50 protein-coding genes, 6 tRNA genes and 1 riboswitch (2 of these 57 running past the window's edge) are annotated in these 57671 nt (G+C 40.6%); of the genes, 47 read left to right on the plus strand and 9 right to left on the minus strand.

Annotated elements, in window-relative coordinates:
* From PQ478_RS00960 to PQ478_RS00985, 6 genes are all read left to right on the plus strand, one after another.
* Positions 1-9: transfer RNA gene (locus PQ478_RS00960), tRNA-Thr, on the plus strand (it extends 64 nt beyond the left edge of the window).
* A gap of 16 nt (positions 10-25) precedes the next feature.
* Positions 26-110: transfer RNA gene (locus PQ478_RS00965), tRNA-Tyr, on the plus strand.
* A 7-nt stretch (positions 111-117) separates the two neighbouring features.
* Positions 118-192 (plus strand) — tRNA-Gln (locus PQ478_RS00970).
* Between the two features lie 6 nt (positions 193-198).
* Positions 199-271: transfer RNA gene (locus PQ478_RS00975), tRNA-Lys, on the plus strand.
* 35 nt (positions 272-306) lie between these two features.
* Positions 307-381: transfer RNA gene (locus tag PQ478_RS00980), tRNA-Gly, on the plus strand.
* Between the two features lie 7 nt (positions 382-388).
* Positions 389-464, plus strand: a tRNA-Ala gene (locus PQ478_RS00985).
* 50 nt (positions 465-514) lie between these two features.
* Here the strand turns inward: PQ478_RS00985 and PQ478_RS00990 are convergent.
* On the minus strand, positions 515-688 hold the full coding sequence (locus tag PQ478_RS00990; protein ID WP_012957183.1) for an aspartyl-phosphate phosphatase Spo0E family protein: 174 nt from the start codon (positions 686-688) through the stop codon (positions 515-517).
* Positions 689-894: 206 nt separating this feature from the next.
* On the opposite strand from PQ478_RS00990, the gene sigW reads away from it, so the two are divergent.
* The 6 genes from sigW to glmS all read left to right on the plus strand — a co-directional run bounded on the left by sigW (position 895) and on the right by glmS (position 8103).
* Complete coding sequence (gene sigW / locus PQ478_RS00995) at positions 895-1458, plus strand: RNA polymerase sigma factor SigW (protein WP_075683719.1); 564 nt, start codon at positions 895-897, stop codon at positions 1456-1458.
* A 13-nt stretch (positions 1459-1471) separates the two neighbouring features.
* On the plus strand, positions 1472-2122 hold the full coding sequence (locus PQ478_RS01000; RefSeq protein WP_331377429.1) for an anti-sigma factor: 651 nt from the start codon (positions 1472-1474) through the stop codon (positions 2120-2122).
* A gap of 296 nt (positions 2123-2418) precedes the next feature.
* Positions 2419-3243 carry a diadenylate cyclase CdaA gene (gene cdaA, locus PQ478_RS01005; protein ID WP_022628704.1) on the plus strand — a complete coding sequence of 275 codons (825 nt, stop codon included), beginning with the start codon at positions 2419-2421 and terminating at the stop codon, positions 3241-3243.
* Entirely contained in the window at positions 3236-4480 is a 1245-nt protein-coding gene (locus PQ478_RS01010) for a CdaR family protein (RefSeq protein ID WP_012957187.1), read from the plus strand. Before cdaA ends, PQ478_RS01010 begins: the two co-directional genes overlap by 8 nt.
* Positions 4481-4506: 26 nt before the next feature.
* Positions 4507-5856 (plus strand): phosphoglucosamine mutase, encoded by a 1350-nt coding sequence (gene glmM / locus PQ478_RS01015; RefSeq protein ID WP_012957188.1) that lies wholly within the window; start codon positions 4507-4509, stop codon positions 5854-5856.
* Between the two features lie 444 nt (positions 5857-6300).
* Positions 6301-8103, plus strand: a complete 1803-nt coding sequence (glmS, locus tag PQ478_RS01020) for a glutamine--fructose-6-phosphate transaminase (isomerizing) (RefSeq protein ID WP_289235552.1) — start codon at positions 6301-6303, stop codon at positions 8101-8103.
* 151 nt (positions 8104-8254) lie between these two features.
* Here the strand turns inward: glmS and katG are convergent, their stop codons facing one another.
* Positions 8255-10438, minus strand: coding sequence for a catalase/peroxidase HPI (gene katG, locus PQ478_RS01025; protein ID WP_289235553.1), 2184 nt, complete (start codon positions 10436-10438; stop codon positions 8255-8257).
* A gap of 318 nt (positions 10439-10756) precedes the next feature.
* On the opposite strand from katG, the gene PQ478_RS01030 reads away from it, so the two are divergent.
* The 4 genes from PQ478_RS01030 to PQ478_RS01045 all read left to right on the plus strand — a co-directional run bounded on the left by PQ478_RS01030 (position 10757) and on the right by PQ478_RS01045 (position 15072).
* Positions 10757-11956 (plus strand): DHH family phosphoesterase, encoded by a 1200-nt coding sequence (locus tag PQ478_RS01030; protein ID WP_289235554.1) that lies wholly within the window; start codon positions 10757-10759, stop codon positions 11954-11956.
* A gap of 70 nt (positions 11957-12026) precedes the next feature.
* The gene (locus tag PQ478_RS01035) at positions 12027-12524 is read left to right on the plus strand and encodes a L,D-transpeptidase family protein (protein WP_075683725.1); all 498 of its coding nucleotides are present in this window, start codon (positions 12027-12029) and stop codon (positions 12522-12524) included.
* 137 nt (positions 12525-12661) lie between these two features.
* Positions 12662-13831: a sensor domain-containing diguanylate cyclase gene (locus PQ478_RS01040; RefSeq protein ID WP_289235555.1), complete on the plus strand. Its 1170-nt coding sequence runs from the start codon at positions 12662-12664 to the stop codon at positions 13829-13831.
* 125 nt (positions 13832-13956) lie between these two features.
* Positions 13957-15072 (plus strand): NAD(P)/FAD-dependent oxidoreductase, encoded by a 1116-nt coding sequence (locus tag PQ478_RS01045; protein ID WP_075683770.1) that lies wholly within the window; start codon positions 13957-13959, stop codon positions 15070-15072.
* A 34-nt stretch (positions 15073-15106) separates the two neighbouring features.
* Here PQ478_RS01045 and PQ478_RS01050 read toward each other — a convergent pair whose 3' ends face one another.
* The gene (locus tag PQ478_RS01050) at positions 15107-15973 is read right to left on the minus strand and encodes an STAS domain-containing protein (RefSeq protein WP_289235556.1); all 867 of its coding nucleotides are present in this window, start codon (positions 15971-15973) and stop codon (positions 15107-15109) included.
* A 123-nt stretch (positions 15974-16096) separates the two neighbouring features.
* Between PQ478_RS01050 and PQ478_RS01055 the strand changes: the two genes are divergently transcribed.
* A complete protein-coding gene (locus PQ478_RS01055) occupies positions 16097-16717 on the plus strand; it encodes a peptidylprolyl isomerase (protein WP_075683728.1) in 621 nt (206 codons plus the stop codon).
* 53 nt (positions 16718-16770) lie between these two features.
* Here PQ478_RS01055 and PQ478_RS01060 read toward each other — a convergent pair whose 3' ends face one another.
* A complete protein-coding gene (locus tag PQ478_RS01060) occupies positions 16771-17274 on the minus strand; it encodes a ferritin (RefSeq protein ID WP_075683729.1) in 504 nt (167 codons plus the stop codon).
* A gap of 209 nt (positions 17275-17483) precedes the next feature.
* Between PQ478_RS01060 and PQ478_RS01065 the strand changes: the two genes are divergently transcribed.
* From PQ478_RS01065 to PQ478_RS01075, 3 genes are all read left to right on the plus strand, one after another.
* A complete protein-coding gene (locus PQ478_RS01065; RefSeq protein ID WP_289235557.1) occupies positions 17484-18788 on the plus strand; it encodes a uracil/xanthine transporter in 1305 nt (434 codons plus the stop codon).
* 84 nt (positions 18789-18872) lie between these two features.
* Complete coding sequence (locus PQ478_RS01070) at positions 18873-19499, plus strand: peroxiredoxin (RefSeq protein WP_238457438.1); 627 nt, start codon at positions 18873-18875, stop codon at positions 19497-19499.
* A 177-nt stretch (positions 19500-19676) separates the two neighbouring features.
* Positions 19677-20009 (plus strand): antibiotic biosynthesis monooxygenase family protein, encoded by a 333-nt coding sequence (locus PQ478_RS01075; protein WP_075683732.1) that lies wholly within the window; start codon positions 19677-19679, stop codon positions 20007-20009.
* 52 nt (positions 20010-20061) lie between these two features.
* Here the strand turns inward: PQ478_RS01075 and PQ478_RS01080 are convergent, their stop codons facing one another.
* Both PQ478_RS01080 and PQ478_RS01085 read right to left on the minus strand, forming a co-directional pair.
* Positions 20062-21093, minus strand: a complete 1032-nt coding sequence (locus tag PQ478_RS01080) for a FecCD family ABC transporter permease (protein WP_289235558.1) — start codon at positions 21091-21093, stop codon at positions 20062-20064.
* Entirely contained in the window at positions 21093-22130 is a 1038-nt protein-coding gene (locus tag PQ478_RS01085; RefSeq protein WP_289235559.1) for a FecCD family ABC transporter permease, read from the minus strand. The genes PQ478_RS01080 and PQ478_RS01085 overlap by 1 nt, the downstream gene beginning before the upstream one ends.
* 120 nt (positions 22131-22250) lie before the next feature.
* On the opposite strand from PQ478_RS01085, the gene PQ478_RS01090 reads away from it, so the two are divergent.
* From PQ478_RS01090 to PQ478_RS01125, 8 genes are all read left to right on the plus strand, one after another.
* A complete protein-coding gene (locus tag PQ478_RS01090) occupies positions 22251-23018 on the plus strand; it encodes a helix-turn-helix domain-containing protein (protein WP_289235560.1) in 768 nt (255 codons plus the stop codon).
* A gap of 152 nt (positions 23019-23170) precedes the next feature.
* Positions 23171-24166: an ABC transporter substrate-binding protein gene (locus PQ478_RS01095; protein WP_289235561.1), complete on the plus strand. Its 996-nt coding sequence runs from the start codon at positions 23171-23173 to the stop codon at positions 24164-24166.
* A gap of 114 nt (positions 24167-24280) precedes the next feature.
* Complete coding sequence (locus tag PQ478_RS01100) at positions 24281-26092, plus strand: IucA/IucC family protein (protein ID WP_289235562.1); 1812 nt, start codon at positions 24281-24283, stop codon at positions 26090-26092.
* Positions 26064-27827, plus strand: a complete 1764-nt coding sequence (locus PQ478_RS01105; RefSeq protein ID WP_289235563.1) for an IucA/IucC family protein — start codon at positions 26064-26066, stop codon at positions 27825-27827. Before PQ478_RS01100 ends, PQ478_RS01105 begins: the two co-directional genes overlap by 29 nt.
* A complete protein-coding gene (locus PQ478_RS01110; protein WP_075683739.1) occupies positions 27814-29052 on the plus strand; it encodes an AMP-binding protein in 1239 nt (412 codons plus the stop codon). Before PQ478_RS01105 ends, PQ478_RS01110 begins: the two co-directional genes overlap by 14 nt.
* Entirely contained in the window at positions 29049-29324 is a 276-nt protein-coding gene (gene asbD, locus PQ478_RS01115; protein WP_012957210.1) for a petrobactin biosynthesis protein AsbD, read from the plus strand. Before PQ478_RS01110 ends, asbD begins: the two co-directional genes overlap by 4 nt.
* Complete coding sequence (locus PQ478_RS01120; protein WP_289235564.1) at positions 29321-30346, plus strand: DUF6005 family protein; 1026 nt, start codon at positions 29321-29323, stop codon at positions 30344-30346. The genes asbD and PQ478_RS01120 overlap by 4 nt, the downstream gene beginning before the upstream one ends.
* Before the next feature lie 19 nt (positions 30347-30365).
* Positions 30366-31193 carry a sugar phosphate isomerase/epimerase family protein gene (locus PQ478_RS01125; RefSeq protein ID WP_289235565.1) on the plus strand — a complete coding sequence of 276 codons (828 nt, stop codon included), beginning with the start codon at positions 30366-30368 and terminating at the stop codon, positions 31191-31193.
* 50 nt (positions 31194-31243) lie between these two features.
* Here PQ478_RS01125 and PQ478_RS01130 read toward each other — a convergent pair whose 3' ends face one another.
* On the minus strand, positions 31244-32440 hold the full coding sequence (locus PQ478_RS01130) for a M20 family metallopeptidase (protein WP_289235566.1): 1197 nt from the start codon (positions 32438-32440) through the stop codon (positions 31244-31246).
* A gap of 148 nt (positions 32441-32588) precedes the next feature.
* Here PQ478_RS01130 and PQ478_RS01135 point away from each other — a divergent pair, with 148 nt between their 5' ends.
* Positions 32589-32768, plus strand: coding sequence for a hypothetical protein (locus tag PQ478_RS01135; protein WP_075683744.1), 180 nt, complete (start codon positions 32589-32591; stop codon positions 32766-32768).
* 41 nt (positions 32769-32809) lie between these two features.
* Here the strand turns inward: PQ478_RS01135 and PQ478_RS01140 are convergent, their stop codons facing one another.
* Entirely contained in the window at positions 32810-33442 is a 633-nt protein-coding gene (locus PQ478_RS01140) for a CBS domain-containing protein (RefSeq protein WP_289235567.1), read from the minus strand.
* 97 nt (positions 33443-33539) lie between these two features.
* On the opposite strand from PQ478_RS01140, the gene PQ478_RS01145 reads away from it, so the two are divergent.
* The 8 genes from PQ478_RS01145 (at position 33540) to PQ478_RS01180 (ending at position 41116) form a co-directional block, all read left to right on the plus strand.
* A complete protein-coding gene (locus PQ478_RS01145; protein ID WP_289235568.1) occupies positions 33540-34934 on the plus strand; it encodes a purine-cytosine permease family protein in 1395 nt (464 codons plus the stop codon).
* 76 nt (positions 34935-35010) lie between these two features.
* Entirely contained in the window at positions 35011-35712 is a 702-nt protein-coding gene (locus PQ478_RS01150) for a DsbA family oxidoreductase (RefSeq protein ID WP_289235569.1), read from the plus strand.
* A gap of 138 nt (positions 35713-35850) precedes the next feature.
* A complete protein-coding gene (locus PQ478_RS01155; protein ID WP_083633545.1) occupies positions 35851-36738 on the plus strand; it encodes a transporter substrate-binding domain-containing protein in 888 nt (295 codons plus the stop codon).
* 72 nt (positions 36739-36810) lie between these two features.
* A complete protein-coding gene (locus tag PQ478_RS01160; protein ID WP_289235570.1) occupies positions 36811-37512 on the plus strand; it encodes an amino acid ABC transporter permease in 702 nt (233 codons plus the stop codon).
* A 13-nt stretch (positions 37513-37525) separates the two neighbouring features.
* Complete coding sequence (locus PQ478_RS01165; RefSeq protein WP_289235571.1) at positions 37526-38266, plus strand: amino acid ABC transporter ATP-binding protein; 741 nt, start codon at positions 37526-37528, stop codon at positions 38264-38266.
* A gap of 74 nt (positions 38267-38340) precedes the next feature.
* Positions 38341-38448, plus strand: a riboswitch (SAM riboswitch).
* A 142-nt stretch (positions 38449-38590) separates the two neighbouring features.
* Positions 38591-39604, plus strand: a complete 1014-nt coding sequence (locus PQ478_RS01170) for a methionine ABC transporter ATP-binding protein (RefSeq protein ID WP_289235572.1) — start codon at positions 38591-38593, stop codon at positions 39602-39604.
* A complete protein-coding gene (locus PQ478_RS01175) occupies positions 39594-40259 on the plus strand; it encodes a methionine ABC transporter permease (RefSeq protein ID WP_289235573.1) in 666 nt (221 codons plus the stop codon). The genes PQ478_RS01170 and PQ478_RS01175 overlap by 11 nt, the downstream gene beginning before the upstream one ends.
* Positions 40260-40285: 26 nt before the next feature.
* Positions 40286-41116, plus strand: coding sequence for a MetQ/NlpA family ABC transporter substrate-binding protein (locus PQ478_RS01180; protein WP_289235574.1), 831 nt, complete (start codon positions 40286-40288; stop codon positions 41114-41116).
* Between the two features lie 257 nt (positions 41117-41373).
* On the opposite strand, the gene PQ478_RS01185 is transcribed toward PQ478_RS01180, so the two are convergent.
* Positions 41374-42978: a glutathione ABC transporter substrate-binding protein gene (locus tag PQ478_RS01185; RefSeq protein WP_289235575.1), complete on the minus strand. Its 1605-nt coding sequence runs from the start codon at positions 42976-42978 to the stop codon at positions 41374-41376.
* 557 nt (positions 42979-43535) lie between these two features.
* On the opposite strand from PQ478_RS01185, the gene PQ478_RS01190 reads away from it, so the two are divergent.
* The 10 genes from PQ478_RS01190 to PQ478_RS01235 form a co-directional block, all read left to right on the plus strand.
* Complete coding sequence (locus tag PQ478_RS01190) at positions 43536-44426, plus strand: nitrilase-related carbon-nitrogen hydrolase (protein ID WP_289235576.1); 891 nt, start codon at positions 43536-43538, stop codon at positions 44424-44426.
* Between the two features lie 107 nt (positions 44427-44533).
* Positions 44534-45889, plus strand: coding sequence for an NAD(P)-dependent oxidoreductase (locus PQ478_RS01195; protein ID WP_041822536.1), 1356 nt, complete (start codon positions 44534-44536; stop codon positions 45887-45889).
* Positions 45890-45913: 24 nt separating this feature from the next.
* A complete protein-coding gene (gene preA / locus PQ478_RS01200) occupies positions 45914-47200 on the plus strand; it encodes an NAD-dependent dihydropyrimidine dehydrogenase subunit PreA (protein ID WP_289235577.1) in 1287 nt (428 codons plus the stop codon).
* A 78-nt stretch (positions 47201-47278) separates the two neighbouring features.
* The gene (gene hydA / locus PQ478_RS01205) at positions 47279-48697 is read left to right on the plus strand and encodes a dihydropyrimidinase (protein ID WP_012957228.1); all 1419 of its coding nucleotides are present in this window, start codon (positions 47279-47281) and stop codon (positions 48695-48697) included.
* Between the two features lie 185 nt (positions 48698-48882).
* Entirely contained in the window at positions 48883-50352 is a 1470-nt protein-coding gene (locus tag PQ478_RS01210) for an NCS1 family transporter (protein WP_289235578.1), read from the plus strand.
* 14 nt (positions 50353-50366) lie between these two features.
* Complete coding sequence (locus tag PQ478_RS01215) at positions 50367-50603, plus strand: hypothetical protein (protein ID WP_075683756.1); 237 nt, start codon at positions 50367-50369, stop codon at positions 50601-50603.
* 184 nt (positions 50604-50787) lie between these two features.
* Positions 50788-52395 carry a PucR family transcriptional regulator gene (locus PQ478_RS01220; RefSeq protein ID WP_012957231.1) on the plus strand — a complete coding sequence of 536 codons (1608 nt, stop codon included), beginning with the start codon at positions 50788-50790 and terminating at the stop codon, positions 52393-52395.
* A gap of 179 nt (positions 52396-52574) precedes the next feature.
* Positions 52575-54038 (plus strand): CoA-acylating methylmalonate-semialdehyde dehydrogenase, encoded by a 1464-nt coding sequence (locus tag PQ478_RS01225; RefSeq protein ID WP_289235579.1) that lies wholly within the window; start codon positions 52575-52577, stop codon positions 54036-54038.
* 32 nt (positions 54039-54070) lie between these two features.
* The gene (locus PQ478_RS01230) at positions 54071-55426 is read left to right on the plus strand and encodes an aspartate aminotransferase family protein (protein ID WP_075683758.1); all 1356 of its coding nucleotides are present in this window, start codon (positions 54071-54073) and stop codon (positions 55424-55426) included.
* Positions 55427-55574: 148 nt separating this feature from the next.
* Positions 55575-57671, plus strand: partial view of a PAS domain-containing sensor histidine kinase gene (locus PQ478_RS01235; RefSeq protein WP_289236921.1) — the 5' portion only. Its footprint extends 72 nt past the window's final position; 2097 of the gene's 2169 nt are visible here — the first part of the coding sequence; its start codon is at positions 55575-55577; its stop codon lies beyond the right edge, outside the window.

Consider the following 57671-nt stretch of genomic DNA (forward strand, 5'->3'; position numbering starts at 1 on the left):
TGGCCGGCACTCTTATTAGTTAAGTGGAGGGGTAGCGAAGTGGCTAAACGCGGCGGACTGTAAATCCGCTCCCTCCGGGTTCGGCGGTTCGAATCCGTCCCCCTCCACCATTTATGTTGGGCTATCGCCAAGCGGTAAGGCAACGGATTTTGATTCCGTCATGCGTAGGTTCGAATCCTGCTAGCCCAGCCATTTTTAGAGCCATTAGCTCAGTTGGTAGAGCATCTGACTTTTAATCAGAGGGTCGAAGGTTCGAGTCCTTCATGGCTCATTTTTATATCGTTCATCTTCCTAAGGTGAACTGATGCGGAAGTAGTTCAGTGGTAGAACACCACCTTGCCAAGGTGGGGGTCGCGAGTTCGAATCTCGTCTTCCGCTCCATACATAAGGGGCCTTAGCTCAGCTGGGAGAGCGCCTGCCTTGCACGCAGGAGGTCAGCGGTTCGATCCCGCTAGGCTCCACCAAACTTACATATTTCAACCCTTAGCCTGCCAGCTAAGGGTTTTTTATTGTTTTATTCTTCTTTTAATAACAAATCATATTCGTTCAGTAATTCATCTAAATGTTGACTTTGCCAAACAATCAATTCTGAATGCAAGGGCATTGTCTGTGCAAGTTCATTCAATTTATGTCTAGCTGCTTCAATTTGATAAAGAAGATCGTTGTGTGAGCATGTCATCATAAGCATATTTTACACCCTCCTAACGGAAATAACTGGTTATTATTTGAATACCCATTATTATCAAATTAAAACATCATTAGGAAGTTGGTTATATTTTTTTATGATAAAATAATAGAAGCAAAGAAAAAAATGAAATAATACCTAATGAATGAAACCTAATAATAAATCCAAACGTAAATCACTATAGATTGAATATAAGCAGGGGATAAATAATGGAAGCGATTGTGAAACGAATCATCCTAGAAATAAAACAAGGTGATGAGCAAGCATTTGCAGAGTTGGTAGAGTTATATAAAGACAAAGTATATCAAGTAGCATATCGTATGGTTGGTAACGCTCATGAAGCACAAGATGTCGCTCAAGAGGCTTTTCTCCGTGCTTATACTAATCTCGATCGTTTCGATACGAATCGTAAGTTCTCAACATGGATTTTCCGCATTGCAACAAATGTGGCGATTGACCGTTTGAGAAAAAAGAAGCCTGATTTCTATTTGCAAGATCAAGTTCAAGGGTCTCGGGATCTAACCTATGAAAGTCAATTAGCAGCAAGTGATGATCTTCCTGAAGAACAAATTGTCACCGCTGAAATGCAGGAGTGGGTTCAAGGTGAAATTAATAGGCTGCCTGTTAAATATCGAACAGCTATCATATTGAAATATTTAGAAGACCTTTCATTAAAGGAAATTAGTGAGATTATGGATCTGCCTGTATCTACTGTGAAGACTCGTATTCACCGTGGCAGAGAAGCGCTAAGAAAGCGAATGCGTCATTTGTAGAAAGGAGGACTTAATGATGAAATGTGAACAAAGCTATGAGCAATTAATTCATAAATACTTAGACGGTGAAGCCACTTCAACAGAGAGACAAACGTTAGAAAAACACCTTAATGAATGTCCTCATTGCATGCTGCATGTTCGTGAATTAAAGAAGGCTATTGCCTTTGTCCAAAGTGCCTCCCATATTGAAGCACCTAAAGATTTTACAGCAAAAGTGATGGCTGACCTGCCTCAAAAGAAAACCACATCAAAAACCAAATCTACTTGGAAGCGGTGGATGAAGAACCACCCTATTCTTGTAGCGGCTGCTGTATTTATTTTACTCATGTCAACAAGTATCTCTACTTTATGGCAAGGGAACAATAATGATCAAATTAGCTTTACAGGCTCAGGGAATGTTCAGATTGATCATGAAAGTGGACGTGTCATTGTTCCCGAGGGAGAAGTGATTGATGGCGATCTTGTCATTCGAAATGGAGAGTTAGTGGTGGAAGGTGAGGTGCGGGGCAATATCTTATTAGTGAACAGCCAACCGTATTTAGCTTCTGCCGGTAGTGTTTCAGGAGAAATTGATGAAGTAGACCAAGTGCTTGATTGGGTATGGTATCACACGAAAACTTTCTTCAATGAAGTTCTCTCAATTATTCAACGAGACGAGCAATAGTAAGGCCTGATAACTGAGCTCCGATAAGGGGCTTTTTTTAATGACCTTTATTAATAATCTTTTCTAATTGAGCGAGAAACGGGTCTAAAAAGAAATAATGAATGTATGGTATAATGATACAGTTGAGTGAAATGGCTTCATGAAATGACTTCAATGAGTTATTGCTTATATTGAAGACAATTCGTTTTGAATGAATAAAAGTTGTGTAAAATGACTAATACCTACAAAATTATGTATAGATTACGGGTAAACAATGAAAGTAGTAGTTGAATGCTAATGGTTTGGAGGAAAGTGCCATGTTCCCATTCGAGGATTATACGTGGCTCAATTATATTGGGCAGGTTGTAGATATTTTACTTGTCACATACGTTGTGTACAAGCTCATTATGATCATACGCGGCACACGAGCAGTACAGCTTGTTAAAGGGATAACCGTTATCCTCGTTGTATGGTTTATAAGTAGATTTTTTGGCCTTAGAACGCTTGAATTCCTCATGTCTCAAACCTTAACTTATGGTTTGTTAGCGATTATTATCATCTTCCAGCCGGAATTGAGACGTGCGCTTGAACAACTGGGCCGAGGACGCTTTTTCTCAAGCAGAACACCACCAGAAGATGATTCTACGAAAAAATCAATTGAAGGCATCGTAAAGGCTTCTGTTTATATGGGGAAACGTCGCATTGGAGCGTTAATGTCTGTTGAACGAGAGACGGGGATGTCTGATTATGTGGAAACAGGTATTGCAATGGACGCTCACTTAACATCAGAGCTATTAATCAACACTTTTATCCCGAATACTCCTCTGCATGACGGAGCCGTTATTATTAAAGGAGATAAGATATTGGCTGCAGGTTGTTATCTTCCTTTATCTGAGAATCCATTTATCTCAAAAGAACTCGGGACGCGTCACAGAGCAGCGCTTGGAGTCAGTGAGGTTACAGATTGTTTAACGATCATTGTCTCAGAAGAAACGGGTGCGATTTCATTAACTAAAAATAGTGAATTGCACAGGGATCTAGATGAAGAACAATTAAGGTTATTGCTAGAAAATAATTTGTTAACAGAAAGCAAGCAGCAAACATCTTCTCGCTGGAAGTGGGGAGGGAAGAAGAATGGATAAACTATTTAACAGTCATTGGTTTGTAAAAATTATTTCCTTCTTTATTGCTTTGATGTTATTTGCGATGGTGAATATGGATGATTTGACCAGCCAGCCTGGCATATTGCCATCCTTAAGTGATAGAACTTCAACGCTTGAAGAAGTGGAAGTTTCTGTTTTATATGATGAAGAGAATTTTGCAATTGTCGATCAAACCGAGCATGTTCAGGTGAAATTAAGCGGCTCTCAAAGTGCAATCGCATTTTTTCAGCTGATGAGACCGACATATGAGGTTTTTGTAGATGTTACAGAGAGACAAGAAGGAGTACATACACTAAGCATTCAACATAGAGGGTTTCCGGGTGATTTATCCGTTTCTATTGTGCCTCAATTTGCTAGAGTGGAACTCCAAGAAAAGCAAACCGTGTCTATCCCGGTTGATGTAGAGCTTGTCAATACTGATGGGGTAAAGGAAGGCTATTCAGTAGGCACGCCGATGGTTTCTCCTGTTAATGTCACAGTGACAGCAGCGAGGGAAGTAGCTGCTGAAGTAGCAGATGCTAAAGCTTATGTAGATGTGACAGACGCAGATAAAATGCTTGAGGAAGCCGTACCGGTTAAACTGTATGACAGCAGCGGAAATGAGCTTCACTTAGATGTAGAACCAGGTATTGTTGATGTAAGGGTGCCTGTCACAAGCCCTAATAAAAGTGTGCCGATTAAAGTCTCACGCGAAGGCGAGCTTGAAGAAGGCTTAAGTATCGAGTCAGTAAACGTTGAACCAAAAGAAGCGGTTATCTACGGTCCCTTTGATGTGATCGAGTCGATAAATGTGTTAGAAGGATTAACGATTGACCTTGATGAAATAACAGAAAGCGAAACTTTCACAATGGAGCTTCCTGTACCAGCAGGAGTGCAGACGATTGATCCTGAAGTGGTGGAAGTGACTGTGAATGTAGCAGAAGAAGAATCTAGACAATGGTCAGATGTATCGATTGAAATGATTGGTGCGAGCGACGAAACAGATGTCCGTTTCAATGAAGGAGAGGATGATACCCTTTCTATTATTGCTCACGGAGCAGAAACGAATCTCGACCAATTTTCTGTAGATGATATTCAAGTCTATATTGATGTTAGCGGCTTAAGTGAAGGGGAGCATTCCGTTCCTATTCAAATTAACGGCCCTCAAAATATTCGGTTTAGTGTGAGTAAAACAAATGTAGAGGTAATCGTCTCAGACCAATCAGAATCTGAGTGATGATAGCTGAAGGAGAGAGTTAAAACATGGGTAAATATTTTGGTACAGATGGTGTAAGAGGAGTTGCAAATAAGGATTTAACACCTGAGCTTGCATTTAAGTTAGGGAGAATGGGTGGTTATGTCTTAACTAAGCAAACAGATAAACCGCGTGTGGTCATTGGACGTGATACGCGGATTTCAGGTGAAATGCTTGAGAGCGCATTAGTTGCCGGGCTCTTGTCTATTGGTGCAGAAGTTATGCGTTTAGGTGTTATTTCAACTCCTGGGGTTGCTTATTTGACAAAGGCGTTAAGCGCTGATGCTGGTGTAATGATTTCAGCTTCCCACAATCCAGTGCCTGATAACGGCATCAAATTCTTTGGTCCTGATGGCTTTAAATTGTTAGATGAGCAAGAAAAAGAAATTGAAGACCTTATTGACCAGACAGAAGATGCCCTGCCGCGTCCTGTTGGGGACGCTGTCGGGCAAGTAAATGATTATTTTGAAGGCGGACAGAAATACATTCAGTTCTTAAAGCAAACGGTTCAAGACGATTTTTCTGGCATCCATATTGCGCTTGATTGTGCTAACGGGGCAGCATCATCCCTTGCACCGCATTTATTCGCAGATCTTGAAGCGGATATTTCAACAATGGGTACCTCGCCAAACGGTATAAACATTAATGAAGACTGTGGTTCCACTCACCCAGAACACCTTGCAGAGCTTGTAGTAGAAAAGGGAGCACAAGTAGGACTGGCATTTGATGGAGATGCTGATCGTCTGATTGCAATTGATGAAAACGGGCAGATCGTTGATGGGGATCACATTATGTTCATCTGTGCGAAGTTCATGAAGGAGCAAGGCTGGCTTAATCACGGAACCGTCGTATCAACAGTAATGAGTAACCTTGGCTTCTACAAAGGCTTAGAAGAGGCTGGTATTGATACGAAGCAAACTGGTGTTGGTGATCGCTATGTGATGGAGGAAATGAGAAAGGGAGGCTACAACTTAGGTGGTGAGCAATCCGGACATATTATTTTCCTAGATCATATTACAACAGGTGATGGGATGTTATCAGCGCTTCAGCTGGTTAATATCATGAAAGTAACGGGCAAGAAGCTGTCTGAGCTGGCAAGTGAGATGGAAACATTCCCTCAAACGCTTGTAAATGTTCGTGTGACGGATAAGCATGCCGTAACGGATAATGAGAAGGTTCGTGCATCTATTGAAGCAGTAGAGGCAGATATGGCAGGAGAAGGACGTGTTCTTGTACGACCATCAGGAACGGAGCCGCTTGTTCGCGTGATGGTAGAGGCTAAAACAGAAGAAAAATGTGAACAATATGTAACAGAAATTGCTAAGGTCGTTGAAGCAGAAATGGGCTTGGCTGAGTAAAGATTATGCATGAGAGGTGAACCAAATCCACTTCTCATGCATATTTTTTTAGTATTGCAAGGTTCTCTCACTCTTTCATCTAATCTTCTAAAAATCTTCTAAAATAAGGTGTAAAAATCTTACCAATGATTGACGTTCATACATCAATCTTGTATGATAATGTTTGTATTTATAACGAGGAGGGTAGAGGTATTTTGGTAGAAATAAAAAGCGCCTGAACTACACATGGACGGAAATCTGTGTAGTTGACGAGGAGAGGGTTTATCGATTGTTCGGCGGATGCCCTCCGGTTGTAGCATGACAGCCGTTAAGTTTCTGTAAAAAACAAAGGGGTGACTCTTTGCACAAAATCAGAAACAGCATGCCACAATAATTAAAATGAAAAGAGTGGGGGCAAGTATGCCCTCTAGGTTTCTTGCCCCTGACTTCAGGAGGTAATTTATTATGTGTGGTATTGTTGGATATATTGGTACAGAAGATGCAAAAGAAATTCTATTACGTGGACTTGAAAAGCTTGAATACCGAGGCTATGACTCAGCTGGTATTGCTGTCGCAAATGGTAATGGAGTTCATGTATTTAAAGAAAAAGGGCGTATTGCTTCATTACGTGATGTAGTTGATACAACTGTAGACGGAACGGTAGGAATTGGTCATACACGTTGGGCAACGCATGGTGTACCGAGCAAGGTTAACGCTCACCCGCATCAAAGTACAACAGAACGCTATACGCTTGTTCACAACGGTGTTATTGAGAATTATGAACAGCTTAAGCGTGAGCATCTAACAAATGTAGAACTTAAAAGTGATACGGATACAGAAATCATTGTTCAATTAGTAGAGAAGTTTACAGCTGAAGGAAAATCAATTGAAGATGCTTTCCGTCAGACGCTGTCTTTATTAAAAGGTTCGTATGCGATTGCTCTTCTTGATAACGAAGATACTGACACTGTATATGTAGGGAAGAATAAGAGCCCGTTACTAATTGGAGTTGGCGATGACGTAAACGTTATTGCATCTGATGCGATGGCTATGCTTCAAGTAACGAATCAGTTTGTTGAAATCATGGATGAGGAAATTGTTATTGTGACACGTGAGAGTATTACAATCAAAACTCTTGATGGCACAGTCATGACACGTGAGCCTTACACAGCAGAGCTTGATGCAAGTGACATTGAAAAAGGAACATATCCTCACTTCATGTTAAAAGAAATTGATGAGCAGCCATTTGTTATCCGTAACATCATTCAAAAATATCAAAACGAAGACGGCTCTGTACGCCTTGATGACGACATTCGTGCGGCTATGAAGGGTTCAGATCGTATTTACATTATTGCAGCAGGAACGAGCTACCACGCTGGTCTTGTTGGAAAGCAATTAATTGAAAAAATTGCACAACGTCCGGTAGAGGTTCATATTGCAAGTGAATTCTTGTACAACATGCCTTTACTATCAGACAACCCACTCTTTATTTTCATCTCGCAAAGTGGTGAGACAGCTGACCTTCGCGGAGTATTAGTTGACGTGAAGAAACGCGGCCACAAGGCATTAACGATTACAAACGTACCAGGTTCAACGCTTTCTCGTGAAGCTGACTTTACGCTTCACACGTATGCGGGACCTGAAATTGCCGTTGCATCAACAAAAGCTTATACAGCTCAAATGGCTGTGTTAACATTGCTTGCTGTTGATACGGCAAAAGCAAAAGGAATCGAGCTTGATTTTGATCCATTACAAGAGCTTGCGATTGTTGCTAATGCAATGGAGACTCTTACTAACCAAAAAGAGCAGTTCGAACAAATTGCACGTGATTATTTAACAATCACTCGCAACTGCTTCTTTATCGGCCGTGCGGTAGACTTTTATGTAGGATTAGAAGGCTCCCTGAAGCTGAAGGAAATCTCATACATTCAAGCAGAAGGCTTTGCTGGCGGGGAGCTTAAGCATGGTACGATTGCCCTTATTGAAGACGGCACACCGGTTATTGCTCTAGCGACTCAAAAGCACGTAAGCCTAAGCATCCGCGGGAATGTAAAAGAAGTAGCAGCACGTGGTGCGAATGCATGCATTATCAGTATGGAAGGTATGGAAGAAGAAGGCGATGCATTTGTACTTCCAGCGGTGCACGAGTATCTAACGCCGCTTGCAGCCGTTATTCCGATGCAGCTGATTTCTTACTATGCAGCCCTTCACCGTGATTGTGATGTAGATAAACCTCGTAACCTTGCGAAAAGTGTTACTGTAGAGTAGTAGAAGAATAAATAATCAGATCACCCCTTTGGTTTTAATCCAAAGGGGTTTTTTATTGTAGGAAAAGAGACTGCAAAAAAAACACCTTACATGGCTTCTGGCCTGAACGTTCAGGCCAGAAAGCCTATAAAGTGTTTTATTTAATAATATTTTATTTCTTCACATCAAATCGATCTGCATCCATTACTTTCACCCATGCCGTGATAAAGTCACGAACAAATTTTTCTTGGCTGTCATCTTGTGCGTATACTTCAGCTAGGGCACGCAGGATTGAGTGAGAACCAAATACGAGGTCTACTCTTGTAGCAGTACGTTTGAGTTCACCTGATTTGCGGTCATATCCTTCATACACACCGCCATCTACTGGCTTCCACTCAAGTCCCATATCAAGCAGGTTAACGAAGAAGTCGTTTGTTAACGTACCGACACGATCTGTAAATACTCCGTGCTGTGTATCGCCGTGGTTCGCGCCTAATACACGCATCCCGCCAATTAAAACAGTCATCTCAGCAGCTGTTAAATCAAGCAGCTGTGCTTTATCAACAAGAAACTCCTCTGGCTTGAGGCTGTATTCTTTCTTCTGGTAGTTCCTGAACCCATCGGATACAGGCTCTAACACTTCAAAGTTCTCCGCATCTGTTTGCTCTTCCGTTGCATCACCACGACCTGGAGTAAACGGAACCTCAACATCAAAGCCGGCATCTTTTGCTGCTTTCTCAACCGCCGCACTACCACCTAGTACAATTAAATCAGCCAGGCTGACTTTTTTATCTAGGCTGCTTTGAATCTCTTCATACACGTTTAATACTTGAGAAAGCTTTTCAGGCTCATTCGCTTCCCAATCTTTTTGCGGAGCAAGTCGGATGCGTGCACCATTTGCACCGCCGCGTTTATCAGAATTACGGAAGGTTGAAGCTGAAGCCCAAGCCGTTTTAACAAGCTCGCTTACAGTAAGTTCAGATGCTAAGATCTTTTCTTTAAGCTCTTTAATTTCTGCAGCAGACAACTCGTAGTCAACTTTTGGAATAGGGTCCTGCCAAATGAACTCTTCTTCTGGTACTTCTGGACCTAGATATCTGTCACGAGGCCCCATATCACGATGAAGCAGCTTAAACCAAGCACGAGCAAATGCATCAGCAAACTCGTCTGGATTGTTGTGGAAGCGGCGAGAGATTTTCTCGTATTCTGGGTCCATACGCATTGCCATGTCTGCTGTCGTCATCATCGTTGGAACCTTTTTAGATGGATCATCAACTTCAGGTGCTAGATGATCTTCATCTGGATTAATCGGCGCCCATTGATAAGCTCCGGCAGGGCTCTTAGTCAGCTCCCACTCATAGCCAAACAGCATATCAAAATAACTCATATCCCATTTTGTCGGAGTAGGGGTCCAGGCACCTTCAATTCCACTTGTAATCGTGAAAGGGCCATGGCCGACTTCATGTGTGCTCTTCCAGCCGAAGCCTTGATGTTCAATTAAAGCTCCCTCTGGTTCTTCTGTTACATGAGAAGGGTCACCTGCTCCGTGTGCTTTACCGAATGTGTGTCCGCCAGCTGTAAGTGCGACCGTTTCTTCATCATTCATTCCCATGCGTTTAAACGTATCACGAATATCGCGCGCACTACCAAGCGGGTCAGGCTTTCCGTTTGGTCCTTCTGGATTTACATAAATTAAGCCCATTTGAACCGCAGCAAGCGGATTTTCTAAATCACGTTCCCCGGAATAGCGGTTATCCCCGAGCCATTCATTTTCAGGTCCCCAGTTCACGTCTTCTTCTGGATGCCAAATATCTTCACGGCCTCCGCCAAAACCGATCGTTTTTCCACCCATTGATTCAATCGCTACATTACCTGTGAAAACGAGCAGGTCTGCCCAAGATAGTTTATTTCCATACTTTTGTTTGATCGGCCAAAGAAGTCTGCGAGCTTTATCCAAATTTCCGTTATCAGGCCAGCTGTTAAGAGGAGCAAAGCGCTGCGAGCCGCTTCCGCCGCCGCCGCGTCCATCCACTGTACGATATGTACCAGCTGCATGCCACGACATACGAATAAAGAACGGACCATAATGACCGTAATCTGCAGGCCACCAATCCTGGCTGTCTGTCATGAGGTTAAGAAGATCTTGTTTCAGAGCATCGTAATCAAGCTTTTTGAATTCCTCTGCATAATTAAAGTCCGCACCAAGCGGGTTTGTCTTTGTATCATGTTGATGAAGCACATTCAAGTCAAGTTGATTTGGCCACCAATCCTTGTTTTTAGTTCCTCTAGATGGTTTGTCGCCGCTTTCGCCTGTAAAAGGGCACTTTCCTGCATTTTCATTGTTTTGCGTGTCCATTCGTATTTCCCCTTTCTGTAGTAAAGAATGTGAAGAAAACGATCTGTCTTAAAAATGCAAAGACAATATCGATTATTACATTATAATTATAATAAATAATAACCTGAATAAAAAGCAATACGCATCGATGTCCGAGAAAACAATCGAAGCGAGTGACTTATACCTAGTTCATTCTAAAGTCAGGTTATGGATTCCTGCATGTTTAACAAAAGTTCAAAAATTCCTGGATACTTATCATATTATTTACAGTTTCTTTATTTAAATTCACCATAAATTCTAGATGCCTCGTACATACTAATGGTGCGAGGAGGGTTATGAATGTACCGATTATACACACATAACGATTTAGATGGGATAGGATGCGGGATTGTAGCAAAGCTTGCTTTTGGTGATCAGGTTAAGGTTTTTTACAATTCTGTTCAGAGCCTAGACAGGCAGATTGAACGTTTCTTTGAAGAGGAAAAAGAGACAGAACAGCTTATTATTAGTGATTTGTCTATAAATGAAGAGAATACAAAGAGGGTGGAGGAGTATGTACAAAAAGGAGGGAATGCCGTACTAATTGATCATCATAAGACGGCTCTTCACTTTAACGAGTATGACTGGGCGAAAGTAGAAGTAGAATATGAGGACGGACGGCTTACCTCGGCAACTTCTCTATTGTATGAGTATTTATGTGAGCAGCAATTATTAGAGCCAAAACCCGCAATTGATCAATTCGTTGATCTTGTCAGGCAATGGGATACGTGGGAATGGGATGAAAATGAGACAGTCGATGCTAAACGTTTAAATGATTTGTTTTTTATGATCTCGATGGATGAATTTGAAGAGAGAATGTTCACCCGTTTAAAAGAAAATAATGCGTTCTCTTTTGATGAATTTGAAGGAAAACTACTAGCGATGGAAGAAACAAAAATTGAGCGTTATATACGCCGGAAGCGACGTGAAATGGTCCAGACATTTGTCGGTAAACATTGTACAGGCATTGTTTATGCAGAGTCGTATCATTCAGAGCTAGGGAATGAACTTGGTAAGGAAAGTCCGCACCTTGATTATATTACGATATTAAATGCAGGAGGCCGGAAGATCAGCTTTAGAACGATTCATGATGATATCGACGTTTCTGAAGTGGCTAAAAAGTTTGACGGCGGGGGTCATGCAAAAGCCTCTGGATGTCAATTAACGAACGAAGCCTTTCAATTGTTTGTGACCAAGCCTTTTGCTCTTGCTCCCTTACGAATAGATGCCAGCCGCAATTATTTGAATCACAAGGAATCACAAAACGGCAGTTTATATGCCGGCCCTGATGACACTCAATACTTTATCTACCCAACAAAAGAGAATCAGTGGGTTGTTGATTCTAAGGATAAAGTGGTAGACAGTTTTAATTCGTTTGAGAAAGCGGAGCGTTTTATTAAACGTAAATATGCTGCTTGGCTTCTGCCTGATGACCAGTTTGTAGAATATCTTGCAAAGCGTGTGATTAAGCATAAACAAAAAGAAAGTCAGAAGCATTAAATTAAATAGAACTAAATATGAACCTCTTGCTCATAAGATGTAGTAATACTTATGAGGCAGGAGGTTTTTTATGTATCAGCATATTGTACTCCCGGGGGAAACGTTATTTTCCATTTCTGAAGATTATCGCACGCCATATCAAGCAATCCTTGCGGCCAATCAGATCCCCAATCCAAATATGATCTATGTCGGCCAGCCGATTGTTATTCCTGGAATTCCTGACCCTGCGTTAATACCGTTTTTCATTGATGTATCCATCTCTAATAGAACCCTCTATTTATATGAAAATGAACAACTTCAGAAGGTGTACCCTATTGCAGTAGGACGCATGCTTTATGATACTCCTGTCGGCGACTTTATTATTGTAAACCGTGAGCCCAACCCAGGCGGACCGTTTGGAACCCTTTGGCTGTCCTTATCTAAGAAAAGTTACGGCATCCATGGGACCAATGATCCATCCTCAATCGGCCATGCCGTCTCTAAAGGGTGTATTCGAATGTTTAACCAAGATGTGGAAGAGCTTGGGAGTATTGTGCCAAATGGGACTAGAGTAAGGATTCGTCCTTAAAAAAGAAGTTTAACTTAATGAATTATAGGTAATTAGACTTATTAGGAAGGATTGATCATAATTATGTAGAACTATGTCAAATTTTATTTATAATGAAGAAAGAAAGTATCCTATATTTAAAAGGAAAATGATGCGATATGAAGATGATAGGCAAGAAAACAGCGCTTATTTTTACAGTAATCACTATTTTGATCACTCTAACCCTGCTAAGCTATACGTGGCTGGCCACAGTAGTACTTTTGTCCATCCCTGTAGTGTGGTGGCTTGGAGGAATTATAGACGATGCCTCTATCAAAATGGAACAATTGAAAATAAAAGCAGAGACTCTCGAAGCAGCAAACGAAAAGCTTCAAGAGAAAAAAGAAGAATATGAATCGTTGCTGGATTTGTTAGAGGGAGCTATTTTTCAATTTTCTCTTTCTTCTAATGAAATGTATGTATCAGAAGGTATGAAAAACTTGTATGGTACTGATTATACTCACGAGCGATTAAAAGATTGGAAGGCTTCTATTCTGCCAGATTATCAATTGAAAGTAGAAGAGCATGAACAGCGCTTACTAGCTGGAGAATCCTCAAAGGTTGAGTTCGAGATTGTCCATCCTGAACAAGGGCGTAAATGGATCATGCAGATTGCGACACCGATTGCAGATGATGAGGGTGAAGTGACCAAAATCATCGGGCAGATGATCGATATTACAAGCCGGAAAACTCTTGAAAATGAGCTGAAGCAAATGGCTTTTTATGATGAATTAACAGATCTGCCGAATCGGAAGTCATTGTATCGTCATATTGAAAAAGCCCTAGCTAGATCGAAGAGACATCAACATACATTCTCTTTAATGTTTATTGATTTAGATGATTTTAAAATCGTTAATGACACAATGGGTCATGATGCAGGAGATATGTTATTAAAAGAAGTTGTAAGCAGGTTAAATGAAAGTATACGAGAAGAGGATTTAATTTCTCGTATTGGCGGGGATGAATTTATCGTTCTTTTTGAAGAGACATGTAAAGAAGAAATTGAGTCGATTGCAGAAAGAATATTAGAACGGGTTGCTATGCCATATGAAATTAATGAGAAGGAAGCGAATATCTCACTTAGTATTGGGGTCAGTATGTATCCTGACGATGGAGAGGATAAAGATACATTAATTGAACATGCCGATCAAGCGATGTACTTTGCCAAATTTAACGGTAAAAATTCATATAAACTCTACACACCGGATTTATCAGATATGGAATACAAAAAAGTTAGCCTCTTAGATAAATTTAAACATACGTTCCAAAAAGCGAAACTGTTCAGCTGAGCAGTTTCGCTTTTTATTTTTCGTTTATCATCGGTTTATGGTGGCTTTCTATGTTAGCCGTTTGTAGAAAAAGAGCGGTTCTTGTACACTACTACTATAAATGAAGGAGAGTCAGGTGTTAGATGATGAAGTCAGTTATTGTAGTAGGAGCAGGTATTCTTGGTGCATCTGCCGCGTACCACCTAGCGAAGTCGGGTGCAAAAGTGACGATTATAGACCGCAGGGACAAAGGACAAGCAACAGAAGCAGCAGCGGGAATTGTGTGTCCGTGGCTTACACAGCGGAGAAATAAAGCGTGGTATCAGCTCGCCAAAAATGGCGCGAAATACTATCCATCATTAATAGAGGAATTAGAACAACTAGGAGAAACACAGACAGGCTATAAGAAAGTGGGGACAATCAGTTTACATACAGATGAGGGCAAGCTAGACAAAATGGAAGAAAGAGCAAAAAAAAGGCTGGAAGATGCTCCGGAAATCGGGGAAATTACCCGCCTCTCCAAAGAAGAGGTGCAAAGCCTCTTTCCACTGTTGTCAGAGGACTTTAGTGCGGTACATGTAAGCGGAGGAGCTAGGGTGAATGGACGTGCACTTAGGGATTCACTGATTGAGGCAGCCAAAAAGCACGGGGCTGAATTTGTGGAAGCAGAGGCGCAGCTAATCGCAAGAGGCAATCGAGTGATAGGGGTGAGCTGCTGCGGTGAAGAGCGTCTAAGTGATCAAGTCATTGTAACAGCTGGAGCTTGGGCAAAAGAGCTATTTAAGCCTCTCGGAGTTACTTTAAAAATTGAACCTCAAAAAGCTCAAATTGTTCATTTGGACGTCCAAAACGAGGATACAGAATCTTGGCCTGTTGTGATGCCGCCTAATAATCAATATTTACTGGCTTTTGAAGACGGAAGGATCGTGGCTGGGGCCACTCATGAAGATGAGATGGGCTATGATATGCGGCCGACAGTTGGCGGGCTTCATGATATTTTTGATAAAGCACTGCACATTGCCCCTCATTTAAATGATAGTACGTTTTTAGAGGTGAAGGTAGGCTTTAGACCGGTTGCTCCAAATTTCCTTCCTATCATTGGCCCGCTTCCAAGTTGGGAAGGCATTCTACTTGCCAATGGATTAGGAGCTTCTGGATTAACGGTCGGACCTTATTTGGGCGGTGAACTAGCGAAGCTTTCACTTGAGATTCCAACAGAGATTGATCTTGAATTATATGATGTAGAAGGTGCGATTGAATAAAATAAGTAAAAGATAAAAAGAACTCTTCCTTTTCTTAAAGGAGAGTTCTTTCTTCATCATCGTTAGATTCAGGTGTACTAGATAACGCTTTTGCGAGTGAGGAGGCTGTTGTTAAACGATTAAAACGAAGGCCAAGCTTTATCGACATTTGCGCAATTTCAGGTCTGATTCCAGAAAGAATCGTTTCCACACCAGTTAAGCGCAGCGATTCGATTAAGTGATACAGCTGTTCTGCCACGAGCTCGTCTATTGTCAGCACTCCAGAGAGGTCGATAAATAATGTAGAAATTTCTTTTGCAGCACATTGGTTTAAGGTCTTTTCTAAAATAACTTTCCCGCGCGCAGAATCAATCTTCCCGACTAATGGAAGAAGGGCAGTTTGATTTTGAAGAGGAATTAAAGGTGAACTTAATTCATTAATAATCTCTTCCTGTGCAAGAAAGCGCTTGGTTGTATTTTGATGATAAGCCTCGATAAAGATCGTGACGGAGATATTAACAAATTTAATGACGATCTCAGTCCAGCTGAAGATATCATCAAAGTCTACTTTATCTTTATTTAAATACGCATATTTTTTAATATAGGATAGGAGTACTTTCTTTGTAGAAAAGAACTCGCGTATAACATAGTGCAGAGGCGTGTCTAGATGCTTAACATCTTTGGCAAGTTCTTCTGACCAGGCTTTAAACGCGTTATAAAATTCACATTCATCATGAATAAATAATTGAATGATTTGTTCGACATACTCGTGATTTTTGCTTCGCAATTCGTTAACCACCGCTTGGTTATTTGAAGCATAAATAGAGCCTGGGTCCTGCTCATCGATGGATGCATACCATTCCTCTGATATTTGATGAGAATGTTCTTTAAGGAAATCATATAGTTCTCTATTCTGATGCATATCGAAATTCTCCTTCAAGTTTGTTTATATTAATATAGCATAAATACGTCATTGAAACAGGTGTAGGAAATATTTAACTGTAGTATAATGGGGGTGATCTAAAAAGGAAAGAGGGTACATAACATGATAAAAGCATTTAAATGGAGTCTTTTGGCTATGCTTCTCATGCTGCTGGCTGCTTGTGGACAAGCAGATGAGAGCGAGACAGTTGATAATGAAGAGGAAGAAAGTTCCGATACTGGATATGAGGCAGGACCGGTTGTTACCATGGAAATGGAGGACGGGGGAGAAGTGGTTATTGAACTTTACCCAGAAGTAGCTCCACAAACTGTCGAGAATTTTGTTTCACTTGTAGAAGATGGTTTTTATGATGGACTGACGTTTCACCGAGTCATTCCAGGGTTCATGATCCAAGGCGGAGATCCAGATGGAAATGGAACAGGCGGACCTGGACATTCAATCGAGGGTGAATTTTCTAGTAATGGGTTTGAAAATAACTTAAAACATGAACGGGGTGTCATTTCTATGGCAAGATCACAAGACCCTAATTCTGCAGGTTCTCAGTTCTTTATTATGGTTGCTGATACGCCTTCACTAGATGGTGAATATGCTTCATTTGGTAAGGTAATCGAGGGAATGGACGTTGTAGATGACATTGTATCAGTAGAAACAATGCCTGGTGATATGCCGGTTGAAGGACAAGAGCAAGTTATTAAGCAAATGACAGTTGAAACAAATGAGTAAATCATTTCATTAAGTGAAATAGTGAAGCCCCGCAATTGCTGCGGGGCTTTCTTCTATTCACCAGGTGTAAATGTTCGTTTCGCAAACTCATTATCCATCATGAAGAACGCATTGCTGTCATTATCAATACGCTTTAGTTTTTGAATAATGCTGTCAAACATATCTTCTTCTTCTACCTGCTCTTCAATAAACCATTTTAGAAAGTTAATTGTGGCATGCTCTCTTACATCCCATGCTAAATCAGAGAGATGATAGATCCGTTTTGTGACTACTTTTTCTTGAGTTAATGCTTTTTCAAACACATCTAAAATGGAACGGAACTCATTATTAGGTGTCTCAAATCCTGAAATGACAGCTCGCTCTCCTAAGGTATTAATAAAATTATAAAACTTCATTGCGTGAAATCTCTCTTCTTCTGCTTGGACTAAAAAGAAGTTAGCAAATCCGTCTATCCCCTCAGCAGAACAGTAGGCTGCCATCGCCATATACGTGTGAGCAGAATAAAATTCAAAGTTCATTTGCTCATTTAAAGCTTCGAGAAGTTTATCATTTAACATTAAAAACCCTCCTTAAAATTCCTATTAAGTAGTATGCCTAATACCTTGTACCATTCATTCTAGCTTTATTACTAATTTCCTTTCCCTTCTTTTATGAATCTGAATCATTTTCCTTTATGTAATGAAACCTCTTCTTTTTTCGTCTCTCTAAATGTATGCTTAAGAGGTAGATTATAAAATTTCGTAGTGATTAAAACGTGGTGATTAAAATGAAGAAATGGGTATCAGCTTTTACACTGACATCGTCTGTTCAATGGTTATTTTTTATTTTTGCCAACACGATCGTTGTCCCTCTTTCAGTGGCACAAGCCTTCCAAGTCCCTTCTGAAACCGTTACATTAATGCTTAGCAGTTCACTGATCTTTACAGGACTGGCATGTATGATTCAAGGGCTTTTCGGGCATAGGTATCCTTTAATGGAAGGACATTCTGGGCTTTTATGGGGAGTCATGCTCAATCTTGGTTTATCAGCTTCTGCTATGGGCATGTCGTACACGCAAATAGGCGGGGGGCTTGCAACTGGCATTCTTTTAGCCGGGGTAGTAACGATTCTTCTTGTTGCATTAAACTGGATTCAATATGTCCAGCGGATCTTCACTCCTATGGTCATGAGTGTTTATTTATTTTTACTGACCTTTCAATTAATTTTTGTTTTCTTTCAAGGAATGCTTGGCATTACAGAGCAGGGAATAATCAATATTCCCGTCAGCATTCTTTCCTTAGTGCTCGTTGTTTTCGTGAGCATATTAAAAATAAAAGGGTCAAAAATGATCAGCAACTTTTCCATATTAATAGGAATCGTAGTCGGCTGGATCATTTATGCTGCGGTGTTTCCAAACGAAGGAGAGCCTGTGGTGATGCAGGGACTGTCTTTTGCTCTTTACCCATTAGGAACGCCGAATTTGGAGTATGGAATTATCGCTGTTGCTTTTTTTGCAGGAATGTTAAATTTGACGAACACGGTTGCTTCTATCCAAGCAGCCGCAGAATTATTTAAGGATACACCTAATGCAGGGCAGTATCGCAGATCGTTTTTTTGGACCGGCTTTTTCTCGATTATCGTTTCAGGCTTTGGTCTTGTACCATATACGCCATTCACTTCATCGATCGGCTTTTTAGAAAGTACACAAATTTACCGGAAGGAACCTTTTTTACTGGCAGGAGGAATGCTCTCATTAGTAGGGCTGATCCCACCAGTTACAGCCTTTTTGATTACTCTTCCTATTTCAGTTGGGAATGCCGTTCTTTTTGTAGCGTATCTTCAATTGTTTGGAACCGCATTTAACAGCTTAAGAGGAGAACGCTTTACTTCTAACACCATTTTCAGACTGGCAGGTCCTTTGCTCTTAGGTGTCAGTTTAATGGCGATTTCGCCTACAGCATTTAACGGAATTCCTAATCTCCTTCAACCGATCATTTCAAATGGGCTGATCATGGGTGTTGTCTTATCTATCTGTCTAGAACGTTTTATCTCCTGGGAGTATATAGATCAAGAGATGCAAAAAGCTTCTTAGTAAAGAAGCTTTTTTGTTTTGAATTAAACAGTATAGGCTGAGCCCTCTTGTGCATAGAATGGTAAAATGAATGGGGGTGAGCGGATGAGGCATCAACACAATGCATTTACAGTACATGATGTAGAGCAATGTGATCTTCCTTTTTGTGCGCAAACGAATGATACGGCCCCGTTGTTTACAGCTGAGACTTATCACTCGACAACTGATCGCATTGAAAAAATAAATCTTGTTGATTATCGAGGGAAATGGACGATTTTATTGTTTTATTCGAGTGACTTCACCTTCGTTTGACCAACGGAATTAGCAGCGGTCGCTGCTCTTTATCCTGAGCTTCAAGCCTTAGGTGCAGATGTCCTTGGAATCAGTACAGATAGCGTGTATGCCCATAAAGTTTTCACAAAAGTCTCTCCTAATGCAGCAAGAGTAACCTATCCGCTTGTTAGCGATCGGAATCAAGCGATCTCAAGAGCCTATAGAATATTAGATGCAAAAGGCGGCTATGCCATGCGAGGCACGGTCATTATAAGCCCTGAAGGAATCATAAAAGCAAGAAGCGTCTATCCCCCTGAAGTAGGGAGGAACGCTTTTGAAATCCTACGCTTAATCCAAGGCCTTCAGCATAATCAGCAGACAGGTCAAGGCATACCAGCCAATTGGGTTTCTGGGCAATCAGCCATTACACCGGACCAAGGCCTGATCGGTGAAGTTTAGCAAGTTTCTGACCATTATGCGCGGGTTCACAGAGTAATCGATTCACCTTTACAGAAGAAAAAAAAGCTGCTTTCCTGCTTATGTAATCAGGAAAGCAGCTTTTTTTATATCTTTTTAATTGAAAATGATTATCTATATCAATTATAATGATGTTATCACCATAAGGAGGGATTTTCCATGTTTGTTCAAGTGAAAACATTGGTAGTAGAAGAAGGATACGCGGATAAAATGGTTGAAAAATTTGCGACGGAGGGGATCATTGAAGAGCAGCCTGGTTTCTTAGATCTCACTGTTTTACAAAAAAAGAAGCGTAGAGGCCATGAAGAAATTATGGTTTTAATTCGTTGGGAGTCAGAAGAAGCATGGAAAGCTTGGGAAACAAGCGAATTGCACCTTGCTGGCCATAGAGCAAATCGCGGTAAGCCAAAGCCAGCTTTTATTCATGAAGGCGGGCAAGATGTATATAACGTCATTGGAACAAAAGAATATAGAGAACCTGTTTCAAAATAAACAAAAGCCCATCCGTAGGACTTAAACGAGCTTGATAACGGATGGGCTTTCTTTATGCTTTAACCCCATTACCTCGTTTAGTAAGAAGCATGTAAATTAGATAGGGGGCGCCAATGACAGAAATGACGATACCCACTGGAATATCAGCCGGAGCTAAGAGATTCTTTCCTACAAAATCGGAAAAGAGCAGAATAAGCATGCCGATCAGCGCTGAGGCGGGCAGAAGGCTGTAGAAGTTTGGTCCGGTTAAACGCCTTGCAAGATGAGGTGCTAATAAACCTAAGAAAGAAATACCCCCGCCAACTGCCACACAAGCACCAGCTAATGCCGCAGCAAGCAGCAGCAATATTCTTCTTTCACGCTCTACATTCATTCCAAGTGCATATGGTACAGGGTCACTAAGCTGCAGCAGATTCATCGTTTTCGCTTTAAAAAATGCAAAGGGAAGTAAAACAATGATCCATGGAAGAAGGGCATTAACATAGCGCCATTGGGTGCCCCAAATACTTCCTGTTAACCAAATGGTTGCTTGTTGAAAATCTCTTGGGTCCATTTTCAGTTGAATAATAATAAGAAGTGCCCCGCATAACGCATTAAAGCCGATCCCTATTAATAGCAGCCGGCCAGGATCTACTCCACCTTTAAAAGACAATGAATAGATTAACAAAGCGACTGTAAGTGCACCAATAAACGCAAAGACAGGCAGTGCAAATGGAGAGACAACACCTGTTGTGCCAGCTTGTTTGAAAACAAAGATAAACAATACAACGGCAAGGCCTGCTCCGGCGTTGATTCCTAAAATCCCTGGATCCGCTAATGCATTACGGGAAAGTCCTTGTAAAATAGCACCAGAAACAGCAAGACCTGCACCAATTAACAACGCTATAATCATACGCGGCAGCCTTAATTGATAGAGGACAAGTTCTTGATTAGCTGTTCCATTTCCAAGGAATGTCTGGATAATCTCAGATAAGGAAAGCGGCATAATGCCAGTAGAGAGATTAAGTATAAAGGTCCCGAAAATCAAGAATATGATGATCAGAAGAGCTTTCTTCGATTGATGATATGCATTGATCCATTCCATTACATACTTCTTCCTTTCACACGAGCTAAATATAGAAAAAAGGGCACACCGATAAGAGCAGTGATAGCGCCTACAGGTGTCTCAAAAGGCGGGTTAATCATCCTCGCTCCTATATCAGCAACAACTAGTAAAAATGATCCTAGAATAGCACTTAGTGGAAGGATATACCTGTAATCAACACCCACAAGAGACCGAACAATATGAGGTACGACTAAACCGATAAAGCCAATAGCTCCAGCAATTGACACCGCAGTTCCTGATAATAAAACAACGGCTGCTAGGCTCAGCCACCTTACTAGATGAAGCGAATGGCCGAGTCCTGTGGCGATGTCATCTCCCATTGTAAGCGTAGTTAGAGAGCGGCTCATGATAAAGGCAATGGCTAAACCTGCAATGACTGTAGGAAAAAGTATGTACACATGAATCCACTTTGCTCCCGATAATCCCCCAGCAAACCAAAAGCTTAAATCTTGAGAGACTTGATAATAAAGAGCAATGCCAGTAGATAATGAACTAAATAACATACTAAGAGCTGCTCCGGCGAGCGTAAGTGTGACGGGAGATAACTGTTCTTTTGATACCACAGAGAATAGTAAGACCAAAATGGCTCCAAGAGCTGCCCCCATAAAAGACCAGCCAAGAAGAAGCCAGTACGAAAGATTAGTAAAAAAGGCTAATGCTATAGCAATAAAGAGAGCGGACCCTTGAGTGATCCCGATTATGGAAGGGTCAGCAAGAGGGTTTCGAGTCAACCCCTGCATAAGTGTTCCTGCCACAGCTAAAGCGGCTCCAACCAAGGCCGCAGTTAAGGCTCTAGGTATACGAACCTCGTGAATAAGCTGATGCTCAATTAAATCAGGGGTAAAGGATGTAAGTGAATCTAGAATAATAGAAGGGGGAATCCACACCGCACCGAGACCGATTGAGAATATTAGACTAACTAATACTCCGCATAATCCTGCAATCATCCAGCGGCCGGGATGGCCATTTTTAGATAAAAAACTTCTTGTTTTACTTGTTTTCGATAGTATTGACATGATTGTTGATCCCTCTTATAAAATAATTAATGAAAATGATTATCATTTTCGCTATGATTGATTATAAATCTACTATTCATTTGGTAAATTTGTCAATTTATTTTTTGAGAGGGTTTTGATATGACTACAAATTATGAGTGTATTCTTCAGCTAAAGTTTGCTTCTTTTCACATGTTAAATCAGTGCGAGATGCTTGATGTTTCGACCGAAAGAAATGAAATAATATTACTATACATAGAAATGGGTGAAGTACAGGTGAAGAAAGCAGATACGCAGAGTACTTATCAGGAGGGAGAGGTTTTCTGGGCTCATAAAACAGATAGAATCTATGCTTTTAATCATGAAGTTAAACTTTATGTTGCGAATGTTTGGATAGATTACGATAGATTAAAAGAACTGTCTTTACCTTTGCTAAACAAAGCACCAAAATCTAAAATTTCCCCCTTGTGGGAAGGGCTTCTTAGTGTTTCAAAAGATTCTTTTAATAATTACTGTAAACAACAGACTCTTTTCTGGAGCTTGCTAGATTTAATTACGCAAGAGCATACATCGTACCCTGGGAAAATGGAAATCATTATTGAAGAAATTACTAATCATATAGTTGACCCTCATATGGAACCTCTTACTGTTTCAGAGCTTGCAAAGAAGGCTAATATGACGCCTGCATCATTTTCAAGAGCGTTTAAAAGACATACGGGGTCTTCTCCTAAAGAGTTTATAAACAGCTGTCGTATAAAAAAAGCAAAGGAGCTAATGAGAGAGAAAAAGGATATTACATTAAAAGAAGTTGCAGACCTTGCTGGATTTCAAGATGAATTTTACTTTAGTAAATTGTTTAAGAAAAAAGAAGGAGTAGCTCCATCTATCTTTAAAAAAGAATTGCCGTGATCAACTAATTAAATATAGAAATAGTCAGTGGAAGGAAAGAAGCAGGGAATCATTTGTACATGAATAAAGGTAAAAATGACCATGTTCTTTTTAATTGATAATACTTATCATTGATAATGAATTTCATTATTGATTGTGCAGGGGGAAAAAAGATGAGAAGAAGATGGACACTATTGGCTTTGTTATGCTTGATTGCAGTGACTTTATTAGCTGCATGCGGTAATAGTTCGGAAGAGTCTACTGGGGCTACGGCAGAAGAAGATTCCGAAACAGTAGAAGAGACAGAAGAGAATAGTTCAGAAGAGTCAAGTGAGAATGAATCACCTAGCAGTTACACTGTTGAACATTTGTATGGTGAAACAGAAGTGCCGGCTAATCCAGAAAAGGTAGTAGTATTATCACATGTGTCATGGGAAGGTTCATTAGTTTCTGTTGGAGTCGAGCCTTATGCTGTAATGGCGTATGACAACGAGTTTCCTCCGCATTTAACAGAAGAGTTAGAGAACGTAATGGCACTTCCATATTCTGATGAGATTAACCCAGAAGAAATTGTTCAGTTAGATCCTGATTTGCTTATTATCAGCGACCGTTATCAACCGTTATATGAGCAGCTTTCTGATTCGATCCCAACTGTCGTAGTAGAAGTTGGCGGGGACTGGAGAGATGACCATTTAAAAGTAACTGAAGCTGTAGGGAAACTTGAAGAAGGTCAAAAAGTGATTGATGAGCTAGAAGCAGAGGCAGAAGATATTGGCGAGCGTATTCGTGAGGCGGTTGGTGAAGAAACATTTATGGCTGTTTCCATTAACAAGCAAGACATTCGTGTGTATGGAAGAAACAATCATGCAACCAATGCTTTATTGTTTGATGATCTTAAGCTGACGCCAGCAGAGAACATTCCTGATGACTTTGGTGAAAATATCTCGATTGAGGGCTTAGTGAAGTACAATCCAGATCATATTATTGACGTCACATACTTTAATAGCGGTGAATTTTATGACAACGTCACTCAAGGTGAGGTATGGAATGGGTTAAATGCTGTTAAAGAAGATAATGTGCATACATTAACAACAACTTGGGGATTTTGGGATCCAATTGAACGTCAAAAAGGTTTAAAAGAAATTGAAAACCTTTTATTAGGAGAGTAGTGAGTAAACAGATCTCATTTCACGAAGGAAAAGCGGGGAAACCCGTTTTTTTCTTCATTCTAATTGAGAATGAGTATCAATTACTAGGTAAATAGAAGTAGAAAGGATGAGAGTATGCAAAGCACAGCCAAGCTAATTGCAGAACAAGCTTCATTTAAAGCATTCTTGAATTGCTATGTACGTGAGATGGATGTTAGAGAGGTAGTAAGGCTAGAGGAGGCAGAAGATCAAGAGGTTAAAAAACAAATGAATGAACCCTATATCCTTTTTATATCTCTGCCCCATCAATCACTTACATATGCAATTGGAGTAACGTATAAGTCCCTTGTAGGCACTCATTCTTTCGGAAACGTATATAAGCAATCCCCCTATTGTAGTGAGTGGGTACAAGAAGAGAAGCTGCAAGCAATGATTACACTCATCCGAGAATTACATATGAGAGCAAATGCTGAATCAAGAGCAGGGGATTCTCATTTCGATGAATTACTCCTTAGGCTAATAGATAGCTATCAAACAATGGCACAATTCATTGACCACGCAATAAAAAAAGAAGAAACAGCCTCTCCTAGAAGTCGAGAATTTATTGATTTTGAACAGTCGCTGGTATTTGGTCACTGGCTTCATCCTACTCCAAAAAGCAGACAAGGGATCGCAAGCTGGCAGCATGAACGCTTTAGTCCAGAGAAGAATGGACATTTTCAATTGCATTATTTTAAGGTGAACAATTCTCTCATTGTTGATCAAAGTGATGGCGACGCATCTTGCGGAGAATTACTTTTACGTGAGTTAGAGATTAGAGAGCAGCCACCTGGTTGGTCCTTGCTGCCAGTCCATCCATTACAAGCACAATGGCTTATAACTCAGCCTCAAGTAAAAACATTAATGGATAAAGGCTTAATTGAAGAAGCAGGTGCAATGGGGCCGGAATTCTATGCTACTTCATCCATTAGAACAGTGTATAACAAGAAAAGTAACTGGATGTTTAAGTTTTCCATACCGGTGAAGGTAACGAATTCACTGCGTAATAACCAAAAACATGAATTGTACGCAGGCCGCAATATGACAAAGCTATTAAAGAAACTCCCTTTGCTTAAAGAATACCCTTCTTTTCAATTTATTCATGACCCAGCATTTCTTACTGTAAATATTCCAGGAATGAAAGAGAGCGGGTTTGAGGTCATTATTAGATCGAACCCTTTTACAAATGGAAATGTAGCCGGTGTGACTCCAATCGCAGCACTTATTCAAGATGCACTTCCTGGGAGGAAATCGATGCTCCAACAGCTTATAGAGGAACTGGCAATGGATGAGGGGAGAAGTCAAGAAGATGTTAGTTTTGATTGGTTTAAGAACTATTTTGAGAAGACGGTCATACCACTCATCCATTTATATGATACGTATGGGATTGCCTTAGAAGCTCACCAGCAAAACAGCTTAATTGATCTTTCTGCCGGCTACCCTGCTTCTTTTTATTACCGCGATAACCAGGGGTATTACCTATCCACACAATATAGAGAACGACTCTTGAAAATGGAGGAATCCTTACAGAAAACACCTGAGCTCTTTTATGAAGAGAAGCTGATCGAAGAACGGTTTACGTATTATTTATTTATAAATCATTTGTTTTCTATTGTTTATCGTTTCGGGGCAGATGGTCTACTAGAAGAGAATGTAATACTTGACTATATTCAAGATCAACTCAAAGAGATGTATACCTTATGTCATGGTGCTGGCAAGAGATTACTAGAGATGCTTCTTACGAGAGAAAAGTTAGCTTTTAAAGCAAATTTACTCACTAGATTTCATGATGTAGATGAACTTACTGCAGCTCTAGAACAAGCTGTTTACGCAACGCTTGATAATCCATTTACATCTAAAGAAAAAGGAGAGGTCCCTTATGCAGGTAGAGAAAGTGCCAAAGTCTAAAGCTGCTCTTAGAGTAAGGAAGCAGCTAGTTGAAGCAATACTATTTGAGAAGATGCTTCCTTATAAAGAGGAGAGGGTTAGTAGGGAGCTTAGTCACTTTTTTATACATGGAAGGTCAGCTACGTTTAGGTGTACAGGAAAGATATCTGCATTTGGACGGATTCGTATTGAGGAGGAGCTGGTTTACAAACTAACCTCAAGCGGGGAGATCCATCAAGCGGTCATTGCTGAATTTATTGCAGAGTTAAATCCAGAGGCAGAGATAGGCCGCCTTCTTCTACAAGAACTAGAGCAAACGATTTACTTAACAGATTGGAACGAAGAACACATACCCCAGCTTTTATCGAGAAGACAGATAAATGGGCTTGATTTAGATTCGGCCATCATAGAAGGACATCCATATCATCCATGTTTTAAAGCAAGAACGGGATTTACGGTGCGGGACCACAAAATATATGGTCCGGAGGCCGGACAAGAATTTTCGTTAGTATGGCTTGCTGTGAAAAGGAAAGACCTGAAATTTAATTATCCTAAAGAAGAACAAAGCTTCTGGCAGAAAGAGTTAGGCACGAACCAATGGAGGGATCTAGTCTTAGCCTTATGCCAAAAAGGGGGGCAGCTTGATGAGTACACTTTTTTACCTGTCCATCCTTGGCAATGGGACGCAATAAAGGAACAATATGCGGACTCCCTAGAAAGCTATGACATCATTGAATTAGGTGAATTTGGAGATTTATATAGAGCTACCCAATCTGTTCGAACGCTCATGAATCGGTCTAATCCACAGAGAGCCATGATCAAGCTATCTATGAATATGGTTCATACCTCTTCTGTCAGGACGCTGGTGCCGCACTCTGTTTGCACAGCTCCGGCTCTATCTGATTGGCTGCATAAGGTCCTTTTATCAGATGACTATTTACTAGATAAAGGTGTAGTGATGTTAAAAGAATACGCAGGGGCATTATTTGAGCCAAAAGGTTGTCAAAGTAATGATTCGTCTGGTCAATTAGCTGTTATCTGGCGGGAGAACATAACAAACTATTTGAAGAGTAATGAAGAATTTATTCCTTTTAACGCAATATTGCTAAAAGAGAAAGATGGTCATTTATTCATCTCCGAGTGGATCAAAAAATACGGAGTAGAAAAATGGGTTACTCAATTAATTAAGACGGCAGTTATTCCTGTTTGGCATCTATTAGTTAACCACGGCATCGCTCTTGAGGCGCATAGCCAAAACATGCTATTGATTCATAAAGAGGGCTGGCCGCTCAGGGTGGCACTGAGAGATTTTCACGAGAGCGTTGAATATGTCGATTCCTTTCTTAAAAGCAAGGAAAGTTTGCCCGATTTTACGCAGCTTGATGAAGTATATAACGGAGCAAAGGACAATCAATATTATTGGATGCAAGAAGTAGAAGCCCTACGCGAACTTGTGATGGATACGTTGTTTGTGTATAACCTTTCTGAGTTGTCATTCCTGCTTGATAGGGAAGGTTTCATTTCTGAAGAGCAGTTCTGGGAGCTTGTAGATAAAGAACTAACTGACTATATAAGTTGTTTTCCGGAAAATAGAGAGAGAGCGGCCCATATCGACTATAGAAGAGAGAATATCATGGCGGAATCATTATTAAAAAAGAAGCTAAATCGAGAAAGCCAGATCGAACATAGGCATTTGGTGTCAAACTCGCTTGCTATAAATAAAGACACACGGAGGGCAGAACATGTTCTATGTTAACGATACGTATTATTCACACCAAGACCTAGACGAGCAATTTAAGGTATTTGACCAGCTTGATTACTTAAAAGAGTGCGATCGTCATCGAATCGCTGTCTGTCATGAAGATGCATTTATCTTATTAGCGTTGTACTTTTATATAAAGAAAAAAGGTGGGTCAGTCGCGCCGATACATGCAAAGAATCCACTAGGGGCAGCAATTCGGACGGCTGAACATACCAAATCACATTATTTAATTCATCATGATATCGAAAGTCCGATTCAATTAAAGAAAGAGGGAGATGATCACAGCGGCTCTCTAATTCAATTGAGTTCAGGGACCACGGGAGAGCCTAAGTGTATTGAACGGTCCTGGGCCTCTATTGATAGGGAACTAGAGAATTATAATGTCAAGCTCTCTATTAATATGGTCACAACATCGATTGTCGCATGCCCTGTAAATCATTCGTACGGGTTAATAAGCGGGGTGTTGGCAGCAATGAAAAGAGGGTCTGTGCCAGTCATTATTACGAATCCCAATCCAAAATACATTGTGAAAAAATTAAAAGAATACCCTGTACATATCCTCTATGCTGCACCGACATTATTGTATACCTTGTCAAGGTTGCTGCCAATAGAGGAACGTTTTTACGCTGTTATGACCTCTGGCACACTTTTACCGGATGCTTGGTTTCGGCTGCTTCAAAAAAAATCACAACGAGTGCTGCAACAATACGGCTGCTCAGAAGCAGGATGTGTAAGTGTGAATGCAAATGTATCAGAAGCAAATGCAATCGGGAAGGTATTGTCTCATCTAGATGTGACGAGCGGGCAAGGCAAAGAAAACCCTGAAGAGATACTCATTAAAATAGACAAACAAACAATCCAAACAAAAGATTTAGGATATTTTGATGAGCAAGGGACTCTTCATTTTCTTGAGCGAATCGATGAGATGATCAATGTCGCTGGATTAAATGTGTACCCGCATGAAGTGGAAAATATCATTCGTTCGTATAAAGGAATACAAGATACAGTCGTATTTAAAAAAAGAGACGACTATGCTGGTGAACGTGTATGTGCGCTTTATTCTAGTGAAGAAGAAATTGATCCAATCAATCTCAGACAATGGTGTCAAAATAATCTAGCACCTTATCAAGTGCCTGTTGAGTGGGTACGAGTAAAGAAAGTTGATAGAATGGCGAATGGAAAAGTGAGCCGTAAAAAGCTTGGAGGGGTTTATGCATGACAGAAGAGAAGGCAATTACACTTTTATATGATATTTTAGAAAAACATCTTAATTTGCCTGCTATAGATGCTTTTCATAAGGAAGCTAGATTAAATGAAGATCTATGCATGGATTCAGTGATGATCTTACAGCTTATCCTGCACCTTGAAGTCGATTATGGGATAGAGGTGCCAGACGATGAGCTGGCTCCTAATGATTTCTATACAGTCTCAAGCTTGGCACAGTTTATTTCTTCTGTAACAAAGCAAAGTAGTATAGGTGATATGTTGTGATTAAAGTACATTGTTTTGTGAGCTGTGTGTGTGAAGTTATTAAAAAAAATGAGGGATTAGATCACCGGCCATTCTACTTCGGTGTATGGGATGCGGACTTTGACATTACAGAGGATTATGTGCTTTCTTATCACTCTGAAATTATAAATCATGACTTTTTTTGTACTTGGTATGAGCATCTATATGGAATCAAGTTAAATCGCTGGTATCAAGATGAACTGTCTAAGGAAGAGAATGTAGAGAATATGCTTAAGCTTATGGAAGATAAGCCTAGTGGACGCCATCTCATGGTCATGCTTGATTTATCGTTGCTGCCAGAGCGTGAAAATAAATTTCACCAGCGCCCTTTTCCTCATTACGTCATGCTGGATACCACTAGCAATCCAGAAGAGTGGATGATGTTTGACCCTGACTTTCGATGGGAAGGCACTCTTTTAAAAAAGAAAATTTTAAATGCGATTATGGAACCTACAGTGGGCGGCGGCTATTATTTTGATGAAAGAGAGCTGGTAAAGCCAACAGATGAAACGATTGAAGCTTATTTTAATACATGTTTGAAACTTGATTGCAACCCGATGACTGAAGGTATACGTTCTATCGTGGCTGCCTTTACAGAGGGGGAGCGCAGCAATGAACTTCATGAATTAGGTAACAGTTTAAAACAAATTCCGGTCCTGGCTATCAGGAAATATGCCTATGAACATGCATTTGCTTATTTTTTCAACGAGCTGGAGTTAGATGAGGAAGAGTTTGAGATGTGGTGTGATGAAATTGAACGTTTAGTTAAAGGATATACAACGGTTCAGTATCGTGCCATGAAGTTAGCGATGACTAGAGACGAGAAACATCAAGAAGCGATCCATATGCAGCTTGATCATCAAGATAAGCGTGAGACAGCCATAAAACATGCACTCAAGCAGTATTTTGAGAAATGGAGCAACAGGCAGAACCAAGTTGGTCAAGATAATATGAACAAAAAGAGGCTAGAAGAGGAAGGGCACCAGATCCTTTCGCTTTCATGATGAAACGGAGGCATTAATAATGAATGTATCATTATGTACGATTACGTTTAGACATCATTTGCACTCATTACAGGAGATTACGACTTGGGCGAGTGACCAAGGATTCAACGGCATTGAATTATGGGCGGTTCATGCTAAAAATGCAATAGAGGATGCAGCATTTCATAAGAAGAATATGGCTGAAAAAGGGCTGGCCGTTAGTATGCTCAGTGATTACCTGCCGCTTAATCAGTCTGTCGAACAATTAATAGAAACCACAGAAAGGAGAGCTAATTTACTAAAGCTTTGGGGTACAAATAAATTACGAACCTTTGCAGGACAAAAAGCAAGTGGAGAGGTAACTGCAGAGGAAAGGAGTCATATTGTAAAGCAGCTCCAAGCCGTTTGTAGAAGTTTAGCAGTGCATAATCAACTCCTATTAATTGAAACACACCCTAATACGCTGGCTGATACGCTTGAGTCAACGTTGCAATTAATAGAGGAAGTAGATCATCAAGCCCTGCGAATAAATTACGATGCTCTTCACATGTGGGAGGCAGGCGTGGATCCAGCTGCTGGTTTCATTGCGCTAGAACCGTATATCGAACATGTTCACTTAAAAAACATTACCTCAAGAGATCACTTAAGAGTATTTGCACCTGAAAATGTTTATGCTGCAGCTGGAACCCGGGAAGGAATGATTCCATTGTTTGAAGGATGTATCGATTATCAGAGGTTTTTCAGGCTATTGAGTGATTCTCTTGAGAAAGTTGAGGTCTCACTTGAATGGTTTGGAGAAGATGTATTTAGTGTGCTGACAAACGACCTAAGACAACTCCTGAAAGTGAATCAGAGGGTAGGAGTGTAATTAAATATAATGAGAGAAGGAGGCCGCCAGTTGCAGCCTCCTTCTATTTATTATCTATCCTCTCTAGCCACGGTACGATCAAACTCTTCTTTAATTTCTTTTACATAAGCTGGGTTGGTTAATAAATCATAACCTGTTGCAGCTAGTGTTTTAATACCTAGAATCATCGCTTCAAATCCCCTAGAATCACCAGTGGCATCACGGAATCCTTCTGTATGGGCAGAATATGGACAATTCTCCATCTTGATGTAAGGGTGAATAGACGGTGCCACTTGGCTCACATTTCCCATATCTAGTGAGCCATGGTCTTGGTCTTTTAGAATTTCCTCTGGTGCAACACCAAGAGCTATAAGATTCTCGCAATAAAGCTCAGATAACGTTTCATTCGTCGTAAGGTTATCGTAGCTAAGTTCATGGTTTGAAATCTTGAATTCACATCCCGTAGCAAGAGCTGCTGCTTCCACACAACGCTTTACCTTTGCTGACGTTTCCTCTAGAACATGCTTTTCGTTTGCGCGTATATAAAATTGTGCTTGTGCTCTTGCCGGCACAACGTTCACCACATCTCCACCGTTTGTGATAATGCCATGAATTCTCACATCATCAGGCAAGTGCTGTCTGAGAGAATTAATTAAATTAAACGTTTGTATAACTCCCTCTAGTGCATTTACGCCCTGATCCGGGCTTGCTGCTGCATGCGCCGGCTTGCCGTAAAAATCGAATTGTACAGCTTCCATTGCCATAGATGAGCCGCTTCTCTCATGAACACCAGAAGGGTGAACCATTAATGCAGCATCAAGGTCGTTTAGAAGTCCTTCATCGGCAAAGATCACTTTAGCTCCGTTCGTTTCTTCAGCTGGAGTGCCAAATACGATGACTTCACCTCCAAATTCAGCGACAGCTTCTTTTAGAGCAATGGCTGCACCAGTGCTCATCATTCCGATAAGGTTGTGTCCACAAGCATGTCCAATCTCAGGCAGGGCATCATATTCAGCAAAATAGCCAAGTGTAGGGCCTGGCTTTTTCGATTGGAATTTAGCGATGAAAGCCGTTTCTAAATCAGCGATATTCGTTTCTACTTCAAACCCATGGGTACGTAGTTCTTCAGTAAGAGCTTCCATTGCTTTAAATTCCTCGTTACCAAGCTCAGGGTTTTCCCAAATATAACGGCTGATTTGTATCCAGTTATCTTTGTGTCTTTCAACGATTTCAAAAAGAGTATCTTTGTTTAGAGCGTCCTTATTCATATTCGCATCTCCTTATATTTCCTTTTAGTTATCCTAGCTTCAGTTTAATAGAAATAAAAAAAGAAGCAAATCTTTCTATAAAAGGTGTTTAGACTTTTTAAAAAGCGGGTATGAGTACACAAATAATTGTTGTAAGGTGTGAGGAGACATGAAAAGTCATAAGCATCATAACTTAGAGGATCCATTTGTTGCGACCATCCGTGATCCGCTGGTGAGGGAGCAGATAAAACAAATGCTCGAATCCTATTATAGAGAGGGCTACCGTAAAGGCTTAGAAGAAGGCCTGCAAAAAAGAAAAGCCCCTATTGAAGAAGCGAAATTAGGCTAAATATAAAAGAGGCAGACTCATCAGCTGAGTCTGCTTTTGTTTTATTCAATTTCTAAAATGCGAAATCCATGCTTTTCAATTTCTGAGGTGACATTATCAAGGTGAGGAGATTTTTCTATCTTTATTAGAATCCGGCGAAGATAGGAAGAATCCGCTTCAAATGCGATATCGGATATGATATTAATATCATACTTATGTAGAATTTTTGTGATCGTATGTAGGGTGCCGGATTGATTATGAACCCCGATCAGAATACGTGTGCCATCAACACCTACCCCGAAACAATCTTCAAGTGTACGCTCTATGAATGAACGTTTAACAATCCCCACAAATATTCCGTTATCTAATACAGGAACAAACGGATATCTTACAATAATGGGAAGAAAATCTTCAAAGTGGCTTGTATGAAGATCAACGCTTTCATTTGCGCTGACATCAATACAGTTAGAAATTTCATGCTCATAAAGGCTGGTAAGAGTCATTCCATCATCTTGAGTTTCCATATACTCTAAAATAGATCTTTTGCTCAAAATACCAAGGTAGGAGCCTTCTTCACTCACCACTGGTAAACTGTAGTGAGAGCCTTGCATCAAAGATAGAGCCTCTTTAATCGTTATTGAAGACTGAAGTAACGTTAATTCATCTTTTGGAGTAAGACAGTTTCGGATAAACATAAAAATCCCCCCAGGTTGTATAATGTATGTCTATTATACTTTGTTTTGAGTTGTTATAATATCATAATTTTCAGATTTATTTTCGGGGGAGAAGGGAATGGGAAACGTGGGGCAGGAACGAGAGAGTCAAACTTTACATAAATCATCTAAGCCATTGGTTGAACGATATGGACTCGAGGCGGTGCCTAGAGAATTACAAACCACCAAGGCATTACAATATACTTTTATTCAAATGGCCGTCTCAGTTAATGCAGGTAATGTATTGGTTCCTGCTTTAGCAGTGACAGCAGGGGGGCTCACATTTATTCAAGCTGTCTTCTCCACAGTAATAGGAGCAGCGTTAGCTTTCTTATTTGTCTCATTTCTATCATTGCCAGGAGCAAAATACGGCATTCCAGCCCAATATTCAATACGAGCTATTCTGGGATATAAGGGAGCGCGTTATGTAGCCTCTCCTATACGGACACTTACCTCTATGTATTGGTTTGCTGTGCAAACAATAGGAGGAGCTTATTTACTAAAAGAACTGATTCTACGATCTTTTAATATAAATGTACCTTTTCTGCTCATCGCCATGATTGCAGCTACAATTATGGCCGTATTAGCGTTAATAGGGTTTGATGCGGTAAAAAGAGCAGCTAACTATTTCTTGCCTTTTCTTTTTGTTGGTGGTTTGGTCATGTTGTACCTCCTTGTAACAAGTGAAGTAGAGGGCAAGAATTTCTCTTTTCTTATTAGTGCCGCTGAGCACTCCTATTCTTTTGAAACAGTGACAATGATGTTGTTCTTTGCAAGTCTCGCTTTCGTTCAATATATATCTGGGGTAAGTGCAGCTTCTGATATGGCTCGCTATGCAAAGAGTGGAAAACATGCATTTACTGGATTATTTATCGGAAATACTGGCGGCTTCTTTTTAACTGCAATCCTTGGTGCCTACACAGCCGCTTTAACTGGTGAAGTTAATCCATATGTAGTATCGAGTCAATTGACCGACTCACCAATTTTTTTATTCCTTATTTTAGTGGCTTCCATTGCATCGATGGTGATGATAAATATCAGTAATGCCTATACTGGTGGATATAGTTTACTAAACAGTATCCCGAGTCTTGGCAGGGTGAGAAGTGCTTTGTTGTTTGGGGCTTGTGCAGTCACATTAAGTGCCTTTCCGGCTCTTGTAAATGAAGCGCAGTTATATATCTCTTATTTAGGAGTGCTTATTATTCCTCTTTCAGCTGTAATTGTAGCTGACTTTTTATCTTTGAAAAAGTTAACGTTTGAAGAAGAAGATTTTAGAAAGTTAGCAGAGAACAGCTACCGGTATAATAAATCAGGATTGATTGTATCTGCACTTGGAGCTGGAATCTATATAATCATACCTGATCACTGGTCCCCAGGGTTTATGACCTTTATAGTGACAGGTCTTGTCTACCTCTTCACGGCTCACTACATTCATAGAAAAGAAGTTAGACACCCTAATACACGGGTAAGCTAAATGGATCAAGGCGTCTGCGTTGTTGTTTTCTTAATGTGATTCTATAATTTAACTAAGATAGACAAGGGGGATTAAAATGAAAATTGAAGTGTGGTCGGATTTTGTATGTCCGTTTTGCTACATTGGCAAACGTCGATTAGAAAAGGCTTTGGAGCAATTTGAGGATAGAAATGAAGTAGAGTTAATCTTTCGCAGCTATCAGCTAGACCCAGATGCAGAGCGTAACAGTGAAGATCATTTATACGATGTATTAGCCAAAAAATATGGAATGACTAGAGAGAAAGCAAAAGAAATGAGTGATCAAGTGGCTATGCAAGCGAAAGAAGAAGGGTTAGTATTTAACTTCGATACATCCATTCGTACAAATACAGCTGATGCCCACAGGCTTGCCCATTTTGCTTATGAACAAGGAAAGGGGCTTGAAGTAACGGAGAGACTGTTAAAGGCTTACTTTACTGACTCCCTGCACATAGGTGACCGCGGCACCTTAAGCAAACTGGCAGCTGAAGCAGGGGTAGATAAGGAAGAAGCAGAGGAACTGCTATCAAGTGATCGGTTTAAGGATATAGTTGAGAAAGATCAGCAGGAGGGAATGACACTTGGAGTCAAAGGAGTTCCTTTCTTTGTATTTGAGAGAAAGTATGCTGTGTCAGGAGCGCAGCCAACTCACGTATTTTTAGATGTATTACAAAAAGTAAAGGAAGAAGCTGCGGTAGATATTTCTACTGAGCAAGAAGTTAGTGATAATGATTGTTCAGATGGTACATGTAATGTATAAGTGAACTGTCGTCAGAAGCTCTGTATTCATGCAGAGCTTTTTTATTTTGATTATTAGTAATTGACATGAGAAAATTTTCGTGGTAATTTAAGTTTACTATTCTGATTAATTTACTTGGTTTTAAGGAGGCTTATTGCATTGAAAAAATTATTATCATTGATGACTGCACTTATTTTGATATTGGTATTGGCTGCTTGCGGCGCAACGGAAGATTCAGAGCAAGATAATGAAGAAGTGACAGATAACGAAGAAACAACTGGTGAAAGTGAAGATACTTCTTGGACGGAAGTTGAAGAGGCTGGAAAGTTAGTAGTGGGTACATCTGGAACATATGCACCGATTACGTATTATAACGAAAGTAATGAGTTAACAGGGTTTGAAGTAGAGCTTGTCAAAGAGGTAGCAGATAAATTAGGTCTTGAAATTGAATTTAATACAATGGACTTTGATGGGATTCTTCCTTCATTACGAAATGGTCAAATTGATGTAGCAGCACATGATTTTGCGATTACTGAAGAACGTAAGGAAACATTTGATTTTGTCATTCCTCATAAATATTCTTACGGATCGGTTGTAGTAAGGGCTGAAGATGCTGATCGCTTTAGTGACGCTTATGATTTAGAAGGTGTAGATGTGGCACTTGGTTCACTAACAAGTAATTATGCAATTTTTGCTGATAATATTGGGGCAAATGGAACAGCTTATGATGGTGGAACAGAGGCTATTTTACGTGATGTTATGAACGGAAATACGGATGCCTACCTAAACGATCGTTTAGTCCTGCAACGTACGCTTGATGAATTTGGTGATGACCGCCTAGTAGTGGCTGATCAAGTGAAATATCATGCAACAGAAAGTGCAATGGCTGTGTTAAAAGGGAATACTGCTCTTAAAGAGAAACTAGATGAGGCTGTACAAGAGTTAATTGAAGACGGTACAGTAGCGCGTTTGTCTGAGGAGTTTCTTGGTGAGGATGTTTCTGAGCCTGTTGATGAATCAGAAGTCGTGGGTCTAGACGGAGAATAAGCCAGGATTTGAAATACAAAGGACCTTCCTTTGTATTTCTTTTTTTGAGAACTTTAATAAAGGAGGGGTAGTATGCTTGAATGGTTTAATCAAATTCAGTGGGAGTATTTATATGACCCGGAACTTGCGATGAATTCACTTCCTTTTTTACTAGAAGGTTTAAAGGTAACGATGATTATCGCTCTATTTAGTATGGTTTTTGCCCTCATTTTAGGATTACTCTTAGGAATTGCTCGGATGTCAAAGTTCTGGTTTATCAGATGGCCTGCAAGAATTTATATTTCATTTATGAGGGGAACACCTTTACTTGTATTTATCTTTATCCTTTATTATGGTATCCCGGTACTAGGGGTTGAATTTAAGAGTGCCATTGTTGCAGGGATTGTTGGAATCAGTCTTAACTTTGCTGCTTACAATGCCGAAGTGGTTAGATCAGCCATCATGTCCGTTCCGCGTGGCCAATGGGAGGCAGCTGCTTCATTGCAAATGAGTTATATTCAAACATTAAGAAGGGTCATTATCCCGCAGGCAACACGAATTGCCTTGCCGCCTACTTTTAATATTTTTATGGACATCGTAAAAGGTACTTCCCTTGCGTCCGTTATTACTGTCCAAGAATTATTGTACAGCTCAAGACTTGTGGCTGGCCGTACGTTTGATAGTATGACGATGTATATAACAGCCGCTCTTATTTATTGGGCGGTATGTATTATTATCGGTTATTTCCAAGAAAGATTAGAGAAGAGATATAATCGTTATTTAAGTAAGCGATAAAGGAGGACTCAAAATGATTAATGTATCTAAGCTTAACAAAAAGTTTGACGAGAATACCGTTTTAGAGTCCATCGACTTTTCGGTTGAGAAGGGAGAAGTGGTTTGTTTAATAGGGCCTTCAGGTTCTGGTAAAACAACGCTTCTTCGCTGCTTAAATGTGTTAGAACTGCCTAATAGCGGTACGATCACAATAGGTGAGAAAAAAATAGAATTTGGAGCAAAGAATGTTTCCAAAAAAGATATAAGTGAGCTGCGTGCTTATAGCGGGATGGTCTTTCAAGGCTTTCATCTCTTTCCGCACAAAACGGTCATGGAAAATATCATAGAGGCTCCTTTAACCGTTAAAAAAGCTAGAAAGAATACAGTTCTTGCAGATGGTGAGAAATTGTTAAGGAAAGTAGGTATGTTTGAACATAAGGATAAGTATCCAGATGCATTATCAGGAGGGCAGCAGCAGCGTGTGGCTATAGCTAGAGCCCTAATGATGAATCCTGATGTCATGTTGTTTGATGAGCCAACTTCAGCACTAGACCCGCAGCTCGTGGGTGAAGTGTTAAGGGTGATTGAAGAACTGGCTAAAGAAGGGCAGACGATGGTAATCGTAACGCATGAAATGAATTTTGCAAAACGAGTGGCTGATAAAGTATTTTTTATGGATGGCGGATTCATAGTAGAGGAAGGTAAGGCAAGAGAGCTGCTTGAACATCCAAAAGAGGCCCGTACAAGAGAATTTTTACAGCTGTTAGGTGAATAAATCATTAACCTATTGACAATTCTTTAATCCTTTATTATGATGAAATAACTTAGAAAATTTGAATAGTTTAAAAACTCTTATCAAGAGCGACCGAGGGACAGGCCCTATGACGTCCGGCAACCTCTAAGTTTATACTTAGTCGGTGCTAAATCCTGCAGAGCTATGGCTCTGAAAGATAAGAGGTGCGATCTTAATTGTCAAACCTCTTTCTGAATAGGAAGAGGTTTTTATTTTTGTTTTTACGGAAGTGGATAAGAACTAGAACCAACGTTTTTATAAAGTTGAGTTTTCAAATAAGATTACTTAGTTTCTGAGGTGGAAATCATGATAGAGATCAAGAATGTCATCAAAGAATATAAAACAAAAAAGGGCCTGATTAAAGGTGTGGATAATGTCAGCCTTGAGATTGAAAAAGGAGAAATTTTCGGGATTGTCGGATATAGCGGGGCAGGAAAAAGCTCACTTTTACGCTGCCTTAACCTAATGGAGAAGCCAACCTCAGGGGAAATTTATGTAGATGGGGTGAACCTAGTCTCATTAAAAGCTAGTAAATTGCGAGAGGCTAGACAGAAAATAGGAATGATCTTTCAACATTTTTATCTCGCATCATCTAAAACGGTATTTGATAATGTCTTTTTCGCCTTAAAGGCTGCTGGAAAATCAAAAGCTGAAAGTGAAAAGAAAGTTCTAGAATTACTTGATTTAGTCGGCCTTTCTGATAAAACGCAGCACTACCCGAGCCAGTTAAGCGGCGGTCAAAAACAGAGAGTCGGTATTGCAAGAGCGCTGGCAAATGATCCAAAGGTTCTCCTTTGTGATGAAGCAACCTCTGCCCTTGATCCAAGCACAACCCAGTCCATCTTAAAACTGTTAAAGAGTATAAACGAAAAGCTAGGTCTTACGATTGTTCTCATCACGCATGAGATGGAAGTGGTAAAAGAGATATGTGACCGAATGGCTGTGATGGAAAACGGGAAGGTCATCGAGCTTGGAAGTGTGTATCAACTGTTTGCTAAGCCAAAAGAAAAGCTGACAAAAGAATTTATCGATGGCGTCATGCAGTTTAAGCTCCCGCAAACATTAATGAACACATGCCAAGGCACAATCATAAAAATTCATTTTCAAGGTGATGTGGCACACGAATCCGTTGTTTCTGATGTATTAAAAGGGTTTGATGTAAAAGGAAATATACTGCACGGGAAAATTGAATACATCAAAGAAGTGCCGCTCGGGGTCTTCATTATGGAACTGATAGGGGACCAAGAAGAGATTAATAAGGTTATCTCTTACTTAGATGAAAAAGCGGTCGGGGTGGAGGTGATCACGAATGACAATTGATACATTTATTCAATTGCTGCCAGAATTAAATAAAGCTTTTATTCAAACAGTCATTATGGTCGGAATCTCCCTTTCCATTGCTATTCTTGTCGGCCTTCCGGTAGGAATTCTACTATATGTCACGGATAAAGGGTTATTTTTAGAAAATATATGGATCAAAAGCATCCTTGGACTGATTGTAAACTTAATTCGCTCGATCCCATTTATTATCTTACTAGTCGCATTAATTCCATTAACACAAGCCATTGTAGGCGGTACAATTGGGCCGGTGGCAGCCTCTGTTTCTTTATCAGTAGCAGCGATTCCTTTCTTTGCAAGATTAGTAGAATCATCGATGCGGAAAATTGATAAGGGGGTAGTTGAAGCGGCTATATCAGTCGGAGCAAGCCCTTGGCTGATTATTAAAGATATTTTATTAACTGAAGCAAAACCAGGAATCGTACAAGGAATTACAATTACAACCATCAGTCTTATCGGATACTCTGCTATGGCCGGGGTTGTCGGCGGCGGCGGGATTGGTGACTTAGCCATTCGTTTTGGCTACTACCGTTATGATGAGGCTGTGATGTTTACAACCATTATCATTTTAATTGTGCTCGTCCAGGTTATCCAATACACGGGTGACTTGATTGCAAAAACAATAGATAAGAGATGAAAATAGGAGAAAAGGGGAGATAAAAGATGAAAAAATTAAAAACGGTATTACTATCAGCATTATTAGTAGGAGCACTAGCAGCGTGTGGTTCGGGGGAAACAGAGGAAACATCAGCTGCAGGGGAAGATAAATCAAAAATCACATTTGGATCAACTGCCGGTCCATACAGTGATATGGTAAGTAAAGCCATCAAGCCTGTGTTAGAAGAAAAAGGATATGAAGTAGAAGTGGTAGAATTTAGTGATTATGTACAGCCAAACATTGCATTAAACAACGGTTCTATTGATGCGAACTTATTCCAGCATAAAATTTACATGGAGAACTTTGCTGAAGAAAATAATATGGAACTTTCAGAAGTGATTGTTGTGCCGACTGCACCAATGGGGATTTATTCTAATAAGTATGACTCTCTGGATGAAATTGAAGAAGGTACGCAAATTGCTATCCCAAATGACCCAACGAATGCTGCTCGTGCCTTTTTAATTCTTGAAGAAGAGGGATTAATCAAGGTCGACCCAGACGTGAATCCACTCGTCATTTCAGAGCGTGATGTCATCGAAAACCCTAAAAATATTGTGTTCCAGCCAATTGAAGCAGGCCAGCTGCCACGAGCTGTAGATTCTGTAGACTTATCAGCTGTACCAGGAAACTTTGCACTCTCAGCTAATATGGACCTTCTTGATGCACTAAAGCTCGAGACTATGCCTGATGAGTATAGAAACCGTGTCGTTGTAAGCACAGAAAATCTTGATCAGTCATTTGTTGAAGATATTAAAGAAGCTGTTGAATCGAGTGAATTTGAAGAAGTGATTGATAGTGAATTTGAAGGCTTTGGAAAACCAGAGTGGATGGAGTAAAAGTCACTTAGAGAAGGCGCTGTAATCAGCGTCTTTTTTGATTATAGAGAGAGGTGAAGATGAGTACTATACAATTTGAAGTTAGTGGTGCATATCTCTTTACACCGGGGATCAATAAGTTTAAACAAACGTTTAATTAATAGAAGTTGAACTATCCATTACAGGGGGAGCATGATGAAGGAAAAGAGTCATACCCTTACACAGCGAGCAATAAGAAAGCTGACTTATGAAATAACATAAGTCAGCTTTTCTACACTTTAACGATTCAATTCTACATCACGTAAGAATAAAGTTGTACTTGGGAACTGCCAGAATCCTTCTACATCATCACGCACACCTGCGATAATTTCAGGGAAGTAAAGGTAGGCATATGGAGATTCTGCAGCTAGTTCATTTTGCGCAGCCTCATAGAAATCTAGGCGTTCCTGATCATCAGTTGCCTCACGTGCTTGTTGTAATAAGGAGTCAATTTCTTCGTTATCAATAAATGAACGGTTGCCAGCAGGACCTTTGTTAGCTGAGTGGAAGACTGGATATAATCCGTAGTCGCCATCAAGTGTAACGGTACCCCAGCTGCCTAAGAACAGCTCAGATTGGCCTTGGCCTGCACGTTCTAAATACGTACCGAATTCATAGGTGTCAATTTCAATGTCTACCCCAATTTCAGCAAGTTGATATTGCAGAGCTTGTGCAAGATCTTGGCGTTCACGATCATCGTCAGTCAAAATGGTTGTTTGGAAACCATCAGGGAAACCAGCTTCAGCTAAGAGTTCTTTTGCTTGTTCAGGATCATGCTCAATACGGTCAATATCATCACTGTATCCGAATACATCCGGCGCAATTGGTCCGTCTGCAATGACTCCAGTGCCATCTAACACCCCATCAATTAATGCTTGCTTATCTACAGCCATATGAAGAGCACGTCTTACATTTACATCGTCAAATGGCTCTACTTCAGTATTGAATCCTAGGTAAACCATACGCGTTGAGTTTGATTGTTGTACAGACGTTTCAGCACCATTTTCTACTCGTGAAACATCACTTGGGTTTACAGGAAATATGATGTCCACGCCGCCAGTTTCAAGCTCGGCAATACGCGTTAAATCTTCTGGGATAACGGTGAAGGTGACAGAGTCAACTTTCGCTTTTTCCTCATGCCAGTAGTCCTCATTTTTTACTAAAGTGACAGATTGTCCAGGGCTGCGTTCTTCAAATTTAAAGTACCCTGTACCAGCTGGTGCTTCATTGACAGTAGAGAAAGGCTGTCCGCCGTTTTCCATTGCCTCATATGAAGCTTCAATTGATTCTAGGCTGATAATGCTTCCGCCTGGGTGAGCAAGATGTGCAGGCAGAGAGGCGAATGGGAATTCCGTTTCAATATGTACCGTATACTCATCTTCTACTGTGACATCCGTAATCATCCCAAATAAGAAAGAGACAGGAGAGGCCACTTCTGAATCACGAACACGATCTAAGTTCGCTTTAACTACCTCTGCATTTAAGTCAGAACCGTCATGAAATGTAACACCTTGACGGATCTTAGCTTCCCACGTCGTGTCATCAATCTGCTCAAAGCTTTCTGCTAAAGCAGGTTGAATGGTAAGGTCTGTTTCCATATGTACGAGTCGGTCATAAATTGTTGAGTTAATAGAGTTTGACACATTCTCGTTGGCACCATGAGGATCAAGTGAGACAGGGTCTGACATAACGGCTACTTTCAGATCGCCTCCTCCTGTACTTTCTCCTGTTTCTCCTCCATCACTAGAAGGATCATTAGAGGGTTCACTGCTGCAAGCAACTAGCCCTGCGCTTAGTACCGATAAAATGGCTGCAGACTTCAAAAATTTTGATAGTTTCTTCATGATTAATCTCCTCTCAGATGAATTAAATAGACAATAACCTACTAAACCTACAAGTAATTGCTAAGAAAACTATAGCTTAATAATGTAGATAAAGTCAATTTAGTATTTTCAAAATAATAAATTTTCTAACAAATTAGCGCACAAAAACTGATCTCTCTATTAATTTCGACATGTTTCACGGGAAACATGTCAATTAAATTGTAATGACTATCAATTCAAGTAGATATATGTTGAAGGATTCTTCTACCACACAAAAGGGATTCAAAAGATCTTTCTGGAATGTTTCATAAGTGAAGACGACAACAAATGTTTAAAGATTGAGAGATAACCTTACATTAATACGAAAAACAGGCTAGCTGCGTGGTAGGATAACGCTCAAGGAAATGTGCTTTTTACAAAATGATAAACAAAAGTATTCAAGGGTTTAACACTTTGTATGATGTATTTGTCCTGACTCACACGTAGAATTAATATTGAAGTCAAACTATTCTAATAATTTCGGTGTGGATCATTTTACTTATTGTGAAATAACTTAACTTTGCTTAGGGGGAATTAAGATGTCAGATCACGTAAAAATTGGACTAATTCAAGCCTCAAATGATGTACACGGCGATGAGCCAGTAGCGGTTCATAAAGAGAAAGCCATTGAAAAGCATATTAAGTTAATTCGTGAAGCTAAAGCAAAGGGTGCTCAAATCATATGTCTGCAGGAAATATTCTACGGCCCGTACTTCTGTTCTGAACAGAAAACAAAATGGTATGAGGTGGCAGAAGAAATTCCGAATGGCCCGACTACACGATTGTTTCAAGATTTAGCAAAGGAACTTGAAATTGTTATTGTTCTTCCAATCTATGAGCGGGAAGGCATTGCTACTTACTATAATACAGCTGCAGTGATCGATGCGGACGGTTCTTATTTAGGTAAATACCGCAAACAGCATATTCCTCATGTAGGTGTCGGGGAAGAGGGTTACGGTTTCTGGGAGAAGTATTACTTTAAGCCAGGGAATATGGGTTACCCAGTCTTTGATACAGCTTATGCAAAAGTTGGGGTTTACATTTGTTATGACCGTCATTTCCCAGAAGGTGCTAGATTACTAGGCTTGAACGGGGCAGAGATTGTCTTTAATCCATCAGCAACTGTTGCTGGTTTATCTGAATACTTATGGAAGCTAGAGCAGCCAGCTCACGCTGTTGCAAATGGCTATTATTTAGGTGCCATCAACCGTGTCGGAATGGAAGCGCCATGGAATATGGGCGAGTTCTACGGACAGTCCTATCTAGTAAACCCTCGCGGACAAATGGTTGCTGTTGCAAGTCGTGATCAAGATGAGGTCATTATTGGTGAAATGGACAAGAAAATGATTCGAGAAGTACGCGATACATGGCAGTTTTACAGAGACCGCAGACCAGAGACATATGATGATATGACGGCTCTTCTCCCTTAAAAAATAACATAAAAGCGTTCTGCATATGATCGTAGCTCATGCAGAACGCTTCCATCTTAACTAGTTTAGATATTAAAGGAGGTCTTTCATTGAGTGAGCAACGTTTAATGTTAACGGTAGAAGACTTAGAAAAGCAGTTTCAAGAGGCTCATCCTGGACTAACAAATAGAGAAGCAGTTGAAGAAGCAAACCGCTGTTTATTTTGCTATGACGCACCCTGTATTACCGCTTGTCCGACAAGTATAGATATTCCTAAATTCATTAAGAAAATCTCCTCTGGGAATATGTTGGGATCTGCTAAAACGATTATGACGGCAAACCCAGTCGGTGCAAGCTGTTCACGTGTATGTCCAACAGAGGAGCTCTGTGAAGGGGCATGTGTCCTAAACCATTCTACTAAGCCGATTATGATTGGCGATTTGCAAAGGTATGCAACTGATTGGGCAATGAAAAATGAACAAGTTCTCTTTAAAGCCGGAAAGAAGAACGGAAAAACGGTTGCGATTGTTGGAGGGGGTCCTGCCGGCTTATCAGCTGCTCGTGAACTAGCTCTTATCGGGTATGATGTCACGATTTATGAAGCTGAAAAAGAAGCGGGCGGGCTGAATACCTATGGCATCGTTTCTTTCCGCTTACCACAGCGCGTGTCATTCTGGGAAGTAGATCAAGTAAAGAGTCTTGATGTAAAGATTAAAACGAATACGCGAATTGGAGAAGATGTTCCTGTATCAGAGCTGGTAGCCAATTATGATGCGGTTGTCCTTGCGATTGGAATGTCTAAGGTGCCGGATTTAGGAATAGAGGGTGAAGAGCTAGATGGTGTTCATGATGCGATTGACTTTGTTAAAGCAACGAAATCAGGCCAGCTGACAGAAGAGTACATCGGTAAAAAAGTAGTGGTCATCGGTGCTGGAAACACAGCGGTGGATGGTGCGACATGTTCTGTTCGTCTTGGCGCAGAAAACGTTAAAATCCTCTACCGCAGAACACTGGCAGAAATGACGGCTTATGATTTTGAATATGAATTTGCAAAGCAAGATGGAGTCGAATTCCGCTGGTTAACTGCTCCTAAGCGTATTATCGGTGATGAGAACGGTAAAGTGAAAGCGATCGAGTGCATCAAAATGGAACTGGGTGAACCGAGTGAAGATGGTCGAAGAAGACCAGTACCTGTAGAAGGGTCTGAGTTTACGTTAGAAGTTGATGCGGTGATTAAGGCAATCGGCCAGACTCGCTATATTGACTTAATCGAGCAGTTTGGATTAGAGCATGACGGCGGAGTTGTAAAGGTAAATATGGAAGACTTTACGACATCGAACGAAAAAGTCTTTGCATGTGGTGATGTGATCTTCGGTAAAGGTCAAGGAGAAGCAATGGTTGTAACAGCGGCAGAACAAGGAAAACAGACAGCATATGCGCTGCACCAAAAACTATCTAAAAACATGCAGGAAGAATCGGCTTAACCCAAATTACGAGGAGGTAGTTGAATGGCTGACTTACGAATTGACTTTGCAGGAATTAAATCCCCGAATCCTTTTTGGCTGGCATCCGCGCCGCCAACAAACTCAGGCTATCAAGTGCAGCGTGCCTTTGAAGCAGGGTGGGGCGGAGCTGTATGGAAGACACTAGGCGACCCTATATTAAATGTATCCTCACGCTTTGCAGCCGTAAGTTTTAACGGGCAAAAGGTTGCTGGCTTTAACAATATCGAGTTAATTACAGACCGTCCGCTAGAAGTAAATTTAAAAGAAATCTATGAAACAAAGAAACGTTTCCCGGATCATGTGATTATTGCCTCACTCATGGTAGAGCCGCGGCAAGAGGCGTGGCATGAGATTGTCAAACGAGTAGAAGATGTTGGAGTAGATGGACTTGAGTTGAATTTCGGCTGTCCGCACGGGATGGCTGAGCGGGGGATGGGTGCTGCATCGGGGCAGGTTCCTGAACTCGTTGAAAAGCAGACGTATTGGGCAAAAGAAGTTGCCCAAACTCCTGTTATTGTTAAGCTTACACCAAATATTACAGATATCACTGTAACGGCAGAAGCAGCTGTTCAAGGCGGGGCAGATGCGGTTAGTATGATTAATACGATTAACAGTTTGGCGGGAGTTGATATTGATTCATGGAATACAGTTCCCCATGTTGCCGGCAAGGGAGCGCACGGCGGCTATTGCGGTCCGGCAGTAAAACCGATTGCGCTGAACATGGTTGCTGAATGTGCGCGTAACCCGCATGTTAATGTACCGATCTCAGGGATGGGCGGTGTCTCCAACTGGGAAAATGCGGTTGAATTTATGCTGATGGGGGCAACAGGCGTTCAAGTGTGTACAGCTGCGATGCACCACGGCTTTAGAATTGTAGAGGATATGTTAGATGGACTGAATAATTACCTTGATGAAAAAGGTATTGAATCAGTTATGGATATTGTCGGAAAATCGGTGACCAATTACTCGGATTGGGGCAACCTTGATCTGAATTATAAAGTCGTTGCACAAATTAATAATGATGTTTGTATCAATTGTAATAAATGCCACATTGCCTGTGAGGATACCTCTCACCAATGTATTGATATGTTAAAGGATGACCAAGGAAACGACATCTTAAAAGTTCGCGAGGATGATTGCGTAGGCTGCAACCTATGTTCGATCGTGTGTCCAGTTGATGGAGCCATTGATATGGTTGAGCTGAAAAATGAGCTGCCTGCCATGACATGGAATGAACGTCAAGCAGCAATCGGGGCAGCGGGTAACTGCAGTATCCCAACTGTAAAATAACAGGCTCATCATGTTGAGTTGACACATACAAGAAACATGAACGAATAAAAGTGAAGAAGGTCAAAGGAGGACTAACGAATGAAGAAGTTGATTAAAAACGGCACGGTTGTAACGGCATCTGAAACGTATGAAGCCGACCTTCTTATTGAAGACGGGAAGATTGCAGCGATCGGTTCAAATCTTTCGGCAAATGGGGCTGAAACAGTAGATGCTAAAGGATGTTATGTGTTTCCGGGCGGAATTGATCCGCACACGCATTTAGAAATGCCGTTTGGCGGCACTGTTTCAAAGGATGATTTTGAATCTGGCACAATTGCTGCAGCTTACGGCGGAACGACGACAGTCATCGATTTTTGCTTGACGAAAAAGGGAGAGCCAATGCAGTCATCCATTGATGAATGGCACGCAAAATCCAAGGACAAAGCAGTGATTGATTACGGTTTCCATTTAATGATTGGTGAAATAAATGATGACGTATTACAAGAGATCCCGAGAGTGATTTCTGATGAGGGAATCACTTCATTCAAAGTCTTCATGGCTTATAAAAATGTTTTCCAAGCTGATGATGAAACACTTTTCAGAACACTTGTTACGGCAAAAGAGCTGGGCGGTTTAGTCATGGTCCATGCTGAGAATGGGGATGTAATTGATTATTTAACGAAACAAGCGATTGAAAAAGGGCAGACAGATCCTATTTATCATGCGCTGACCAGACCACCGGAAGTGGAAGGAGAAGCAACAGGCAGAGCTGCTCAATTAACAGGTCTTGCTGATTCACAGCTGTATGTTGTGCATGTATCATGCAGCGATGCTGTCGAGAAAATTGCGGAAGCTAGACGTAAAGGCTTTGATGTGTGGGGCGAAACATGTCCACAATATTTAGTTCTCGATCAAACGGCATTAGAGAAGCCTAATTTTGAAGGGGCGAAGTATGTGTGGTCACCGCCACTAAGAGAGAAGCACCACCAAGATGTGTTGTGGAATGCTCTTAAAAACGGGGACTTACAAACGCTCGGCTCAGATCAATGTTCGTTTGACTTTAAAGGACAAAAGGAACTAGGAAGAGGTGATTTTACAAAAATACCGAATGGCGGTCCGATTATTGAAGACCGTGTAAGCATCCTCTATTCGGAGGGGGTAACAAAAGGGCGGATCTCGTTAAATCAATTTGTTGATATCACTTCTACTCGTATTGCTAAGTTATTTGGTCTCTATCCACAAAAGGGGACGATTGCGATCGGTGCGGACGCGGATCTTGTCTTGTTTGACCCAACGGTTGAGCGTACAATTTCGGCTGATACCCATCATATGGCGGTCGATTATAACGCCTTTGAAGGAATGAAAGTAACAGGGGAAGCTGTTTCTGTCTTATCTAGAGGGGAGTTTGTTATTCGAGATAAGCAATTTGTCGGATCTCCTGGTACAGGAAAATATGTGAAGAGAGCTAAATACGGTCAAACACTGACCGCTAATGCAGATGAAGTGATATCTAAATAACAAATGAAAAGCGAGCTGCCGCCAGAAGCATTCTATATAGAGAAGCTGGGGAGAGGGAAGCCAGTCACGCATGAACCTTTCTAAAATGATCGTCCATTTATCATAAGATCAACCTACCTGATAATGGCGCGGTTTAACAAAAGTATGACTGCTAGGTTACTAGCACATAAGAGGGGGATCACGTGATGAAGAAAAACTCAAGCTATTTAAAGTCTCCTGACCTGCTTCCGATAACGCATGGCGACCGAAAGATCAGTACATTAGGTTTCGCTATTATCTGGGTAGGTATGGCGGTTGTCTTAGCAGCATTTGCAATTGGTGGAGAAGGGGTTCAATCTTTGCCTCTTGGAATGGTTATTTTAGCCACCATCATAGGATCAATTGCTATTGGACTATGTATGACACTAACCGGTGATATCGGTGTGGAACATGGATTATCATTTCCGGTCTACATGAGGGCACCCTTTGGGACGATAGGTACTCATATTCCATCTCTTATACGAGGATTTGTGGCCTCATGTTGGTTTGGGATTAACACCTACTTTGGTGCAACGGCCATGAATGGAATCTTGTTTGTTTTAACCGGCTTTGATAACTGGTTTGTTTGTTTCTTATTCTTTGCTACGATTCAGGTCATCAATACGGCCCTTGGAATTAAAGCAGTAGAACGTTTTGCAGATCTTGCAGCACCGATCATTATTATTATATCTGCATGGATGTACACTACCTTATCAGACCAGGCTTTGGCTGCAGGGCGTGACGTGTGGAGCTGGATTGAAAGTCCGGTAACAGGCGGAGCAGCCGTTACAGCTTTTGCCATTGTCATCATGAGTAACATGGGCTTTTGGGGGACGCTTGCGGCAGATATGCCATCTATTTCAAGATTTATTAAAGCGCCAAAACTTGAGAGAAATTGGTTTAAACGCAACAAAGGACAAATTGTGGGCAGCTTAATCACACTGCCAATTGTCCAGACGTTTATGGTAGTGATTGGTGCGGTGTCCTTCATCGCCGTATCCAATTATGATCCGGTAATCGCTCTTCAAGAAGCGGCAAGCGGTATCGTTCTTGGTGTCCTTCTCTTAATGATTGTCTTTGCTCAATGGTCTACGAATATATCTGCAAACCTTGTTCCTGCAGCAACGATTTTCTCAAATGTCGGAGGCCCTAAGCTTCCATTCTGGACAGGGGTAGTAGTAGCCGGTTTAATCGGTGTGCTAGTGCAGCCATGGAGTTTATTTGGGATTATTATTCCGGCGCTTCTTATAGTAGGAGGGATCTTATCGGCGATCGTTGGAATATTAGTAGCAGATTATTATTTCATTCGTAAGCGTCGTGTAAATGTAGTTGATCTTTATAAAGAGGATGGTCAATATCACTACTGGAAGGGTCTGAATCTTGCTGGACTAATTTCCTGGGTTCTTGGCGGAGGTGCAGCTTACTTCATTCAAACGTATTCTTTTGCTGTTGGTTTTGTTGTCGGAGCTGCCGTGTATTATGTTCTTGCGAAGTACTGGTGGTTTGAAAAATATCAGCAAGCCGAGCTGAACGATCCAAGTGATGAGAAGTATTTAGGGATCACGGTGGGCAGAGATTGGATTATAGAGGATGATGATGAGAAAGAACAAACAGCCAAAACAGCACAAAATGCATAGAGAGGGGACCGTTTATGTCTGACTATCAAGAATACTTGGCCGAGAGGGATGAAATCGATTATTTGATCCAGCAAGGCTATGTAATTAAAGGAGTTACAGAAAATCTAAGCGGCGCTTTTGTAGAGTTTGAACTGCCTGCCCCAGGCATGAGCCGTGGTCAGCAGCAATATGAACGTCTTCATATTAAGACAGCGGATGCGAGAAAATACTTTTCTGTTCTCTTATTAAAGCAAGCTCAAAAAACCGGTTAAATAGCAAGCTGTACTGAGATCACTCATCTTAGTACAGCTTTTTTTATTTAGGGAGGTTTTCTTACATATCATTTTTAGAGTGAGGCAGGAGATAGTGGACGAGTTATAGAAGTAAGTACAACCTAGATTAATATCGTAATGTTTACTGATTTCTCTACTCTTTAGAAGAGGTGATATTTAGATAATGAAATCGTATATATCAATTGAAGAGATTGTGAAACGGAAGCATTTTGACCATATTGAAGTGGTGGCGGGAGCTTTAGGGCTTGATCGTTTAGTCAAGTGGGTCCACGTAGTAGAAGTCGTACAAATTAAAAACCTTTTAAGAGGTCATGAATTAATTTTAACAACAGGACTCGGCTTTAAAGATGATCCCTCTTTATTTGTGCAATTTGTTAAACAATTGATTGATTGCGAAGCTGCAGGTCTATGTATTGAAATCGGCACAAACACATCCACGATCCCTCCAGATGTTATTGAAATAGCAAATACTCACCAATTTCCTATCATTGTATTTAATCAAGAAGTTCCTTTCGTAGAAATTACACAAGATATCCATTCAACGCTTATCAATAAACAATACCAAGTCATATCAGATCTTGAACATTACTCTCAGCAGTTAAATAAGAAGCTCTTAGAAATAAGCGAATATGATGAAATTTTAACATTTTGTCAAATGTACTTAGATGTACAAGTCGTAGCAAGGTTTAATGAGAAAGACCTTAAATTCTATCCTGAACCTCCTAAAGGAAGGAGGAAACAGCTGTATAAATTAGCAGAAGAGGCTGCTATGGATAAACAGTCCAAAGTAGCAAAACAACCGGTCATGTTACTAGGAAATCAATATGCAGAAGTAATGATTATTTCAAAAGACCGTGATTTAACGGAATATGATTTTTTAATTTTAGACAGAACCGTAACAGCCCTAGCTCAACAGCTCCTTAGAACGATGTATGTGGAAGAAAGAAAAAATGCCGAGGAGTCACAGTGGATGTTAGATTGGCTGGAAGGCTCACATAGAGAGGCCGTCATTGATGAACATCTCGCTTCCCTTGAACCGGGCTTAAAGCTTAACGGGGCAGTGGTGTGTGTGTGTAAATACCAGCCGGCAAGGCATGGTGCAGATACCGATTGCACCTATTTAAAATTATGGATCCGTACCGTTTTTGAGCAGTATGGCTTTCATTTATTTACGATTGATGTCAGGCAGGACCTAGTATTGATTTTAGGGAATAAAAGGGCTGGTGATGATTGGAAAGAACGAGCCAAAGAAGCGTTTGAGCGAGTTAGAGCACAAGAAGGCACAGGTGGGAAAAGTGTTTCTTCCTACAGATTTGGGGTGGGAAAATACATTTATCAGCTTGAGGATGTAAATGTTAGCTACAAAACAGCAAGGGAAGCGCTGCTGCTTACTAATAGAGCACATCATAAAGAGATGAGCATGTTTTATGATGACCTTCATTTATACCGTATCTTATCGGTCATTCACCAGCATGCAAACCTTGATGAAATCGTTAGTGATTACTTAGCGCCGGTCATTGAATATGATAAGCGATATAATGGACAATTGCTTGAAACGCTAAAAGCCTATTTAACATGCAGCGGGTCTAAGCAAGAGACAGCTAAACGATTATTTATTGTACGGCAAACGTTATATCATCGGATTGAAAAGCTCGAAAAGCTTCTTGGATCTGACTTTATGGAAGCGGAGAAAAGGCTGGCACTTGAATTTATGCTTCTTGCAAAAGATTATTTAAATGTTGAAGAACAGCTGCAAAAGCGGACAGTTTAATCACTTTTATTTGCACTCCTTAAATGGGGTGTATTTTTTATTTGGCTGATGATCATTATGTGGAAAAATTTATGGTGCTTATTTGACACAATGTCTAATGCAACCGCAAGCCTTATAACAGATAATAGAAGCATGGATCAAATAGTGTGAAAATTAAAACGATTGAGGGGGAGACAGGCATGGCTGTACTAAAAAAATCAACTGAGCTTAAAAACTATATTAATGGTGAATGGGTTGCATCAAATGGGAAAGACACTCTTGAGGTGCCCAATCCAGCGACAGGTGAAATTCTTGCTTCTGTACCCATCTCGACAAAAGAAGATGTGGATCAAGCAGTAAAGGCAGCTAATGTAGCATTCAAAAAATGGAAAAACGTTCCTGTGCCAAAGAGAGCGAGAATCTTATTCAAATACCATACGCTTTTAACTGATCAGCATGAAGAGCTTGCAAAGCTGATTGTACAAGAAAATGGGAAAGCATTTAAAGAGGCATACGGAGAAGTTCAGCGCGGGATCGAATGTGTAGAGTTTGCCTCTGGGGCGCCAACATTAATAATGGGTGAAACCCTCTCAGGAATCGCTGAAGAAATTGATTCAGAAATGTTTCGTTACCCGCTAGGAGTAGTAGGAGGTATCACGCCATTTAACTTCCCAATGATGGTGCCATTATGGATGTTCCCGCTGGCTATTGCTTGTGGTAACACTTTCGTATTAAAGCCGTCTGAGAGAACGCCATTACTCGCAAATAGATTAGTAGAGCTTTTTACAGAAGCTGGTGCGCCAAAAGGGGTATTAAATGTGGTACACGGGGCTCATGATGTCGTAAATGGTTTACTGGATCATGAAGATGTAAAAGCCATTTCTTTTGTAGGGTCACAGCCGGTTGCTAAGTATGTCTATCAGCGTGCCGCAGCCGAAGGGAAACGTGTTCAAGCTTTATCTGGAGCGAAAAACCATCATATCGTGATGCCTGATGCAGATATGGAAAAAGCAGCTCAGCATATTATCAGCTCGACATTTGGAAGCGCAGGACAACGCTGTATGGCTTGTAGTGCGGTTGTCGTAGTCGGCGATAATGATAAATTTGTGAACCTGTTAAAGAAAAAAGCAGATGAGCTGACAATTGGAAGCGGTCTTGAAGAGGATGTACTTTTAACACCAGTTATTCGTGATTCTCATCGTGAGAAAGTGCTTGGCTATATCCATAAAGGGGTAGAAGAAGGCGCCTCTTTAATCCGCGATGGACGTAAGGAAATGGATGAAATAAAAGAAGGAACATTTTTAGGGCCGACGATCTTTGATCATGTCACGCCGGATATGACAATTGCAAAAGAAGAAATTTTTGCACCGGTTTTAAGTCTCCTTCGTGCAGAAGATCTTGATGGAGGACTTGAATATATCCGCAAATCCCGCTACGGAAACGGGGCAACTCTTTATTCCAAAGATGCGGCATCTGTAAGAAAGTTCCGTGAAGAGGCAGATGCAGGTATGCTCGGAATTAATGTAGGGGTACCAGCAACGATGGCCTTCTTCCCATTCTCAGGCTGGAAAGATTCATTCTATGGTGATTTGCATGTAAACGGAAAAGATGGAGTGAACTTCTTCACACGTAAGAAGATGATCACGTCACGTTTTGACTTTTAATTGATGAACTAAAATAGGAAGGGGGAGGTCACTTGGAGAAGACGAATCAAAAGTTGGATATGAAAGCAGCTGATGAGAAGTACCTTTGGCATTCCATGAAGCCTTATAACCCTAACGCTACGATGGTAGTGAAAAAAGCAAATGGAGCATGGGTGACAGATAGTGATGGCAATCAGTATCTAGATGGGATGGCTGGTTTATGGTGTGTAAATGTCGGCTACGGGCGTACAGAGCTTGCTGAAGCTGCTTATGAGCAATTAAAAGAACTCGCTTATTTTCCATTAACTCAGAGTCATGAACCCGCTATTAAACTAGGTGAAAAGTTAAATGAAATGCTTGGCGATGATTATGTCATTTTCTTTTCCAATAGTGGTTCAGAAGCTAATGAAGTAGCTTTTAAAATTGCTAGACAGTATCATCAGCAGCGCGGTGAAGGCTCGAGATATAAATTTATCTCTAGATACCGCGCCTATCACGGCAACTCGATGGGGGCACTAGCTGCAACAGGTCAGGCACAGCGCAAGTATAAGTATGAACCGTTAGCGCCTGGTTTCATACATGTTCCTCCTCCTGACATGTACAGAAGGCCTGAAAATGAAACAGCTGAGCCGCGTTCTTTAACGTCTGTAAGTGATATAGAGCAGGCAATGACGTGGGAATTAAGTGAAACCGTAGCGGCTGTTATTATGGAACCAATTATCACGGGCGGAGGAGTATTAGTTCCCCCTGAAAATTATATGAAAGGTGTGAAGGAGGCTTGTGAAGCTCACGGAGCCCTTCTTATCTCAGATGAAGTCATCTGCGGTTTCGGACGCACAGGAAAGCCGTTTGGGTTCCAGCATTACGGGGTGCAGCCGGATATTGTTACAATGGCTAAAGGAATCACAAGTGCCTATTTACCGCTGTCAGCAACAGCGGTGAAGCGAGAAATTTATGAAGCATTTAAAGGCACAGAAGAGTACGAATACCTAAGGCACGTAAACACGTTTGGCGGCAGTCCTGCGTCATGTGCACTCGCTCTAAAGAATTTAGAGATTATGGATAAAGAAAAATTATTCGATCGTTCAGCTGAGCTCGGTAATCAGATGAGAGCGGATCTTCAAACGTTACTGCAAACTAACCCATATGTCGGTGATGTCAGAGGCAAAGGGATGCTAATTGGTATTGAATTAGTAAAAGACAAGAGTACTAAAGAACCTCTTGATGTACAATTAGTCAACCAGGTGATTGGAACCTGCAAAGATAAAGGCCTCATCGTAGGGAAGAATGGAGCAACTGTAGCAGGATTCAATAATGTTCTCACGCTCTCGCCTCCATTATCCATCGAAACAGAAGATATCCGTTTTATTATTGAGACGGTTAAAGATGCATTAAACGGATTAAATTAACCTAAATAAAAGGACAAAAGAAACGAGAGGTCACTCGATAGACCTCTCGTTTCTTTATTTGGTATTAATATCCATGATTTGTTGTGTTCAGGCAGCACATTTATCTTATATAATAAAAATATAGACAGATTCATGGAGAATGGTTGTGATGATCGTGCCGGAGCCAAAAGATCTAGTAAAAGATGAACTCTTTCTCTCGTGGTTTTACCAAACGAGTGATAGTGTGTTTATTTGCAGAAATACAGATAAAGAGATCCTGCTAACCGCATACAACCAGCCAGCAGAAAAATGGGTAGCCGAATTTTTCATGCATGGTAAGAATGGCTTTGTATGTAAGGAAAATGAGTTTGAGCGCACGTGTAAAAATGCATTTAAAACTCTGAAAAAAGTGTCTTTTTCGTTTTCTCTTGAAGATAAAGGGATTTTAACGGTAAGCTGCAGCCCTGTTTATGTAGAAGAGATGAAAGAATGGGTCGTTTTAATTGTTGGGAAAAATAAGCAGAATTTAATCGGCTCCTATAATGCTTCCTTGCTCACTTACTTATCAAATACGGAAGATGCGGTATTAGTTCGTGATGTTAACGGAACAATCACATTTGTAAACATTGCTTTTACGGACATGTTTGGCTGGAAAAGTGAAGAAGTGTTAGGGAAAAAAGTATTTGAAATTAATATTCTTCCTGTCTCTTTAATTGAAGAATCCTCTAGAATTAACGAAATGTCTTTGAGGGGCTCGAGCTATTCCCATATTACTACTCAAAGATTAAGAAGAGGCGGGGAATTATTTGATGTCTCCATTACGTATTCCTACGTGACAGATGTAGACGGGGAAATTGTTGGTTCATTAAGTGTCTTTCGTGATATGTCTGAACAAAAAAAGATTGAATCCCTGCTGCGGGAAAGCGAAGAGAGATATCGAAAGCTAGTCGACCTTTGTCCTTTGCCGATTTTTGTTCATCAAGAGGGGACGGTTCAATATGTGAATCATGCGGCCCTTACCTTAATGGGGACGGATGATGAATCCAAATTAATAGGCAAATCCATCTATTCGTTTGCTAACATGGAGCATCATGCTGAAATAAAAAAACGCTCTACAGATGTACACCAGGAACCGGTTCAAGGTAAAAGTGAATACACTATTAAAACGTTAGATCAACAATATAAAATTATCGAGGCAATGGTTACGTCAATAAGCATAAGAGATAACAAGGTGAATCTTGTGCTGCTAAATGATGTAACAGAAAAGAAAAGGCAGGAAGAAGCGTTGCGTGAAAGTGAAAAGCGCTATCGCTTAATTGCTGATAACTCCTATGACCTTATTTCGATAATAGACCGCAATGGGGTTGGCAAGTATATCTCGCCATCTCATGAAAGGCTGCTTGGCTATAAAGAAAGTGAGCTGATAGGAGATACAGCAACCTTGAGAATCCATCCTAATGACAGGGATCATACTTATGAAACCTTTCAAAGGGTTTTGGAAACAAAAGAACAGCAACGAATGGAGTACCGGATGTATCGTAAGGATGGAAGCACCATTTGGATCGAATCCATTTTAAGGATGTTTGATGAAGGAGAACAATCAGACATCTTAATAGAAAGCCGTGACATTACCGAGCGGAAAGAAAATGAAAAAATGATTCGCAGGTTAGACAAGCTATCTGTAGTTGGACAGCTTGCAGCAGGAGTGGCTCACGAGATCCGAAATCCATTAACATCGATAAAAGGTTTTCTTCAATTATATCAAGAACAAAATGTCGAGAAAAAAGATAATCATTACTGGGAGATTATTTTTTCTGAATTAAATAGAATTGAAGAGATTATCAATGAGTTTATGGTCCTCGCCAAACCGCAAGAAGTGGATCGAAAAAGCATTCCAATTCAAGATCTGCTTTCTCATACGATTGTCTTATTCCAATCTGAGGCCCATTTAAATAATATTGAAATCGACGTCATCTATGTAGAGACAGAGCAGATGTCCATCTATGCAGTAGAAAATCAGTTAAAACAAGTATTCATCAATTTATTGCGTAACGCTATAGAAGCCATTAAGCCCCAAAAGGGCAAGATACGAATTAAAGTTGAAAGCTGCTATGGAGAGGAAAGGGTTAGATTTAGATTTATTGATAACGGTCCAGGTATTCCAAAAGATCGTCTTGCTCATTTAGGAACGCCTTTTTATACGACAAAAGAAAAGGGGATCGGGCTTGGGTTAACAATCAGTCAAAAGATTATCCATGAACATAAG

Origin of the sequence: Alkalihalophilus pseudofirmus, from assembly GCF_029094545.1 — a bacterium.
Lineage (GTDB): Bacteria > Bacillota > Bacilli > Bacillales > Bacillaceae_D > Alkalihalophilus > Alkalihalophilus pseudofirmus.

What these genes read in the sequence shown, in the direction of transcription:
- PQ478_RS00990 (WP_012957183.1), bottom strand. Translation starts at nt 688, where the DNA reads ATGCTTATGATGACATGCTCACACAACGATCTTCTTTATCAAATTGAA.
- sigW (WP_075683719.1), top strand. Translation starts at nt 895, where the DNA reads ATGGAAGCGATTGTGAAACGAATCATCCTAGAAATAAAACAAGGTGAT.
- PQ478_RS01000 (WP_331377429.1), top strand. Translation starts at nt 1,472, where the DNA reads ATGATGAAATGTGAACAAAGCTATGAGCAATTAATTCATAAATACTTA.
- cdaA (WP_022628704.1), top strand. Translation starts at nt 2,419, where the DNA reads ATGTTCCCATTCGAGGATTATACGTGGCTCAATTATATTGGGCAGGTT.
- PQ478_RS01010 (WP_012957187.1), top strand. Translation starts at nt 3,236, where the DNA reads ATGGATAAACTATTTAACAGTCATTGGTTTGTAAAAATTATTTCCTTC.
- glmM (WP_012957188.1), top strand. Translation starts at nt 4,507, where the DNA reads ATGGGTAAATATTTTGGTACAGATGGTGTAAGAGGAGTTGCAAATAAG.
- glmS (WP_289235552.1), top strand. Translation starts at nt 6,301, where the DNA reads ATGTGTGGTATTGTTGGATATATTGGTACAGAAGATGCAAAAGAAATT.
- katG (WP_289235553.1), bottom strand. Translation starts at nt 10,438, where the DNA reads ATGGACACGCAAAACAATGAAAATGCAGGAAAGTGCCCTTTTACAGGC.
- PQ478_RS01030 (WP_289235554.1), top strand. Translation starts at nt 10,757, where the DNA reads ATGTACCGATTATACACACATAACGATTTAGATGGGATAGGATGCGGG.
- PQ478_RS01035 (WP_075683725.1), top strand. Translation starts at nt 12,027, where the DNA reads ATGTATCAGCATATTGTACTCCCGGGGGAAACGTTATTTTCCATTTCT.
- PQ478_RS01040 (WP_289235555.1), top strand. Translation starts at nt 12,662, where the DNA reads ATGAAGATGATAGGCAAGAAAACAGCGCTTATTTTTACAGTAATCACT.
- PQ478_RS01045 (WP_075683770.1), top strand. Translation starts at nt 13,957, where the DNA reads ATGAAGTCAGTTATTGTAGTAGGAGCAGGTATTCTTGGTGCATCTGCC.
- PQ478_RS01050 (WP_289235556.1), bottom strand. Translation starts at nt 15,973, where the DNA reads ATGCATCAGAATAGAGAACTATATGATTTCCTTAAAGAACATTCTCAT.
- PQ478_RS01055 (WP_075683728.1), top strand. Translation starts at nt 16,097, where the DNA reads ATGATAAAAGCATTTAAATGGAGTCTTTTGGCTATGCTTCTCATGCTG.
- PQ478_RS01060 (WP_075683729.1), bottom strand. Translation starts at nt 17,274, where the DNA reads ATGTTAAATGATAAACTTCTCGAAGCTTTAAATGAGCAAATGAACTTT.
- PQ478_RS01065 (WP_289235557.1), top strand. Translation starts at nt 17,484, where the DNA reads ATGAAGAAATGGGTATCAGCTTTTACACTGACATCGTCTGTTCAATGG.
- PQ478_RS01075 (WP_075683732.1), top strand. Translation starts at nt 19,677, where the DNA reads ATGTTTGTTCAAGTGAAAACATTGGTAGTAGAAGAAGGATACGCGGAT.
- PQ478_RS01080 (WP_289235558.1), bottom strand. Translation starts at nt 21,093, where the DNA reads ATGGAATGGATCAATGCATATCATCAATCGAAGAAAGCTCTTCTGATC.
- PQ478_RS01085 (WP_289235559.1), bottom strand. Translation starts at nt 22,130, where the DNA reads ATGTCAATACTATCGAAAACAAGTAAAACAAGAAGTTTTTTATCTAAA.
- PQ478_RS01090 (WP_289235560.1), top strand. Translation starts at nt 22,251, where the DNA reads ATGACTACAAATTATGAGTGTATTCTTCAGCTAAAGTTTGCTTCTTTT.
- PQ478_RS01095 (WP_289235561.1), top strand. Translation starts at nt 23,171, where the DNA reads ATGAGAAGAAGATGGACACTATTGGCTTTGTTATGCTTGATTGCAGTG.
- PQ478_RS01100 (WP_289235562.1), top strand. Translation starts at nt 24,281, where the DNA reads ATGCAAAGCACAGCCAAGCTAATTGCAGAACAAGCTTCATTTAAAGCA.
- PQ478_RS01105 (WP_289235563.1), top strand. Translation starts at nt 26,064, where the DNA reads ATGCAGGTAGAGAAAGTGCCAAAGTCTAAAGCTGCTCTTAGAGTAAGG.
- PQ478_RS01110 (WP_075683739.1), top strand. Translation starts at nt 27,814, where the DNA reads ATGTTCTATGTTAACGATACGTATTATTCACACCAAGACCTAGACGAG.
- asbD (WP_012957210.1), top strand. Translation starts at nt 29,049, where the DNA reads ATGACAGAAGAGAAGGCAATTACACTTTTATATGATATTTTAGAAAAA.
- PQ478_RS01125 (WP_289235565.1), top strand. Translation starts at nt 30,366, where the DNA reads ATGAATGTATCATTATGTACGATTACGTTTAGACATCATTTGCACTCA.
- PQ478_RS01130 (WP_289235566.1), bottom strand. Translation starts at nt 32,440, where the DNA reads ATGAATAAGGACGCTCTAAACAAAGATACTCTTTTTGAAATCGTTGAA.
- PQ478_RS01135 (WP_075683744.1), top strand. Translation starts at nt 32,589, where the DNA reads ATGAAAAGTCATAAGCATCATAACTTAGAGGATCCATTTGTTGCGACC.
- PQ478_RS01140 (WP_289235567.1), bottom strand. Translation starts at nt 33,442, where the DNA reads ATGTTTATCCGAAACTGTCTTACTCCAAAAGATGAATTAACGTTACTT.
- PQ478_RS01145 (WP_289235568.1), top strand. Translation starts at nt 33,540, where the DNA reads ATGGGAAACGTGGGGCAGGAACGAGAGAGTCAAACTTTACATAAATCA.
- PQ478_RS01150 (WP_289235569.1), top strand. Translation starts at nt 35,011, where the DNA reads ATGAAAATTGAAGTGTGGTCGGATTTTGTATGTCCGTTTTGCTACATT.
- PQ478_RS01160 (WP_289235570.1), top strand. Translation starts at nt 36,811, where the DNA reads ATGCTTGAATGGTTTAATCAAATTCAGTGGGAGTATTTATATGACCCG.
- PQ478_RS01165 (WP_289235571.1), top strand. Translation starts at nt 37,526, where the DNA reads ATGATTAATGTATCTAAGCTTAACAAAAAGTTTGACGAGAATACCGTT.
- PQ478_RS01170 (WP_289235572.1), top strand. Translation starts at nt 38,591, where the DNA reads ATGATAGAGATCAAGAATGTCATCAAAGAATATAAAACAAAAAAGGGC.
- PQ478_RS01175 (WP_289235573.1), top strand. Translation starts at nt 39,594, where the DNA reads ATGACAATTGATACATTTATTCAATTGCTGCCAGAATTAAATAAAGCT.
- PQ478_RS01180 (WP_289235574.1), top strand. Translation starts at nt 40,286, where the DNA reads ATGAAAAAATTAAAAACGGTATTACTATCAGCATTATTAGTAGGAGCA.
- PQ478_RS01185 (WP_289235575.1), bottom strand. Translation starts at nt 42,978, where the DNA reads ATGAAGAAACTATCAAAATTTTTGAAGTCTGCAGCCATTTTATCGGTA.
- PQ478_RS01190 (WP_289235576.1), top strand. Translation starts at nt 43,536, where the DNA reads ATGTCAGATCACGTAAAAATTGGACTAATTCAAGCCTCAAATGATGTA.
- PQ478_RS01195 (WP_041822536.1), top strand. Translation starts at nt 44,534, where the DNA reads ATGTTAACGGTAGAAGACTTAGAAAAGCAGTTTCAAGAGGCTCATCCT.
- preA (WP_289235577.1), top strand. Translation starts at nt 45,914, where the DNA reads ATGGCTGACTTACGAATTGACTTTGCAGGAATTAAATCCCCGAATCCT.
- hydA (WP_012957228.1), top strand. Translation starts at nt 47,279, where the DNA reads ATGAAGAAGTTGATTAAAAACGGCACGGTTGTAACGGCATCTGAAACG.
- PQ478_RS01210 (WP_289235578.1), top strand. Translation starts at nt 48,883, where the DNA reads ATGAAGAAAAACTCAAGCTATTTAAAGTCTCCTGACCTGCTTCCGATA.
- PQ478_RS01215 (WP_075683756.1), top strand. Translation starts at nt 50,367, where the DNA reads ATGTCTGACTATCAAGAATACTTGGCCGAGAGGGATGAAATCGATTAT.
- PQ478_RS01220 (WP_012957231.1), top strand. Translation starts at nt 50,788, where the DNA reads ATGAAATCGTATATATCAATTGAAGAGATTGTGAAACGGAAGCATTTT.
- PQ478_RS01225 (WP_289235579.1), top strand. Translation starts at nt 52,575, where the DNA reads ATGGCTGTACTAAAAAAATCAACTGAGCTTAAAAACTATATTAATGGT.